Below are 55,742 nucleotides of genomic sequence, written 5' to 3'. Positions count from 1 at the left end.
GTCATTTTACCCGCTCGCGAAGTCGAAGGGTGGTCATTGGTCATTTTACCCGCTCGCGAAGTCGAAGGGTGGTCATTAGTCATTGGTCATTAGTCATTAGTCATTAGTCATTGGCAAAACAGGGCATGGGCAAAACAGGGCATGGAGGATGGGCAAAACAGGGCAGTGGGCAAAACAGGGCAGTGGCAAAACAGGCAAAACAGGCCATTGGGCATTAGTCATTAGACTTGAATTGCATAAGTCTTTGATTGATAAGCCAACCGCAGATATCAGGCAAATGCAACCGACGATGCAACCCAGATAATTGAACGAATGGAGAGCGAATGAGTGCAATGGAAGTCTATTAGTCATTAGTCAGATGTTGAATGAAATATTTTCTTCATCTGGCACTCCCCCACCCTCCCACTCTCCCACTCTCCCACTCTCCCCATCTCCTCATCCCCCCCTCTCCTTAGGGCGTGTAAATGAGGTTGAAGTAAATGCCGTTATCTTGCAGATTGTCGCCTTTATCGCTAATTCTCACCAAAGGAAAAGCGTAATCTACGCGCAAGTTCACTCGCTGTATCGGTTCCCAGATTACCCCCAAACCCAAACCTGCCAAGAATCTCTGATTGGTTAATTTATTAGGATTGTTGGGAACGTTCCACACCGTACCCGCATCCAAAAAGGGAGCTAATTGAAGTTTGGGACTTCCCGAAGCATCCCGCTGCAAAGTAATCCGATCCTCGATCGACAGTCGGAAGCCGTTATCGCCAGAACGTACATTTTGGCGGTAGCCGCGCAAAGATTGTCCACCGCCAATTACAAATTGCTGCGAAGGTAACAAACTGTTAGCAGAAAGTTGTAAGTCTGACTGCAAAATTAATAAATGTTTATCATTTAATCGCTGTACTCGCTGCACTTGACCCAGCCAACTCAAGAATTGTCCGTCGGGAGTAGAACCTTCGTTTTGAGTCGCATCAAACAAGCTAGTACCGATCGTAAATTGCGATCGCAAGGCCCAAGCACCCTGGGGGTCGCGCCGAATGTAGTCCTGTCCTAGCTTAATTACAGTCGTAGTTGTGACACCTTTGGAGTCCGGGCCGCTGCCAAAAGCACGCGGTACACCGGCGAGAAAAGTTCTGCTTGTCTGATAAGTAATACCCGCAGACAAGGCAAATTCTTCGATCGGCGTTCTTAGCAGCGGCTGGCGGTAACTCACTTCAAATAAATGCGATTTTCCTGAGATGTCAAAAGCGTCAAAAGGTGCTTGTACGATACTGTTGCGGTTCGGAGCAGCCCTCAATTGCAAAGTGCCGTTCATCGCATTTAGCGGCAAGCGGTAGCTGAAATCGAACACGTCTGAATCGCCGAGCGATCGATAATAAGCACCCGCAAGTTCGTCGCCATTTCCTGTGAGATTGCGATGCCGCAAACTCACACCCAATCTTTCAGAACCGACGCTGGGAGGCGAATAATTGTCAAAGCTGAAACTAGATTGAAAAGGATTGGCTTCCGTGACTCTGACGATCAGAATGCTCTCTCCTTCATTATCCCCAGCCCGCAGGCTGGCTTCTACATTGTCAAATAAAGGATCGACCCGCAGCAGCCGGAGTTGGTCTTCTAATGAAGCTGTACTTAAAGGCATTCCGGCACCGAGTCGAATCCGGCTGCGGATGTAACTTGGATGCAATCTTTTAGCTCCTTCTACCTCGATTCGGGTCAGCTTGCCTTCGATAACTTGAATTTGGACTACCCCTGCGGTGATAGTTTGGGGCGGCAAGACGGCTCTCGAAGTGATGTAGCCGCGATTGAGGTAAATTTCGGTAATTTTGTCGGCGATTTGTTTGAGCTGTTCTAGCGTGGCAGAACGCCCTTCTAACGGCTTGACTAAGGCATTAATTTCGTCTTGGCTTAAAATTGTGCTGCCAACTACTTGAATTTTCTGCACCTGAATTACCTGATTCGGCAGCGGCAGGGGAACTGGTGACGGAGGCCCCGGCGCAACTGTTGGTGGTGTTTGAGGAGGTTCTGGGGAAGGCTGCGGGGCAGGTTGCAAAAATCGATCGCGATTTGGATCTGGCTGAGTCGGTGGGGCGGGCAGGTTGGGAGGTGCCGATCGATCGCGATTTGGATCTGGTTGAGTCAGGGATGGTGGCAGGTTGGGAGGTGCCGAGGGTGAGTTTTGGGATAAAACATTGCAATCTAGAGGGTTCCCACATTTTGGCTCGCTGTCAACTAGATTTTGTGCTTCGGGTTCCGGGTGGGCATCACAACCAGTTTCATTAATTGTGGAACAGCGATCGACTTGATTGTCAAGAGGGTTGTTTTCGGAAAAATCGGGCAGTTGATTTAAGTTTGTTGCAGTTTCATCCTGCTTGATTTCGAGTTTTTGCAGTGCTAATACTCCGTTGCCCGGATCTGCTGAGTTGTCAGCGGCGGCGGGCAACTGATAAATATCGTCCGTTTGGGATATAGCTTGATGGGCATCAAAGCAAGCAATGGGGAGCGCAGTTAGAAGTAAAATTCCCAACCGAAATATTGCAATATTTGCTCTCGGGCGCATAATTAATATTTTTTGTAAAATAATTTTGCTTGCTGCTTGACTATGCAAGTTTACCATTTAGTATTGGGCGCAATTTGACCATAAAATTTTCAATAGTCCGGCTTTCCAGAGACAAGGGGAGCCTGATGCTCTTTAGGACAAAAATTTTAATTTATTGAGGACGATCGACCAAAAAACCCGCAACGCCGCAAAAATCATCTGTGGCGCTGCAAAATACCGCGCTCGCAACCGGGTTTTTCGTACTTGCTGCGCCAGTAGAATTATTTTTGGGTGATGGGTGTTAACTGACTGGGGACTAATGGTTCTTGGGCGATTTTGGCGAGTTCGACCGAGCTTAACACTTCTGACCACTTGAGCGCTAAACTGGCATCGCTGGGAGACTCCACGCGCAGTTGAGCTAGGGTTGCCAGGTACTCGTACCAGAGACCTTGTTGGGCGAAGATGCTCAGTTTGGCGCGAGGATCTGGCGATCGATCCAACTCTGTTTTCACGGTTGGGGCGACTGCGCTGCGGTTGATCCACCCCGAAACGAGAACCTCATCTCTATAGTTTTTTGGGTTGCATTTGATAGTAAAGTACCATTGATAGTTTTTGCCAACTTTCAGCTCTGGCGAGTTGTCGTCGGCACCTAGGCTGATGCTAACAATACCAGGACGGCTCGTTACCATCCGAAAACTTTTTTTGTATACTGTCTTGTCGCTTTCGTCTGCTAACTCAAACTGAACTGTTTTGTCGATCGCTACCGGAAGGTAGTAAAAAAATGTCGGCTTTGCTGATATGGTTTGCCCCATAGTTGATTGGGGAATCAATGCCGTTAAGGCATTTGTGGCAGTGCATTCTAAGCCGCGGGTTCCTCCCCCTTCCCGCCTTCCGGGTACTCCCTGCTCCGGCGGTTGAAAGCTATTCCACGCGACTCCCAATTGCTGGCTGTTCGGTCTGCTTCCGCTGATTTCAGGGGGTTGAGCTGTTTGCCAGTTGAGGGGTAGCTGCGGTTGTGAGGGGCGGTGGACGCTGTTTGCGGGGCTGTTGAGAGCCTCTGCTGGTATGAAGAAACTACCGGCGGCAACTGCCTCTAAAGACAGAATTAAGGAAAGAGCACCGATGTTTAGAGCAGACTTCCAAGCCATGACGAACCTGCCTTCTGATGAACCTAGGAACTTGAGCGCACGATTTTATTCTATCCAAGGTTTTGACGGATATAGTAATCTGTTGTACTTAATTTATATATTGAGGCAGATACGATTAGTTGGGTTGCTCTGACCAAGATGGAATTCTGTGTCGCATTTTTCAGTGGTAGCTTAGTAGTTATACTTACTTGCCTTCACGGCAGCAGGTTCGGTTGAGCTTGTTAAACCCAACTTTGAGATGCTACTAGAAAGACTAATATTCCGGGTTTTTTAACTCTGGCCACAGGCTAGAAAGCGTCTTTTCGTAAAAAAATCCGGTTGATGCGTCAGTCCAGGATATCAGGAACCTCGGCAATTTTGCTGATGAGCCTCCAGCACTCGGCTACAAGTTACAAATGAAGTTTTCTGTACAATACCGGCAAAAAAATTTAGCATGAATCTCGATTCACCTGTTCTCTCGGACAAACAGCCTTCTGGGCTGCGGATGGTAAGACCGATCGGGGTCTTGGCGCTGCACGGCATTGCTTTTTTAGGAAATAGGTTGTTGGCGGTCGATCGCGCCGAAGGGCTACTATTGGAGATCGATCGAGAAACGGACAACACTACTGTTTTGAATCCTAATCAAACGGCTAAGTTTGCAGGCGCAACCGGGCTGGCGATTTGGGAAGATACTCTCTGGTTTTCGCGAGATGAGGATATTTGTTGCTGTCCGGGCGCAATTCGGGATGGGGGAATCGCTGAACTCAAACCGGAACATTTTGTTTCCCTTTCTTATCCCGCTGACGGGATTGCAGTTTGGAAATCTACGCTGTATGTGACTTGCCAGAGATTGGGCTATATTCTGGTTTTTGATGTAAAAACTGGTCGGGAAATTACTCGGTTTTATGCTCCGGGTATTGGCATAGAAAATATCACTGTCCGGGATGAGGAACTCTGGGTTTGCGACAAGACTGAGCAAACTGTTTACTGTTTGGAACGGGCAACTGGGGAGATTAAATTTAGCGTTTTGACTCCCTTTGAGTGGCCTTCGGGTTTGGCTTTTCATAAAGATGCCCAGACGGGCGAAGAGGTTCTGTACGTGGCTTATGCCGGGGATGAACTTTATATCCGGGACGATCCGAATTCGGAAGATCCTTTTCAGTTGACGAAGCGCGATCGCACTTTTGTTCACCCTTTATCTTTTCACTACAATGAAGCCGAACGCTTCGCTCTGTCAAGCGGTTTTTTGATGGAAATGTCCTATGTGGAGGAACTGTCTCCCCTGGATGAGGTAGAAATCGATAATTTGGAGTGGCGGATTGCTTTACCATCGGACACTCACCGGCAAAAGGTCAAGAAAATTACACCGATTGGAATGCCTTTTACTGAGGAAATTCAGCAAGGGGAACGGGTGGCGGTGTTTAAGTTCGATCGCCTCCAGAAGGGAGAACGGCGCATTTTTGGCTGGAAGGCTTTGCTAGAAGTGCGATCGATTAAGTATCAGTTGTCGCCTCGGGATGTGGAAAAGATGCCTAAGCTGTCGCCGGAGTTTGCAGCTAAGTATTTGGTAGATAATGATAATTTGGCGATGGATACGGAGATTGTGCGATCGGCTGCGGTGGCATCTATTGGCACAGAAACTAATATTCTGAGGAAGTTACTGAGCATTCGCAATTTTGTTTACGACCAACTTTCTTACGGGATTAGGCCTCACATTGACACACCCGATATTGTACTGCGCCGCGGCGTCGGTTCTTGCGGCGAGTACGTGGGGCTGTTGTTGGCTTTAGCAAGGTTGAACGGGATTCCTTGCCGCACAATTGGGCGCTACAAGTGTCCGGCTTTTGCTGACAGAAAAGGTTTGCCCCTGGAACCAGATTTCAATCACGTTTGGCTGGAGTTTTACATTCCAGGTTTTGGCTGGGTGCCGATGGAATCTAATCCTGACGACATTCAAGAGAGAGGCCCTTATCCTTTACGGTTTTTTATGGGCTTAGCTTGGTATCACGTCGAAATTGGCAAGGGAATTCGGTTTCAAAGTCTCACCAGTGGGGGTCTTCCTTTGAATAAGGAGGATGTTTCCGTGGGGAGTCTGGCAATTAATCATGTGAGGTTTACAATTTTGGAAGAGTTACTCTAAGGAAGAAGGAAGAAGGAAGAAGGAAGAGGGAAGAAGGAAGAAGGAGGATTTTTTTCATCTCCCCCTCTCCCTCTCGCCCAATTCAGAACAAGTCCGGTACAATAACCGTTATCAGGTTTGTAGTGAGGACTTTAGTCCGCAGAGTTTTATGAGGATTTCCATTCCTCGCTACAAACTAATTTTATTGCGATTGTGCGATCGCACAGGTTTGTAGTGAGGAATGCGAGTCCGCAGAGTTTTATGAGGATTTCCATTCCTCGCTACAAACTAATTTTATTGCGGTTGTGCGATCGCACATAATCTCAAGTATAAGGCAAGCAGGAGGGGTTGTGGAATTTTCGATTGCTAATTTGCTGGTTTTGGTAGCCTTTGTGCTGTTGCTGACAGTGACTGGCGGAGTCGCCTATTTAACAGCGGTTGAGTGGCGCGATCGCAGGCGGTTAGATAACGCCAAACGTAAAAAATAGTCGCTATTTGCTGTTGACAAATTGCATTTTTCATGATCATAAATAAGGCGATCTACTTGGGTCGCCTTTAGAGGTTTGTAGTGAGGACTGAAGTCCTCTCTCGTTTGATGCGGACTGAAGTCCTCACTACAAACCTATTTGATTTAGGATTCACGGGCGGGAGGCGCGCGCCACAATCAACACAGATGAAAAAAGGGATTGGGGATTTTAAGTCCACTGTCGGAAAAATGTATTTTCTTGCCAAGCGGTGGCAGTGCGTTGTTCAATTGCTGCCATTTCTGCCTGACTCAGGGGTTTGAATGCTTGAGCGACTTTCAAGTTTTCTTCTAATTGCTTTACTGAGTCGGCGGCGATGATGCAGCAGTGGACGCCGGGGAGTGAAAGCGTGTAGCCCATTGCTTGGTGCATTCCATCTAAAACACCGTTCTGAAATAATTTGCCGTAAGCTGGTATTTTCATGGCAATTACGCCAATGTTTTTGGCTTTGGCAATTGGTAAAGCGGTGGTAACAAACGATCGCGGGTGGTGTTTTTCGGCGGCGTTGAGGGAGATTAATGTTGTATCGAAAGGATAGCGCTGCAAACCTGCGACAATAATAGCGGGTTCGTGGTGTCCGGTGATGCCAGAAAAACGAATTATTTTTTGCTGTTTGGCTTCTTCGATCGCCTTTATTGCTCCTTTGGCACTGAAAATCTGGTCTAATTCATTTTGAAATGAGACGTGGTGGAGTTGCCACAAGTCGAGGCGATCGGTTTTCAATCTTTTGAGCGATCTTTCTAAGTCTCTCCAGGCGCCGTCTCTGTCTCTGGCTGCGGTTTTTGTGGCCAAGAACAGGCGCGATCGATATTTTGGCAAAACTTTGCCTAAGTTTTCTTCGCTGGGCCCGTAGTCGGCCGCCGTGTCAAAATAGCGAATCCCAAGTTCGATCGCGCGTTCGATTTGCGCCGCCGCTTCTGATTCTCTTCCTGGCTGCGACAGCGGTGTTTGTCCGGCCCCTCCCAAACCAAAAATCGGCACTTTGACGCCTGTTTTGCCTAACAGTCGTTCTGGCATTTTTACTGTGGTGGCGGCCTGCTGGTTGGGTGTGGCTGCGATTTCTCGATCGTGCCCGTCGATCGCCTTAGCGGCTGCAATGCCGCTGGCAACAGCTATACTGCTCAATATAAAATTGCGGCGAGTCTTTTTGCCAGTCATGGTTTCCGTCTCCTCAGAATTTTTGAGTAGAAATTAACCGCTTTTTTGTTCGGACAATACATAGATTTCTAGCGCAAATATGAGAATTTTTCCCCTATCCGAGGGAGGAGAAGGACGGGGAAAAATAATCTATATTCGAGGGAAAGATTCGCGAACACTTGGGGCGATCGGTAATCGGTAATCGGTAATCGGTAATCGGTAATCGGTAATCGGTAATCGGTAATCGGTAATCGGTAATCGGTAAGAGTGGCCAACTACAAACTGCTAAAAATTAGTTGTAAATTAATTCCCAATTCCCAATTCCCAATTACCAATTCCCCATGCCCCATGCCCCATGCCCCATGCCCCATTCCCCATGCCCCATTCCCCATGCCCCATGCCCCATTCCCCATTCCCCATGCCCCATGCCCTATGCCCCATGCCCCATGCCCCATCCCCCATTCCCCATTCCCAAACATATTTCTATTGGTCAATTATCCACGCACGAATCAGTTCGTTTACCTGTTCTGGTACTTCGTCGTGGGGACAGTGACCAGCTTTGATAAAGTGTTCTGTCAACTGCGGATAATGTTGGCGGAATTTGGCGCTTCTGTTGGTGGAATTCATCCAGGGGTCGCCCTCTCCCCACAGCATTAGCAGCGGACAATTTAATTGACTCAGCAATACGTCGATTTTTTCGCCTTGGGGTGTTCTGAATACGGAGGCGAATACTTTGGGTGCACCGGGATCGCAGGATGGTTGGTAAATTTCTTCTACTAATTGGTCTGTGACGGCGCTTTGGTCGAGATAAACTTTTTCGAGGGTTTTCCGAATTGTCGATCGCTGGCGCACGTATTGGAACAGCAGAAAACTTGCCCAATCTTGCTGAAATAAGGTTTTAGCTACGGTAGATATGGCTTTTTGCAAGGGCGGGGCTTCGGGTGCGGGCTGAGGTTCGCTGAAGGGGCCGGCGCTGTTGATTAAGATGAGTCCGGCGGCTGATTCGGGACGCTGGGCTGCTACGCACAAGGCGGCGTAGCCTCCGAGGGAGTTGCCGGCTAGTACGGCGGGCCGGCCGATGATGGTGGTGATGAAGTCGTGGAGTTGGTCGCGCCAGAGCTCGCCGCTGTACTGGATTTCGGGTTTTGCCGATCGCCCGAATCCGATCAGGTCGATCGCCCACACTTCAAAATCTTTGCTCAGTCCGCTGATATTTTTGCGCCAGTGGTCTGTGGATGCTCCAAAACCGTGAATTAACAGCAGGGGAGGGCGTTCTGGATGTCGATCGCCAGACCGCACGTAGTACACTGAATGGCCCCGCCATTGCCAGTATGTGCCGGCGATAGGGGCTGCGGTGATGGCTGGGGTTGCTTGCATAAAATGTAAAGAAATAAGTATTTACTTTAACTATTGTATCGTGAGGTTCAGATTTATAAAGTTTTGGCAGCGCGCTGGGGTTTTGCCAGTAAGGGATACGTCAAGTTTGTCGAGTTGGGCTAGTGCGGGCGATCGCACTCAGAATCAATAAGTTTTGTAACAAATATTGATTTGGTAAAGGCCGCAGCAGTCGGATCTCCGTATTCGATCGGCATTTGGGAAATATATCGGGTTTCGACTGCAACACACCTAAGTATGATAATTGCGCCCTTTGGATACAAGTAGGAGTTGTGGGCGATCGGGCTAGAGCTGAGGTGGCGAGAGTCGATCCCCAGAGGCGAGGAGTCAAGGGATCGACTTTTTTGGAGAGATTTCCGATCTTTTCAACGTGGGGATCGTTTGCTAAGGAAGCTGTGGAGGGCTTGGGACGCAGCGGGCACAGCTTCCGTGCGGTGGCCAAAGCAGAGATCGAAAATCTGGCTGCGGGTAGAAGTTATAAGTAAAATTACTGGTGGTTCTCGGCAAAAGTTTCTGAGAATCGCAGAATATTTTGTGATGTTCTTTGCTTTTCTTAACGGCTTTGATACTCTAAGATAGAAATAGAGCTGCGCCGCTCAATTAATGAGTATTTTGAATACTAGGGAGCCAACTATGCAGGGTGTGAAGTTTATCCACCTGAAAGTTAGGGAGTTTTCTGAGTGATTGCTATCTCAGCCCGTCCGGTCGTCGGACGCAATTGGATTACGATTAGCTTCGCTTCTACCCTATACCTTTGTCCTATTTTGGATCTGCTCCTAGCAGAGATTCCGCCTCACTGGCAAGCGGAATTACGGTTGGGGCTTCAAGAAGCTTTGGTAAATGCTGCTAAGCATGGAAATAAGTTAGACCCCAGTAAAACTGTTGGAGTCCGTTTTTCGATCGTCCAAAACGAATATTGGTGGGTGATATCAGATGAAGGTTCGGGCTTTAAAGCCCCTTGCGGTTGCGACCTTTATACCGATAATTGCGACAGTCTCATAGCAGAGGATGTTGCAGATCCTTCTGAACTTCCCCATTTTGAACAGGAATGTGGTAGGGGGCTGTTTATCCTTTACCAAATATTCGATCGGGTTGAGTGGAATGCTCAAGGCACAGAGTTACGGCTGTGCAAAGAACTTCCCAGTCGCTACCGGCTGCCTCGCTTGCGCTAAAACTGATATTTGGCAGCATTTTTCAGCTCGGCTCGACCTGCATTTTTTTTCGTTTCCCCGCTGAACCGGGGATGGAGAATTTGGAGTATCAGGCTATTGATAGTAGATGATAATGCAAAATGTGAGTTTTGAGTGAGAAAAGTATAAATCTTTTTTAGCTCTCAATCGCGCTGCTCGATCGAGCGGCGCGATTGTTTGAGTTTTGGGATATCATCAAATATTTAACTCAAGACTCACAATTATTTGCCGTGAGTCGGACAGGGAGGAGCTGAGATCGATCGATCCAGCCATCCTGCTGCTTGGTTGAGGCGCGGGAGGGCTTCTTCGGGCTGATTTTTCAACAAAAAGACCAAAGCGGCCGCAGCTTGCTCTCCGGCCCGCGCCGAACGGTTGGCTTTCAGGCGGTGCCAATCTCTTTCGGAAATGGCGAGGCGGGCTGCTAGGGCTTGAGCCAGTTCTACTGTGCTAAGCTCGTTGAGGTTGACAGTTTGGGTTGTTTGTGTAGTTTCAAGCATATTTGGCAATTATAGGGATTTGGTTAGGGTTTATGAATTAAAAAAATATACTGCGAATATAATAACAACTTAATTGGGAATCGGTTTTTTTTAAGTATTGTCGGGTTTGCAGATCGAAATGCCTCAACAGCCGTCAGAGTTAAATCGGGAAGATTCAGAGAATGAGTTTGTGCAGGCGATCGCAGCAGTGGAGCGATCGCTCGCAGCCGTCAAAGAGCGTTACACTCAGATTCAGTGCGATCGCCAGCGCCAAGCCGAACTCGGCAACCGGCGAGAAGATGTCCGCCAGTCTCTGCGCCAAAATCCATTACCGCAACTCAAGAAAGAATTGCGGGAAATTGAGCAAGAATTGGAAACGATCGAGTTAAATTTAGAAAGCAGCCTGTTTTCTTGGGGAAGCATAAAACAACCTTTTTGGCAAGCAGTTCGCTTTGGTGGACTCGGCATTTTGCTGGGTTGGATGTTGAAATCCTATGTCGGTTGAATTATGTTAGGAGTTAGGATTTTTTTTACCGCAGAGGGCGCAGAGGGCGCAGAGGAAGAGAAAGAAGAGAATTGTGGTGCCAAAATATTAAATAAACAGGATTGGATATGACAAATCAACGAATTGCAGCAATTTTGCGCGGTGGCGAACCCGACGAAACCGTAACCATTCAAGGTTGGGTGCGGACTAAACGCGAATTAAAAGAATTTGCCTTTGTCGAAGTCAACGACGGTTCGGCGATGGCTAACTTGCAAGTAGTCATCAATGCCGATTTGCCAGACTTTGAAAATATACTCAAACAAATCAATACAGGTGCATCTCTAGAAGTTTCGGGTGTGCTGGTAGCATCTCCGGCGAAGGGACAGCGAATTGAGTTGAAAGCTTCGCAAGTACAAGTTTACGGCGAAGCAGACCCGCAAACTTATCCGCTGCAAAAAAAGCGCCATTCCTTGGAATTTTTGCGAACAATCGCCCATTTGCGGCCGCGTACTAACACCCACGGTGCAGTTTTTCGAGTCCGGAATGCTTGTTCGGCGGCGGTACATCAATTTTTTCAAGAACGGGGTTTTTTGTGGGTTCACACTCCGATTCTGGCTGCTAGCGACTGCGAAGGTGCAGGGGAAATGTTCGCCGTTACTAACTTCGATTTAAAGAATGTGCCGCGTACTGATTCGCAAGAAGTTGATTATGCGAAAGACTTTTTTGGGAAGCGCGCTTATTTAACAGTTAGCGGCCAGTTGGAAGCGGAAGTTATGGCGCTGGCTTTCGGGAATGTTTACACTTTTGGCCCGACTTTCCGAGCGGAAAATTCTAATACTTCCCGGCATTTGGCGGAGTTTTGGATGATTGAACCGGAAATGGCTTTCTGCGATTTGCAGGGAGATATGGATTTGGCTGAGGCGTTTTTAAAGTATATTTTTAAATTTGTTTTGGAGCATTGTCCGGAGGATATGGAGTTTTTCAACGAGCGGATTGATAAGACGGTTTTGGCGACGGCTGACAATATTATTAACAATCAGTTCGAGCGGATTACTTACACCGAGGCGATCGCACTTTTGGAAAAAGCTGACAAAAAGTTTGATTTCCCGGTAAGCTGGGGCTTAGATTTGCAGTCAGAACACGAGCGCTATTTGGCTGAAGACTTGTTTAAAAAGCCGACGATTGTCAGCGATTATCCCGTCGGGATTAAAGCATTTTATATGCGTTTAAACGAGGACGAGAAAACCGTGCGAGCAATGGATGTTTTGGCTCCGAATATTGGGGAAATTATCGGTGGTTCGCAGCGGGAAGAACGGCTCGATGTGTTGGAGCGGCGCATGGAAGCTCAAGGTATGAATAAGGAGGAGTTGTGGTGGTATTTGGATTTGCGCCGCTACGGTACTGTGCCTCATGCTGGCTTTGGTTTGGGGTTTGAACGGTTGGTGCAATTCATGACGGGAATGGGGAATATCCGCGATGTGATTCCGTTTCCGAGAGCACCTTTGACCATTGATTTTTAATTAAGGTTCGTAGTGAGGACTTTAGTCCGCAAAAAGAAGGACTAAAGTCCTCACTACAAACACCTTCTTTTTCAAAGGTTCGTAGTGAGGACTTTAGTCCGCAAAAAGAAGGACTAAAGTCCTCACTACAAACACCTTCTTTTTGAAAGGTTCGTAGTGAGGACTTTAGTCCGCAAAAAGAAGGACTAAAGTCCTCACTACAAACACCTTCTTTTCCAATCTAAAATCTAAAATGGTACTTAGTTTATGGTACTTCAAATCCCATCCAGTTCTCAAGCGCTAACTGTCACCTGGGAACCCCTACCAGCCGGCTTTGTTTTACCGGACGATCCTGTGGAAAATATTCAACAACCGCCCCTTGCTGCTGCTCTCACCGATGCTCTAGGAGCCGCTGGACGCATCGAACAAAATGCCCTTATCGGTTCCAATTTTGGACTGGTAGCGACGCTAAATAAGCAAACTGTAGTCAAAGCACCGGATTGGTTTTTTGTGCCGCAAGTGCATCCAGTTGCTGAGGGGACGATTCGCCGCAGCTACACGCCGAATCTGGAGGGTGCGCCGGTATCTGTGGTGATGGAGTTTTTGTCTAATGAAGATTACAGCGAATTGTCAGTGCGATCGACTCCTCCCTACGGCAAGCTCTACTTCTACGAACAGATTCTGCAAGTGCCCACCTACGTGACTTACGACCCCTACGAGCCCAAGCTGGAAGTGCGGTATCTGCTAAATGGAGCCTATGAAACGCAGGTTGCTGATGCGTCAGGACGGGTGCGGATTCCAGAGTTGGATTTGTGGCTGGGGATTTGGTCGGGGGAGCGGCTGGGTCAAACTATGAACTGGCTGCGCTGGTGGGATTCGCAGGGAAATTTGCTGTTGTGGAGTTCGGAACAGGCCCAACAGGAACGCCAGCGGGCCGAACAGGAACGCCAGCGGGCGGATTTATTGGCGGCAAAGTTGCGTGAGTTGGGTGTTGATATCGATCGGCTGACGTGAGGAGGGCGGGATGCTTGTTAGTTAGGTGCAGGGTGCGTCGCGATCGCAAATTCACAAACAAGAGCGAAGTCTCAGCAGCGACGCACCCTACAAAATACTGACGTGAGGAGGGCGGGATGCTTGTTAGTCGTAGGGTGTGTCGCCATCGAAAATCCCCAAATTAGAGCGAAGTCTCAGCAGCGACGCACCCTACAAAATACTGACGTGAGGAGGGCGGGATGCTTGTTAGTTAGGCGTAGGGTGCGTCGCGATCGCAAATCCCCAAATTAGAGCGAAGTCTCAGCAGCGACGCACCCTACCAAATAAAGTTCGCCGTAGGGTGCGGATACATCAAAAATCCACAAAGAAAATCGACAATTTCACAGATCCGCACCACAAAATCGTCAGGTGCGTCGCTCAAAAATTTACAAATTAGAGCGAAGTTTCAGCAGCGACGCACCCTACAAAATACTTCCCAAAATGGAGGAAGAGCCGGGGAACGAGTAAACGAGTAAATAAATCAAGTGGCCGAGGGAATTGTGATATCGACAGATTGCACTTTTACCGAAGTTCCCAAACTCGATAGCGGCGGTTGAATTGCCGCAGTATTTCCTACTACTAACGTCACCAAATTCTCCGGTTTCAAGTAAGTCTGAGCTACGCGCTGCACGTCAGCAATTGTGGCTGCTTCGACGCTGCGGCGGTAGCGAAAAATGAAGTCTTCGGGATAACCGTAGTATTCGTAGCGCATTAGTCGCGACAAAGTTTGACTGGGATTTTCAAATTTGAAGATGAAAGAATTGAGGGTGGAATCTTTCGCAAAAGCTAATTCTTCGGGGGTAATTGGTTCGGTGCGGATTCGATCGATCTCAGCGCGAATTGCCTTGATAAACGGTACTGTCGCGTCCGATCGCGTTTGGCCTCCAGCCACAAACACCCCAGGATAGTCAAATTTCGGACTCCAAGCCGCGTAAACCGTGTAGGCTAAGCCTTGGCGCGATCGCACATTATTGAACAAACGCCCGCCAAAACCGTTCAAAACCCCATTCATCACGTCCAAAGCACCGTAATCTGGGCTGTTCAACATCCCGCCCAAATGCCCCATCTGCACGTAACTTTGACTCAATTGGGGCTGATTCACCAAAAATATGCCGCCTTGATTGGCGGGCGATACCGTTGGTAAGGGCGGCACTTGAGCACTTTGAGTCGCTTCCCAGTTGCCGAATTTTTGCTCCACGAGCGATCGCATTTTAGCCGTATCAAAATCGCCAGAAATACCCAAAATCATATTCTTGGGGTGAAAATACTTCTGGTAAAAACCCACCAAATCGTCGCGAGAAATATTGGCGATAGTTTTGTATTCTACAGTGCGCGCGTAAGGACTGCGATCGCCATAAATTAACTTTTGAAACTCGCGGCCTGTGATACCGTTAGGATCGTCATTGCGGCGGGCGATGCCACCTTGCTCTTGATTCTTCGCTAAATCCAACTTATTTTGAGCAAATATTGGCTCCTGAATCACTTCCGAAAATAGAGCCAAAACAGGTTCTACATCTTCAGCTAAAGCACTAAAATTCGCGCTACCCGAAGTAAGATCAATCCCCGTTTCTACCGAAGCTGCTCGCTGTTCTAGCAACTGATTTAATTCATCAGCCGTATGCCGCCTCGTGCCGCCAGTTCGCATCACTTCTCCCGTCAAACCTCCCAATCCGATTTTATCAGCAGGTTCAAAACGATCGCCCGTGCGAAATAGCGCCGTTCCCCCCACTAGCGGTAGTTCTTTATCTTCCATCAGATACACGCGGATGCCATTTTTTAGCTCGAAGCGAGTGTATTTAGGCAGTTTAATTTCTGGCACCGGCGGGAATGTTAATTCGTCGTAGTGCTTCGGCCCAGCCGCTAGGGAAGGCAATAAATTAAACGTGCCAAGTGAAACAGTAAAAAAGCAAAGCGACAGCAGAAATAACTTTACTTTTTTCAGTCTCAATTTAGTCATTTTCATTCTTTCTCCTAAGTTTCATCTGTTGACCATTCGACGAGGCAGAGCCTCGGGATCTGCGTTCCCAGGCAGAGCCTGGAAACGAGTAAAAAGGGGAGTTAACTGGTTCCCTGGCTCTGCCTGGGAACCTATATCTAGAGGCTCTGCCTCGCTGATTTAGAATGGAGGCAGAGCCTCTAGAAATGCGTTACCAGGCCGAGCCTGGAAACGAGTAAAAATGACTAATGACTAATGACCAATGACCAATGACCAATGACCAATGACCAATGACCAATGACCAATGACCAATGACCTCTTAGAGTGACAAAAGCTTGCCAATCGTGCGATTTTCCGGGCGGAAAGTTGCCTTAGCTACTCGCTGAATGTCAGGAGGAGCAACAGCAGCGATCGCATCCAATTGCTTAAACAGATTTTTCCACGAACCAGTTTTCACTTGATAGTCCAGCAGCGAAAATGCCATCCCCATATTAGAATTGAGCGATCGCAACAAACCCGCCCTCGCCTGAGTTTTCACCCGCTCCAACTCCAAAGCAGACACCGGATCGGTTTTTAGGCGATCGATTTCCTTGCTCAAAGCTACCGCCACCTCATCAACCGTGCGGCCCGGAGCAGTTTGAGCGTAAAATAACATCAAATTCGGGTACTTGTCCCCCGGATAACCGCTAAAACCTTGAGCAGCTAGCGCCAATTGCTGTTGTTCTACCAAGGATTTGTAAAGCCGAGAAGTGCGGCCGCTGCTGAGCAAAGAACCAATCATTTCATAAACCGCATTGTCGGGATGATTCATCGCCGGCCTGTGGTATCCTTCCAAATACCAAGGTTGAGTTTTCAACTTCAGCGTCACTTCCTTAGTTTGTGTTTGCGGAGGCTCCACAATTTGCAATTCAGGAGGCGCTGGTTTCGCCTTGTAGCGGCCGAAATAAATTTGAGCGAGTCGCTTCACCTCCGCAGCTTTCACGTCTCCTACCACCGCCACAGTCAGCTTGCTGGGGATGTAGTGACTATCGAAAAATTTCTGCACCTGGCTGCGCGTGAGGTTCTTAATGTCTTCAGTGTAGCCAATCACCGGACGGCGGTAAGGATGGACAGAAAAAGCTTTGTCAGCAAAAACTTCGACCATTTGCCCGATCGCAGAATTCTCGGTTCGCAGCCTCCGTTCTTCTAAAATTACCTGTTTTTCCTTATAAAATTCCCGAAAAACAGGTTCGAGAAATCGCTCGGATTCCAGCGACATCCACAGTTCTAACTTGTTAGCGGGGAGACTGTAAAAATACATAGTCGAGTCGATAGAAGTAGCGGCATTTAGTCCAACTCCGCCTGCTTGTTCGACAATTTTACCGAATTCGTTGCGCTTGACAAATTGCAAAGCTTCGGATTCAACCTTGTCAAATTCTGCTTTGAATTTGGCGATTTCTTCAGTTTTGCCGCTCGCCTTCGCTGCTTGCATTTGCTCGAAGAGTTTGTCTTGTTTTTCTAGCAGCGGCTTTTCGGCTTTGTAATCGGTAGTGCCGATTTTTGGCGTACCTTTAAATGCTAAATGTTCGAGATAGTGGGCGACTCCGGTTTGGCCGTCGGGTTCGTTGGCGCCTCCCACGTCGGCGTGAATAAGAAACGATGCTACGGGGGATCTGGGCCTTTCCAGTACCACGAAAGTCATGCCATTGTCGAGCTTAAATTCCGTGACTTGCTTGATTACGCGATCGAGCGACGGTTGCACAGAGACTGCTTGGGAGCCGCTAGCGGGGTTGTCGCGGGCGAGGGCGATTTCGGGGGAAAGTCCCCACCACAGCAGCACAGCAGCGAGCAGGGAGGCGATAAATCGAGTTTTGCGGGGCGATTCCCTAGGGGATAGCTTCGCCGCGCGTAGTTTTTGGAACTGCGGGGTCATTCGATTTTAGATTTTAGATTTTAGATTTTGGATTGTCAAACCTGAGGTTTGTGCCGAATACAAGAGATTCTTGTTCAAGGATAAAGATTTTTTGAGGCATAAGCGATCTGTTGCGCCGCAGATGTTAGGCTGATACAGCCAATTTCAAAAAGGGTCTGGGGTCTGGCAAGGAGTTTTGAGTTTGAGATTAGAGTCGCGCACAACTTAAAACTTAACATTATTTCGCCCGCCCGTCCCAAACCCGCAGTTCTAAATCGCCAATTACCGATTCCAAAGCCATGCGAATTTTTAATCAGTCTCCTCCTTCAGAAACAGAAACCAAGAAGCGAATTTTACAAGCAGCTCAGCGGTTGTTTGCTCGCAGCGGATACGACGGTACGACAACTCGCGATTTAGCAGCGGCGGCGGGGGTGGCTGAGGGTACGCTATTTCGGCATTTTGATAATAAAAAAGCGATTTTGATTGAGGTGGCGACGGAAGGATGGGTGGAATTGCTGACGGATTTGCTGACGGAATTGAGCGAGATGGGAAGTTACAAAGCAGTGGCTCAGGTGATGCGCAGGCGGATGCTGAATATTCGCGAAAATAGCGATATGATGCGGGTGTGTTTTTTGGAAGCGCAGTTTCACCCGGATTTGCGCGATCGCATTCAGTTAGAAGTCATCGGAAAAATGAGCGCTGTAGCTGAGGCTTTTTTTGAAACTGCGATGGAAAAAGGAGTTTATCGCAAGATGAATCCAAAGATTGTCGCTCAGGTATTTTTGGGAATGTTTGCCGTCGCCGGTTTCAGTCAAAATACGATTATGGAGCCGAATGCTTCCCCGCAAGAAATGCAGGAAATGGCAGAAGGATTAGCAGAGATTTTTCTAAATGGGGTTTTGGTTAAGGATTAGGCATGGGGGATGGGGCATGGGGAATTGGGCATCGGCCAAAGAGGGCATCGGGCATGGGGCATGGGGCATGGGGAATTGGGCATCGGCCAAAGAGGGCATTAGTCATTAGTAGTGCACGACACACCGGGAGCATCTCATAGTTGCAAATCGGCTTTTTTTATTGAACGCGCCGTGTTTACTTCAAATCGACTCAATTCTCAATCGCTCAATCTCCCAATCCCTCAAATCTCAAATCTCAAATCTCAAATCGCCCGCTCGATTTACTTTTCTATCAAAACTGAGATACTCCCGACACATCTGTGAAATCCGTTACATCCGTGGAGCGAATCCATTGCCGAACTTTCTTGCTTTTTCCTTCTACTTATGAACAAAGTTTTGGAATATTCTATGCGGCCCCTAACGCAGGAAGACGAACCTTTTTTGTGGCAAATGCTCTACGTCGCGGCGCACGTGGCAGAAGAAGGCGAATCAACCGTGGAAGCTGTTGTGAATCATCCTTTAATTGCGAAATATGTCAAGCATTGGGGACGTGCAGGCGATATGGGCTTTGTAGCCACATTGAACAGCAGCCAGCCGATAGGAGCAGCGTGGCTGCGTTTGTTGACAGGGGACGATCGCGGATTTGGCTGGATTGATGATACTATCCCAGAATTGGCAATTGCGGTTCTTCCAGAATATACAAATCAGGGTGTAGGAACGCAATTGCTGGCTCATTTGTTGCCAGCAGCTACAGCATTTTATCCATCTGTATCCCTGAGTGTCAGAAGCTCAAATCCGGCCCTGCATTTATACGAGCGAGCGGGATTTAAAGTAATGGAGGGAAGCGAGACTATCAACCGCACAGCCGGGACATCATTGACTATGAAAATAGATTTTGATTGAGGGAATTATTACTCGTCGTTAAACTCGTACATTTGCTGTACCCAATTCTCCCGATTGTCCTGCCATTCATCGGAAACTACTTCCCAATTTGTATTGCTTTCTAGTTCCAGCAATAAACTTGAAACTTCTTCAAGAGTCGATGCTGAGTGACATTCTTCTACCCAACTTTTCCGGCGCCGTTTCCATTGATTTTGCACCGCTTCCCACTCAATGTCTGATTCCAATTCAAGTAGAAATTCTGCTAGCTGTGACGGTTCAACTGCTGCTTGCACTCCACTCACCCAACTGTCGCGACGTTCTTTCCATTCTTTTGTCACTGCTTCCCATGTGAGGTTGCTTTCAAACTCTAACAGTAACTGGTTCATATCTACCATATTAAATGTTTTTTTTTGCAGTTGATGCTCAAATTATACAAAATTTTTCAATGAATAGTGTTAAAAAAAATTAAAGATTGCGGTGTCAGTGAAACTACGGAATTGATAACTGAATAATGAGCGATAAATTTACTTTAGATATGCTAGACATTCCCTGCGGTTGGAATCGCGGGACAGGCGACTGGACGGGAGTGGCGGCTGCGATGCAGAGAGGGGAAACTGTCGAAGTAATTCAAGAAGTTGGCTCGACTTTGTGGCAAAACAGTCTGCCTGCAAAACATTCATTGTATTGGGAAGGGGAAAATCTATCACCGATAAAAGGGCGAATTTGGATTAGTTTTACTCAGAGAAGATTTGCGCCAAATTCTGCTTTGCCAAAGGTTCAATGGCATCCGAGAGTGTTGTGGGTAGGGATAGGTTGCAAGGCTGGAACAGCGCGAGAATTAATCGAAACTGCGATTCAAAATGTCTGTCGCAGTTATCATTTAGCGGAAAGTGCGATCGCCGGTATTGCTACAATAGACGCTAAATCAGGTGAAGTCGGCTTGCTGGAACTTTGTCGATCGCGCAACTGGCTGTTAAAAACCTTTGCGGCTGATGTTTTAAGTTCCGTTGAAGTCCCCAATCCTTCAGATGTTGCAGCAAAATCAGTCGGCACGCCCAGCGTAGCAGAAGCCGCTGCACTTTGTGCGATCGCCCAAATTGTCACCGCGCATCAACACCAAAAAACGCAGATATCCATCAATCATCTGCGTTTATCTCAGTTGATCTGCGGTTCACATCCGCTCTTAGTTCCGAAAAAAGTCTTTCGATCGGAAAAAATGCTAGGCTCTGTTACAGTAGCGGTTGCAGTTTGCCCGATCGACTATCTAGAATAATAGCCTACGACTCGAAGCTGCCGGCATTCACAAATCGGCCAATCAGCCCAGAAACAAACGACAACACAATTGAACCGAACAAAGCAGGCCAAAAACCGTTAATCGCAAAGCCGATACTGAACGCACCCGCCAACCACGAAGCCAAAGAAAGCGAAATCGCATTCACCACAAACAAAAACAAACCTAAAGTCAGAATGCTGAAAGGCAGGGTCAGCAATGTAATAATCGGCCTGACAACCGCATTCACAAATCCGATAACCACCGCAGCCAGCATCGCCGCCGGAAAGCTCGTCACCACAATACCTGGTACAATGTTAGCGGTAATGACCAGTGAAACCGCCGCTACTATCCAAGTTAAGAAAAAACTTAGCATATCTTTTTTTGATCTCCATCACTATTAATTTAGATTTTAACTGTTTAGGCGATCGACCAAAGTTCGGGATACACTACGAAATACCCACCTTGCGAGAATCTCAGACTTATGAAACTCCGGCAACTAGCAGCATTCATCTTGGCGCTAACCATCTTCATCCTGCCGCGCGCAGCCCAAGCTCAATCTAAATATTACCCACCGCCGCTGTCCTTTAGCAATGCCGAACTGACCAGACGCGATTTTTCCGGTCAAATCCTGCGCGCCGCTGAGTTTTCTAACGCGAATATGGATTTGACTAATTTTTCTAATGCCGATTTGCGGGGAGCAATTATGAGCGCTTCGGTGATGACTGAGGCGAATTTGCACGGAGCAAATTTAACTAATGCGATGATCGATCAAATTAAATTTACTAAGGCAGATTTAAGCGATGCAATTTTAGTGGAAACAATTTTGCTGCGTTCTACTTTTGATGAAGTTAATATCACTGGCGCTGATTTTACGGACGCAATTATGGATGGCGCACAAGTGAAAGAATTGTGTGCAACAGCCAGCGGAATTAATTCTCACACGGGGGTTTCTACTCGCGATTCTTTGGGATGCCGCTAATTTATTTGATCGTCCCATAATTTCAATTTGTGGAACAGGCATCTTGCCTGTTCCTGATAGATTCAATCAAACTTATACCAATTTAAAAAATCAATGCAACAATATTTGTAGGGTGTGGATCCATCAATAGTATCCAAAAAGAGATGAACAATCTAACAAGCGACGCACCATCGACTATATTTGAATAAACTTTCCTCAACCTCAATTATTGTAGAGACGTAGGGTGCGTCGCCACGAATAGTTCTCGCCCTCCACCAGGCTGCCAGTGGGCGACGCACCCTACAATTCATAACGCTGATGAATAACAAAGGAGGTGGTATTACTACAAACCTGGGAAAGAACGGACTGAAGTCCTTACTACAAACCTGATTTACTAAGGAAGGAAAATTTAATAATTTCAACACCTGCTGGAGGCAGAGCCTCAAGATTTGCGTTACCAGGCAGAGCCTGGTAACAAGGAAAACGGACTGAAGTCCTTACTACAAACCTGATATACTAAGGCTTGGCTTTTTTCTGAGAATCCTCATAATGATCGCTCATTAACTGATTGACTTCTGGATTGTAAATCCGCAGATAATTCCAGTAATTCTCAAACACCGATTTCACGTATCCTTTCGTTTCAGGAAACGGAATCTTTTCTGCAAAAGCATCCGGGTCACTAAAATCAAACCTCTTCAACCAATCTGCTACTGCATTGGGCCCGGCATTGTAACTCGCCACCGCTAACATCGAGTTATTCTTGTACTCGTCGTGAGTGTGATCTAAATACCAAGTTCCGAGTTTAATATTGTCGTCCACATTCTCCAGTGAATACTTTTTGAGGCTGATTTTCTCAGCAACCCAACTAGCCGTTTCTGGCATCACCTGCATTAAACCGGTGGCACCAACTGCTGATTTAATTACGGGCATAAATCTCGATTCTTGCCTGATTAATGCTGTAACTAAAACAGGATTTATTTTGCGTTCTTGCGACCATTTGGTAATGTTTTCTAAGTAAGGAAAAGGATAAAGTGCTTGCCAATAAGCTGGCTGCTGTCTGAGAGCGAGGTATTGGGTTCTATCATCGGGTTTGTCGCGCTGGCGCAAGCTCCCAACCATCCACAAACCGTCTAAATTGTCTCCAACTCCAATTCGCATTAAACCGTCGGTAAACTGTTCGGCAATACTCGGTTCGACGCGGTTGGTAAATTCTATTTGCCACAGATTCCAAGCATCTCTATCTTGACCTAATTGATAGAGTTCTTTCAATGCAGGAGATCCGGCGGTTGGTTCGGGGCGCTGAGGCTGTTGCACTACCTTGGGAGATAAGTCTCGGACTGTGGTAAAGTCGCCTACTGGCCAGCCGAGAAATACTGCCGATCGCCATGCGAAATATGATTCTGGATAGCGTAAAATAGTGTACTCAAATGAAGTCTTGGCATCCTGTTCGCGGCCGAGTTGCTGTGCCCATTTTCCCACCCAAAATGCTGCTTCTGGTGCTTGTTCGCTGTCGGGATTGTGGGTGGTTAATTCCCTCGCCCATTGCCAACCTGATTTTAAATCTCCGGCTTTGGCATACTGTTGGGCGATCGCCCAACGCAGTTCGCCTGCTTTATCAGAATTGTTGTATTTTGTCAATAGCAACTTGCGAGTTTCTGAGGCGGATTGACTGCTGCCTGCTTTGTCGAGCAGTTGGGATTTATCTAGCAAAGCTTCGGGGGCATAATTGGGGAATTTGGCGATCGCGCGATCGAGATAAACCATCGCATCCTGAGGATCGCTCAGCCGCGACAGCCGAATTAAACCCAAACCAGTATCTTCGGAATCGGGGAAATCCCGCACTAATTCTTGATAGGCAATTCTCGATTCCGGGATTTTGCCGTCGAGCCACAAACCGCGAGCTTGGCGGTAAAGATTTTTGGCGGTGCGGGGAGCTTTCCCGTAAGCAATAGAGCCTTTGCCGTAATCCTGTTTTTCCCAATAGCCAAAGGCAATTTCTTCCCAATCTTCCGGTTTCAAAGCGGCGCTGTTTTGCTGCACCAGTTGTTCTAATATGCTACCGTAATCTTTGACATAATGACCGTATTTGGCTACTAGCAGCATCAACTCCGGCTGGTTGGGATTTTCTTTTAACTTGCGGAGGGCAATTTCTACGCTGCGCGGATGAGCGGGAAATTCAGTAATTGCCTGCTTCCAATATTCCGGTTTTGAATTGCCTAAAACATATAAAGCTTCCGCTGCTACCGGGTCGCTCGGATAGTTTTTTAGCAGTTCTTCCCAAGCTTTTTTAGATTTGCCTTTTTCGCCGCTTAATTGGTAAGCTTGCGCGCGTTTTAGGGCAATGTGAGAGGCTAAAACTGGATATTCTTGCTCTAATTTTTCCAATAAAGTGAGAGCTTTGGCGGCATTTCCTTGCTGGATTAAATCGCTAGCCAGCAGGTAACGGGCGCGGCTTTGAGGGGAGACTTGTTGCTTGTCGTTTGAATTCTCAGATCGATCGCCCGCGAGTTCAACCAATTTCGCCGCTCGCTCGCTCGGTGACAGCGATACCAGCATTTTGACCGAGGATGCGGAATTCGCTGCATCCTGTGAGTGCTGAGCCTTCTGGAACGGGGCCAAACCCATCCATTTCGCCGCCGCCAGCCCTGAGCCGATCGCCATTACGCCAACTGAAACGCTGATTAAAACATAAACTCGGGTGTTGCGTCGCTGATTCATGGGAAAATTTAAGAAAATAACAATAGAAAACCGATCGCCAGCAGACTTGGCTGATATAGTACCAGAATTTATTTTGATGTGGAGCGGGGAATTTGTGCGATCGATATATTTGCCCGCACCTGCAAAAAAAACCACAAACCACCAACAACCAAGTACAATCAAAAATCTAAAATCTCAACTGTAAATCAAAACATGGAATTTCTAGTCACCGATACGCTACCCTCTGCTTGGACGGGAGATGCCCTGGCAATTGGTCTATTTGAGGACGCTCTAGAGCTGGGCGGGGAGCTGGCACAATTAGATGAACAACTGGCTGGCACTTTGAAAGAGCTGATTCAAGAAGTAGATTTTAAGGGCAAAGCGGGCCAGAGTGCGATCGCCCGCGTCGGCGGCAACAATCCCATCCGCAAAATTGCGATCGTCGGTTTGGGGAAAGCCCCAGACTTAAAATTAGACACCGTGCGGCAAGCTGCGGGCGTTTGCGCCAAGTTAGCCAAAAAAGAGAAATGCAAAATCCTGGGAATTAGCTTTCCGGTGTGGAAAAACGCGCCGGATGTTACAGCAAGTGCGATCGCCGAAGGTGTAGAACTCTCCCTGAATCAAGACAACCGTTTCAAATCGGAACCCGACGATAAAAGCCCGCAAGTAGAACAAATTCAGTTGCTCGGTTTTGCCGGTACCGAAAGTGCGATCGCCCGCGCCCGCCAAATCACAGCCGGAGTTATTTTAGCACGAGAATTAGTCGCAGCACCGGCCAATTATGTCACCCCGATTACCATGGCCGAAACCGCTCAAAGTCTGGCGGCTGAATGCGGTTTAGAATTAGAAATATTAGAGCAAGAAGAGTGCGAAAAACTAGGCATGGGAGCCTTTCTCGGCGTTGCCAAAGCATCCGACTTGCCGCCAAAATTCATCCACCTGACTTACAAACCCGCAGGCACACCGCGCCGCAAAATTGCGATCGTCGGCAAAGGATTGACCTTTGATTCCGGCGGTTTGAACATCAAAGGTGCGGGCAGCGGCATTGAAATGATGAAAGTAGATATGGGTGGCGCTGCTGCTACCTTGGGGGCCGCAAAGGCGATCGGGCACATCAAACCAGATGTCGAAGTTCACTTTATCAGCGCCGTCACCGAAAACATGATCAGCGGCCACGCCATGCGCCCTGGAGACATCCTCACAGCTTCCAACGGCAAAACAATTGAAGTTAACAATACCGACGCCGAAGGCCGTTTAACCCTGGCTGACGCTTTGGTATTTGCTGATAAGTTGGGAGTTGACGTAATTGTCGATTTAGCAACTCTGACTGGCGCCTGCGTAATTGCTTTGGGCGAAGATATCGCAGGTTTGTGGAGTCCTCAAGATAGCGTCGCCGCCGAAATCGTCGCCGCCTCAGAATTGGCAGGCGAAAAGTTTTGGCGAATGCCGATGGAAGAGAAGTATTTTGATGGCTTGAAAGCTTTGCACGCTGATATGAAAAACACAGGGCCTCGTCCCGGCGGTTCGATTACGGCGGCGCTATTTTTGAAGCAGTTTGTCAAGGATACTCCTTGGGCGCATTTAGATATTGCTGGCCCAGTTTGGAGCGACAAAGAAAACGGCTACAACGGCGCTGGATCAACTGGTTTTGGAGTTCGGACTCTGGTGCATTTGGTGCTGGGCGGCGCTTAGTTTTACCAATTCTTCAACGTGATATTTGTAGGGAGGCCGCAATGCCCATTAGTCCCAACTTAAGCGTAAAAGCCTCTGTATCTATCGTTTATAGCCGAGTCTAGATCCCCCTAAATCGCCCTCTCCCTTGGGGAGTAGGGGTTGACGAAAGAGAATGCTCCTGTCCCCCCCCTTTCGCTCGGGGGAGTAGGGGGCAAGAATTAGGGGGTATCTAGGGCTTATAAGTCCTTTCAGTTGACAGTTGACAGTTGACCGCTTGAGGGCACTTGACAAAAGAAGGAAGAGGATTGGAGGAATGAATAGTCTGATTTTAATTTCTCCCTACAAAAGTTCCGGCTTTAACCCAATTCTTTATGGTAAAAAAAAGTCAATCATCATAATTAAAAATTTCTATTTTTCATAAACAATAAGTACGCGAACCTATGTATTCCGTCACTGCGAGGAAAGTAAGCGTTCCGAGCCGCTGCCAAAGCAATCGCTGATACTTGGGGAAAGCTGCGCTCCCCGATCCCAACCTACACAGTTTTGAAATTCCCTGAAAAAAGAGCTGTTTCATAAAAACTGAAAAAAGTATATAATTATGTAAATATTTCAACCAGCGAAATCAAATAATTATATTTGATGGGATTTGCATTGGTACAGATAACTTTTCTTGAACTTTATGCAACAAGTATTAACAATTTTTTTTTCAACAGTTACTGTATCTTCCGCACTCGGCTGCGACGCGCTGCGGGAGTTGCGACTGTACGCTGTTTTTGACTCGCTGACGGCACTGGCTTATTGCTCTCTGGCGCTATCTTTAGTTTATTTTACTCGCCAAAGTTCTCACAGCAAGATTGGACGGCTGTTTACCGTCGGTTTTTTTGCCTGCGGCGCTGCTCAATTGATGGAAGTTTGGACGGTTGGGCATTCCATGTATTGGCTGTCGGTAGCTCTCAAAGCTGCAATTGCTGTGATTTTTTTGCTTTTAGCCGCAGTCGCGATCGCCCTGAGGCCGAAAGCACTTGCCAATTCGGGTTTAAATCAAACCGAAAATATTCCACAATTGCCGTTCAAACAGGTAGAAGAAAATGGAGAATTGGCAAAACAATCGATCGCGCTTGCAGAGGCAGAAACTATTATCGATCGCGCTTTAGCTCTCAATTCGCTTAACGAACAGTTAGAAAAAGAAATTGCGGAGCGCCACCGGGTTGAGGAAAAGTTGCAACTGGCTCAATTGGCGATCGACCGATCGGCAGATGCGGTATTCTGGATCGGATCGGACGGTAAATTTTTGTACGTCAACGACGCCGCTTGCTCTTCCTTGGGATATTCTGTGGCAGAATTGCTCGATCTGACTGTGCACGACATCAATCCAGATTTTCCCGAAACTGCTTGGAATTTGCACTGGAAAGTCTTAAAACGGTGCGGTTCCGTTAATATTGAAGTTCACCACATCACTAAGTCTGGTCGCATTTTTCCGGTGGAAATTACGATCGACCATTTGCAGTTTAACGACAAAGAATATCAATGCGCCTTTGCTCGCGACATTAGCCAGCGCAAGCGGATTGAGGCAACTTTGCGAGAAAAGGAACAAGAATTTAGGTCATTAGTTTCTAATATTCCCGGCGCGGTTTACCGTTGCAGTGCTGCGGGGCGATCGAGCTTAACTTTTATCAGCAGCGGCATAGAAGCTATTTCCGGCTATCCCGCAGCTAACTTTATGATTCAACCAGTGCAGGCTTTTCCTAGTATAGTTCATCCCGATGACGCGCAGGAGATCGATAAAATTATCGATCGGGCTATCAAGACAAAACAACCTTACGCGATCGAATATCGCCTGATTCACTGCAACGGAAATGTGCGGTGGGTTGCAGAGAAAGGTCAAGGCATTTTCAACGCAGCAGGTCAAGTTTTATCGCTCAACGGCGCCATTTTTGACATGACAGAGCGCAAAGCAGCGGAGGATGCTTTGCGGCTGTCCGAGGCGATCGCCAACAACAGAGCCCACCAGCTAGAAATCGCTCTCAAAGAACTCCGAGAAACTCAAGCTCATCTAATTCATACCGAAAAAATGTCAAGTCTCGGTCAAATGGTAGCAGGAGTGGCTCACGAAATCAACAACCCCGTGAGTTTTATCTACGGCAATATATCCTACGCCAGCCAATATATGAGAGACTTGTTGCAGCTTGTAGAACTTTACCAAACAAACTATCCTCAGCCACCCGTAGAAGTTCAAGAATATATTGAAAACATCGATTTAGAATTTTTGAAAGAAGATTTGGTAAAAATATTATCTTCGATGAAAATGGGAGCAGATCGCATTCGCGAAATAGTTCTGAGCTTGCGAAACTTCTCGCGTTTAGACGACTCGGCAAAGAAGCCCGCCAACCTTCACGAAGGCATAGACAACACCCTTCTAATTTTGCACAACAAACTGCGAGCTAGAGCCGAATATCCAGAAATAAAAGTAATCAAACATTACGGTAAACTGCCCTTAATTGAATGTTATGCAGGTCAGCTAAATCAGGTATTTATGAATCTGCTTAGCAACAGTATTGACGCCCTGGAAGATGCTTGCAACCAAAAAAGGCGATCGGGCGGCGCCGACTGGGAACCAACTATTATAATTCGCACAGAAGCCCTTAACGAAAACAGTATTTGCATCCGCATTGCCGATAATGCGATCGGGATGACAGAAGAAGTGCGCAGCCGATTGTTTGACCCATTTTTCACCACAAAACCGATGGGGAAAGGCACTGGTTTGGGGTTAGCCATCAGTTACCGAATAGTCGTGGAAAAACACGGCGGAGCCTTGATATGCCGTTCGGTTTTGGGTGAGGGGACGGAATTTGCGATCGAGCTTCCCTGATCAAAAATAAGTTGGTAGTGAGGACTTGAGTCCTTAGATTTTTTTATGAGGACTGAAGTCCTCACTACCAACCAGTCGATTACCATCACAAAAACGGAACGCACGTGCGGACTCTTCGGGGGGACTACAAACTCATCTGATTGCGGTTAATCGATCGGACACGATATAATGGATACTTGCTGTCATTGCGAACGGGGCGCTTGCAATCGCAAAGCCTTGAGATTTAAACGAGAAAAATTCAATACCAATTATCTCAACTTAAGCTGTTCAGCCTTTAAATTGTATCTCAATAAATAATCAAACTATTGTGGGCAGTTGCTCAGAGCAGCGTCCCGAATATGCAATGTTTATTTGCGCCATAGCTTACCTTCCCTGCAACTTCAATCAACTATGAAACGGAACACTTAATAAAGGCAAAAGAGTTAAAATCAACCAAGCAAAAAACCACTTATTCACCTTTAAAACAGGTTCAGGCTCTGCCAACAGCGCCTCTATTCTCTCTCCCAGTCTATTTGGCGAACCGACAGCACCAACCACGCAAGCTACATCAAAATTTTGGTGCGGGTAACTCGCCACTAACAGCAAAGCTTCTGCTAATAATAAACCATCAACTCCCGCCGCCGCTCTAGCATCAGCCCGCAATTCCCGCAATGTTAATAACTCCTCCCACAAAGCTTGTGTATTCGGCAGCCAAACAGTAATTTGCCGCAGCCATCCCAGCCAGAAAAACCAGAAGGTATCGCGATAATAGTAGTGGGCTTGTTCGTGGGTAATTACTGCTTGCAGGTGAGCTGAGTCTAGGCTTTTCAACAATCCCGTACTGACAGCAAATTCTGAATTCCAGAAACCAATTATAGCAGAAAATAGAGCGGGGGTGTCAAGAACTCTGACATTTATTCCGGCTATTTTTTTATGAGGACAGGTGCGAATTTGATTTAAAAATAGATGGCCATCCGCCGCTAACTTAATACACAAAATTGCTGCTACAATCAGAAAAATCACAGCTAGTAAATAGCTAAACCATCCGTCCCACAATCTTACCATTTGTCCCTGAGTTCCCATAAAAATCACTGCGATAGCTGTCGCGAGCAATAGCAGCGGGGGAAACAAGAAAAATAAGAGCGATCGCTGCCAGCGACTGGCCCAATTGCCTTCAGGAACAGACCATCTAATTCTCAAACAGCAAGCAGCAACCAACGCGGTAACAATCAGGATTAAGTGCATTATTTTTGCTCCTCCCGGGCTTGGCGGGCAGCTTGAATGCGAAGGGAAATTTCTTCTAATTGTTCGACGGTTGCTTGGTCGAGACTGTCAGCAAATGCTGCTACAATATCAGGATTGCCAACTGCTAGGAACTTCTGCAAGCGATCGTATGCAAACAATGCTTGGGCTTCTCGGGAAGAAACTAAAGGCTGCCAAGTGAATGTCCGTTCACTTTTGTTGCAAACCAGCCAACCCTTGTCTGTAAGGCGCCGCAGCACGGTTGTTACTGAAGCATAGGCCAATTCGCGATCGGGATCGGATAAAATGCGATCGTGCACGTCTTTCACTGTAGCAACTTCTAGTTCCCAAACTATATTTAAAATCTCTGCCTCCAAAGGGCCGAGGGATAGTTGCTTAGGGCGGTAATTCGGCAGAGGATTCATAGGATTTTAGATTAGAGATTTTAGGGATATAAGTAATTATTTACCAACAGTACATCATTGAGGATTTCGATCGACTGTTTCTTTAGAAACACTTAATCAGAAATTTTGCTATTTACAAGTTTGACAAGCCGTCATTTGACAATTCAAGCAAAAAAGTGTAACAATTATCCGGAAATTATCCAACTCAGTATTTTAAGTATCTCTCAATGAAAAAAAAACTAATCCTCGCCTCAACTGCCGCAGGAATCGCTATGCTGTGCAGCTATTGGGCTATTGACAGGCATCAAGCCACAGCGGCAGAAAATCAAGAAATCGAGATTAAATTTAGTGCGATGGTAGGCGAAAAACCGTTTAACTGCGGCGAAAGCTACAGCAATTTAGGTACGCCGGCTGCTACTGTTACCGTTACAGATTTCCGTTTTTATGTATCGGATGTTGCTTTAATTGATGCTAGCGGTAAAGCTGTACCCCTGAGTTTAAAACAAGACGGCAAATGGCAGCATCAAAACGTGGCTTTGCTAGATTTTGAGAACAAATCCGGTGCTTGTGCTAACGGAACAGTCGAAATTCGCGATCGGCTAATTGGTACAATACCCAAAGGCAACTACAAAGGCCTACAATTCACCATCGGCGTACCTTCTAACCTCAATCACCAAGACGCAAGTCTAGCACCTTCTCCCCTGAATTTAACATCCCTGTGGTGGAACTGGCGCGGCGGCTACAAATTTCTGCGGATCGACATGAAAAATGAAACTAAAAGCACCAAGCCCGTCAGCCACACTCAGGGCGATCGCATTCAGGAAGTTGCTAACACAAAACCAGAACAATACAGTCATGAAAAGAACGAAAATCACGGCAATACACCAGGTTTTGTCATCCATTTAGGCAGCACCGGATGCACAGCAGGCGAAAAAAATCAGCCAGCAAATAGCTGTACAAATCCTAACACAGCAAAAGTTTTTTTAAATGAATTCGATGCCGCAAAAAATACAGTAGTTGCCGATATCAAGTCTCTGGTAGCTAATAGCAATTTGGCAGTAAACCAACCGAACACTCCTCCAGGTTGTATGTCAGAACCCAAGGATAGCGATTGCAGCGGAATTATGAATAATTTAGGTTGGTCATTTGATGGAAAACCAGCCGCCAGACAAACTTTTTTTAAAGTTAAGTAAGCTGTAAGCTGTTCGATATTTAAAGGACGATAGTAGGGTGCGTCAGTACACAAGCGTTTCCGTTGCTGTGGGAGTGTTCGCTCCTGACGCAACTTACTGTCGGTGGTTAGTAATTTAAATGCGTAACAGCTTAGGGGCGGGTTCGCCAATAAGCTTGAAGATGACAGATAATTTAAGTAAACTCGCCCCCATCCCACAAATGAAATTAAGTCGCTTATTCACCTTTACTATTATTTGCATTTGGTCGTGTTTTTTGGCGATCGCCCTGACTAACCTTTTTTGGGAAAAAAAAATTGCGAACGCCACTCCTCCACCTCAAACCTACAACTGGAATATCCCCGCTTGGATGCCGAAACCAATTGTACCAGCCGACAACCCAATGAACAACGAAAAAGTCGAACTGGGGCGGCATCTTTTCTACGAAAAACGCTTGTCAATTACAGGCACATTTTCCTGTGCTTCCTGTCACATTCAAGCCAAAGCTTTTACAGACGGTAAAACAGTAGGAGTCGGCGCCACCGGCGAAAAACACCCGCGCAATGCCATGAGTTTAGCCAATATCGGCTACAATTCAGTGCTAACTTGGGCAAATCCGCTACAGAATAAACTGGAATCTCAGCTATTAGTTCCCCTGTTTGGCGAACATCCGATCGAAATGGGAATGGTAGGTAAAGAACAGGAACTTTTGGCAATGCTGCGGTCAGATTTACCATATCAAAAAATGTTTGAGGCCGCTTTTGGTAGGGGAAAAAACAATATTAATATCAGCAATTTAGCCAAGGCAATCGCCTCTTTTGAACGCACTTTAATTTCCCTAAATTCTCCCTACGACCGCTATCGGTACGGCGGCGACAATAACGCTATCTCAGCCTCAGCTAAGCGGGGGGAAGAATTATTTAACAGCGAACGTTTAGAATGCTTCCACTGTCACGGAGGCCTAAATTTTTCCGATTCGATCGTGCACGATCGCTTGGCTTTTAAAGAAATTGCTTTTCACAATACAGGACTGTACAATATAGACGGCAAAGGCGCTTATCCGCCAAACAATACAGGGGTTTACGAAATCACCAACCAACCCTCAGATATGGGCAAATTCAAAGCACCTACTTTGCGAAATATTGCCTTGACTGCACCTTATATGCACGACGGAAGTATCAAAACTTTAGAAGAAGTTATCGGTCACTACAAAGCGGGCGGTAGAACTATTAAAAAAGGAGAATTGGCAGGAGTAGGAAGTGAAAATCAACTCAAAAGTAATTTTGTTTCTGGGTTTAAATTGACAGTACAAGAACAGCGCGATTTGCTAGCTTTCCTGCGCAGTTTGACCGATGAAGAATTTATCAATAACCCCGAATTAAAAGCTCCGAATCTGTAATATCATCTCCGTTTGATTCAGACTTGTATCCGTCAACTTGTGTAGGGGCTCTTTCGCCTAGATACAGGATTAATACCAAATCCGGGTTAAAAACCCCTTCCCTATTGCGCGAGCTCCCGCGAGAGGGGGAGAGGGGGGGAGGGGGAGAAACAAGAGGGGGGAGGGGGAGAAATTAGCAATCTCACTCAAAAAGGGGATGAGTAACCCGGATTTAGTATAGGTACGACAAATTTTATAAACCCCCCCCGGCCATACAAGTCCGCTGCTACCGGACTTGATATAATACCAGATGTATAAGGTTAGTGTGCCTAATTCAAGGAACAGACTGGCAGGACGATCGCAAATTCAGTACCTTGACCGGGCTGAGAATTCACATCGATCGCACCCCCATGTTTCTCAACAACAATCTGCCGCGCGATCGCCAATCCCAACCCCGTACCTTTACCTACAGATTTGGTTGTAAACAGATGATCTAAAATCTTCTGTTTCACCCCTTCAGTCATGCCTATGCCATTATCTTTGATGCGAATTACTACTTGTTTTTTCTCTGGATAAATATCGGTTTTGAGCGTAATTTGATTGGCAATTTCTTGATAACTACGTCCAATATTTGACTCATCCAAAGCATCGATCGCATTTGCCAACAAATTCATAAACACCTGATTCAACTGTCCGGCGTAGCACTCCACCTGTGGTAAATCACCGTATTCCTTAACCACTGGGATTTCTGGGCGATTTTCGTTTGCCTTGAGGCGATGTTTCAGGATCATAATGGTGCTATCGATGCCATCGTGGATATTGCAGGCGACGGGGCGATCGGTATCAGCACGGGAGAAGGTGCGCAAGCTGGTACTGATGCCTTTAATGCGATCGCACCCCAGTTTCATCGAATCAATCATTTTGAACAAGTCTTCAATGATATAGTCGAGATCGATGTCTGCGGCACGATCGGCAATCTCGGTTTCCGGGGCGCGAGATCGATATAAATTGAGATGTTCTACTAAGTCTTGCACTGTTTGTTTGGTTTCGTGCAGATTGCCAGAAACAAAGCCAACGGGATTATTGATTTCGTGGGCGACTCCGGCGACTAAGTTACCCAAAGCCGACATCTTTTCACTTTGAATCATTTGCAGTTGGGTTTGCTGCAAGTTTTGTAAGGCTTGTGATAATTCCTCGGATTTTTGAGTGATGACGGCTTCGGCTTGTTTGCGATCGCTAATATTTTGAGAAATACCAATCAAACCAATGATGTTTCCCACCGGATCTCTGAGGGGTGTTTTAACAGATAGATATCTGTTGTCTACTCCATCATCTGGGACGATTTATTCAATGCGTTTAGTGATACCTGTTTCTGTCACTTCTTTGTCTATTTTCATAATCGCTTCCGAAATTTCAGGGGGGAATATATCGGCATCAGTCTTGCCAAGTATTTCATTGATTGTTGTATTAAAAAACTTACTTACATTTGAATTCATAATCAGATAACGACCTTGTAAGTCCTTAGCAAAAAAGTAGTCTGGTATTGCTTCTAGGAAGGAGTGAAGTAAGTTATTAGTTGCTTGCAATGATTGTTCAGAAGCTTTACATTCAGCATAAAGTCTAGCATTTTCCAAAGAAATAGCGGCTTGGGTGCAAAGGAACTCGATCACCGTGATGCGCGATCTCGTAAATACCCCAGCAGTAGATTGATTTTTCAGGTAGAGAATTCCCGCTAAATGCCCTCGATCCAGAATCGGTAAACACAGCACACTCTGGGGCTGGTGTTGGTTGAGATAGTTGCCAATGACGGGTAAATCGGTTTGTAAATTGTTTATTACAACTACCGATCGCGTCCGTTTGACATACTGAATCAGTTTGATGGGAACATTGGGATAATCGTCTAAAGGTTCTGAACAAAGTTCTGTGGTTTCCAGAGTTGAGATGGCTTTGACTTGCCATATTTCGTCTTGAGGTAGAAGTAATATGCACTTGTCAGCCCCGGAGTTTTGCAGAATGATTTGGGTAAGTTGGCGGAGTAGTTCATCCAATTCGATCGCACTAGAGAGAGCTTGGGCCACTTTAATTACAGAGGCAAAATCCAAGGCATCAGAAATTATGGTACTGTCAACTTTGCTCGATGAATGAGTAATATTTGTCAGAGTTTCTAAGGGATTAAAGCTGGTTTGGGGTTGCTGCAATATCGGTTGGATCAATTGAGGATAACGGGTTTCCAGATCGACAACTTTGGCTTTGGCTCCCCATTTGACATAGCAATAGTAGGCTGATTGCATATAACCAGCGGCAACTTTTTCTTTACCCCAGTTGAGGTAGAATTTGGCTGCAAGTTCGTTGGCTAGCGCTTCATCTTGAATGAAGTTGTTAGCTTTGGCACTGGTAATGGCGCGATCGTAGTGTTCAATGGCATCGGTTTTATTTCCCAATACCCGATATTGCTCGGCTGCTACCAATTCCCAGCGATGTTGATGATTCGCAGGAGCCAATGCTGCCCAATGATCCAATTTATCCTGATGCTGTTGCACTTGTAAAAGAATTGCCTGACGCTCTTCTGGAGATGCTTCTGCATACTGGGTTAATTGAATCAGCGCATCAAAAAAGGAATAGAGGGGAACTAAAAACGTCGCCAAGGCACCATCTGAATATTGAGCCGTTTGGGCAGAGAATTGGATTGCCTCTGCATCTTTTCCAAAGAGGTAATAGAGAATAGTTTGGTTTAAATACCAGTCGAACAATGCGGATCGTTGATTGGTTAATTGTAGTTCAGAGAGGGATTTTTCCTGGTTAAAGCTCATCCCCGTCAAATGATAAGGCACCTCACCCTGCCCCGATAAATTAAGTACAGTTTGATAATAGATTTCTTCAGAATGACGGGAAGCAGCGTGTTGGTATCGATCGATAGTTTGACGATAGGCATCCATCGCCTGAGCAAGTTCTGTTAATTCAATTCCCGCATAATAAGCGTAATAACAGTATGCTACAGCGCTTAAGCAAGCAACCTCAATCTCTCCAGTTTCTAGCGCACTGCGGTATGTTTCTTGCAACCCAATCAGACTTTCAGAGAGTGGCTTTTTCCAATGTTTGATGAAACGATGAACCACATAAAGATTTCGGGCTTTGAAGGATGTTAGTTGGAGTCGATCTCGAAGGCTCAATGCCAATTGCCCAAACTCGTAACCGTTGTCGATATTGCCCATGATGCCACATAGGATTAAGCCATAATCACCATAAGCAAATACAGAAACTGGACAATTGCCAGATTGGATGGATAATTCAACTTGTTTGAAAATTAGCAATGGCATTAAGTTAGAAGCTGACATATAGGTGGCAGACACCAAAACTGTCAAGATTTCCATCGCCGCCAAAAGCTGGGAATCGCGCATGGTGGGTAAATCAAGTAAACTCAAAGGTGATTTGTCTGCCCAGTGCGATCGCCCTGCCCCAAAAGCCTGCTCAATATCTGCCTGGGTGGGTTGTTGTGGAAATTCAATCCCCAGGGAGTGTAACACCGACAACCCAATCTGAATCGCCTCTAGATATTGCCCTTGGGCTTTGGCTCCCAAAATCCGAGTTTGCTGAACTTTGATGTTATCTAGCAATGTTTTTGACTGTTGCAGCACTACACTCGCCCACCCTTCCATCTGCTCAAAATCGGTGTTGAGATAGCTGGCCTCGGTAATGCCTTCATGGAGTGCCAGCGCGAGGGGATAATGGCTTTCCCAAGCATCCGCTGGTAAAAGCTCGATCCCTGTTGCCAGATATTCGATCGCCGCTGGATATGCTGTAGCAGTTTTAGCTTTTTGTCCGGCAGTTAGATTTAATTCTGCCAGATTTTCCCGCTCTTGAAGTGATGTAATTAGGGCAATGCCAATATTCAAATGATTTACAATTTCAAAGAGTCGCTCTTGGCGTTCGCTGGTGGAAGAATCGCGTAACAATAGTTGCCCCATTGACAGGTGAGTTGCTTGCTTGATATCTTCAGCAATCAGAGAGTAGGCTGCTTGTTGGACGCGAGCGTGCAAGAATTTATAAGGAACCCTAATCTCACCACTGCGATCGCACTCGCTTGAGTCATTCGCTTGGAAGAATTTGGAGGTTTCACTAATCGGGATAATCAGCCATTCTTGTAATGCTTTCCATAGGTTTGTTGCCGTCTCGATTGGCGATTGTTCAGAGACTAGCGCCAAGGTATTCAAATCGAATTTGTTGCCAATACAAGCCGCCAGTTTCAAAACTTCCTGTGTCTCTACCGGAAGTTTCTGCAACTGCAATGCCATAAACTCCACCACATCTGAGCTTAATGCCAACTGTCGCACCGCAACTATGTCGCATTGCCACCCCCCCGTAGCCCCCGTGCCCGCCCTGGTTGGAGGGGTAAACTCAATCCACCCATCCTCGTGTAGTGCTTTGAGAAACTGGGTGGTAAAAAACGGATTCCCTTTGGTTTTCTGATACACCAATTGCGTCAAGGGTTGCGCTAATTCCGCAGTACAACCCAGGGTGTCTGATACCAACTGATTCACCGTCATTTCTACCAATGGTTTCAAGGTAATTGTATTGACGATCGCTTGAGCTTTCTGAATCTGTTCCAGCGTCAGCATCAAGGGATGAGCTGGAAACACTTCATTATCTCGATAGGCCCCCAGAATTAGTAAATATCCCGAACTGGCTTCACTCATCAAAAAGTTCAACAAGTTTAAAGAAGCCGAATCAGCCCATTGCAAATCGTCTAAAAACATCACGAGGGGATGCTGTTTAGTTGTCAAGACAGAGATGAATTTTTGAAAGAGTAAGTTGAAGCGATTTTGAGCAGCATTACCGGAGAGTTCCGGCACCGGAGGTTGTGGTGCGATAATCTGTTCTAGTTCGGGAATTACATCCACAATGACTTGTCCGTTTTCGCCCACGGCGTCGAGAATTTTGGCTTTCCACGCCGCCAATTGGACATCGCTTTCACTCAACAATTGTCCCATTAAATCGCGAAATGCTTGCACCAAAGCCCCTAAGGGAATGTTGCGATTGAATTGGTCGAATTTCCCTTTGATGAAATAGCCGCGTTGCTGCACGATCGGCTTGTGGACTTCGTTTACTATTGCAGTTTTCCCAATTCCAGAAAAACCTGCTACTAGCATCATTTCGACCCCCCCTAGCCCCCCGGGTTGGGGGGGGTTAGCGACTCGATCGAATGCTTGCAGTAGAGTTTCTACTTCTGTTTCTCTACCGTAGAGTTTCTCGGAAATTATAAATCTGTCTGTAATATCTCGCTTTCCTAGTTCAAAATCATCTATTTTACCAGTTGCTTGTAATTGAGCCAAACAAGTCTCTAGATCGTGCTTCAATCCTAATACACTTTGATAGCGATTTTCGGCATTTTTTGCCATCAGCTTATCGACTATTTGTGATAAAATTAGTGGAATCGCTGGTTTGATTGTATGGCTCGCGATCGGCTGTTTGGCTAGATGACAATGTACTAATTCCATCGGATCGTCTGACACGAATGGTAACTTTCCTGTTAACAATTCATAGAAAGTAACACCTAGGGAATACAAGTCACTGCGGTAGTCAATGCCGCGATTCATTCTCCAGGTTTGTTCGGGTGAAATATAGGCTAATGTTCCTTCGAGGATGTTGGGATTCAAAATCTCTTGAGTTTCTATCGGTAAAAGTGAGGCGATACTAAAATCAATTAGTTTAACTTGTTTGGTTTCGCGATTAATTAAGATGTTGGCTGGTTTTATATCTTTGTGAATAACTCGGCTTTGGTAGAGATATTCGAGAATGTCAGTTACTTGTAGAGAGATCTTGAGAAATTCTGTTAAAGATAAACAGTTAGAAGGCTGGTTTTTATCTGTTGCTGTTTGGAGATAAGTAGAGAGAGAGACTCCGCCAAAGTCTTCCATGACTAAGGCGTAGCTATTGTGGTATGCTTCTAGGGTCAGGGGTTGAATGATGCTGGGGAAGTCGAGATTTTTGGCAATGGTGTACTGGTTGCGAAACCCGATGAGTTCGCTGAAGTTGGGGTATTCGTTCCGCAGTAGTTTGATGACGACTGGGTATTGGTCGCTGGTACGGATTGCTCGATAGACTAGGGTGCGCGTACCTGCGTAGAGTTGGTCAGTTATTTGATAACCCAACAAATTTACGATCGCCTCCATAGCTCGTTGCTCCTCTCTTAGACAACAGTTAAATTAAAACATTCAATTCCATTCTATTTTATTATTTGACAGGGAGAGCGATATCAAACACGGTTGCGTAAGTCCAGAGGGAGCAAAAAAAAAAATTTGTAATTTTTAACCGTAGATAGACGCAGATAAACGCAGATAGAGTCGATCCTATCTGCGTCTATTTGCGTGAATATGCGGTTTTATTCTGCTTTATTCCCCGTAGTGCCCACCAGCAACTTTACCCCGAAACACAACATAATTGTAGATGTTGTAGAAAATCATGATCGGGATCAGAAAGCCGATGAACACAATCATAAATACCAGGGCGCTGGGCGCCGCCGCCGCTTGGTAAATCGTGATTTGCGTGGGAATAATGTAGGGAAAAACAATCAATCCCAAACCGATAAAACTCAGCAAAAAAATAAAAATCGTCCAGACAAACGGGGTTCGTTCTTGTTTGCTATTCAGGCTTTTAAGCAATAGTCCAACCAGCAGCAATCCCAGCACCGGAATTGCCGCAAAAACATAAACCAGCGGTTTGTCGAACAATCTGGCTCTGGTACTTTCGTAAAAAACCGGAGTGGCGACGGTAATCAAAATCGCTCCGATTAACGTCGTCACCGCCGCAATTTTAGCCGTGCGATAGTGATGTGTTTGCAGTTCCCCGTCGGTTTTCATAATCAGATAGGTGGAACCGATCAAAACATAACCTTGAACTAACGTCAAAGCCACCAAGATCGATCGCCAATCCAGCCAATCCCAAGTAGTCCCCACAAAATGACCTGCTTCATCCACCGCAATGCCTTCGAGCACCGCCCCGAGGGCAAATCCTTGAGCCAAAGCAGCTAAAAAACTACCCGCACCAAAAGCATAATTCCAAAATAACTTGCGGTTAGAATGCTCGCGAAACTCAAAAGCTACAGCCCGAAATATCAAACCGAAAAGCATCATGCAAATCGGGATGTACAAGGCAGTTAAAATCGTGCCGTAAGCCAGGGGAAATGCGCCAAATAAAGCGCCTCCCATCAACACCAGCCAAGTTTCGTTCGCATCCCAAACGTTACCCAAACTGGTCATTAAAATGCCTCTGCGCTCGTCATCATCAGCAGTCAGAGATAAAATTCCCACGCCTAAGTCAAAGCCATCTAGCATGACGTAAAGCAATAGAAACAAACCCAAAATCACGAACCAGACTTGCGGGAGAAAATGCTCCAAAGCTTGCATAAAATCTCCTATTGTTGTGCTTCTACGGGACGGCGATCGGGAATGTGCTCTGCGGGTTCAGTTTCGATCGCAGGTTGATTGTCCAAACCAGGTATGGGCAGATTCAAATTCGGGCCTTTGCGAATAATGCGGCTGCCAAAATACAAGGCGCAAACAAACAAAAAGCTGTAAATAACTGCAAAGAAAGTGAGAGAAGTTAAAACATTGGTAGCGGGGATGTTTGACACCGCATCAGCAGTGCGAATTTGCCCGTACAAAGCCCAGGGCTGTCTGCCGACACAGCGCACGATCCAACCCGATTCTACAGCAATATATCCCAGCGGCGCTGCTAATACCCAAGCGCGCATCAACCAAGGTTGGCTGCTGATATTTTCCGCAGAAAGTTTGCCGCGCAGCCACTGAATTGTACTGAATAACATCAATCCGACAAAAAAGAATCCAATCCCCGACATTATCCTGAAACAATAGTAGATTAAACCCACCATTTTGGGTCTATCTTCTGGCTTCCATTCCTTCAATCCCAGGACTGGTTCGGAGAGTTTTTGTTTGAATTCGAGAACGTATCCCAAGCCGTTAGGAATTTTAATTTCCCAGTCATTTTTTTGGGCTTTTTCGTTAGGCAAAGCTAGCAAAGTCCAATCGGCAGATTCTCCGGCTGCGGAAGTTTCCCATTTAGCTTCGATCGCTGCTAATTTGGTGGGCTGATAGTGATAGACTTGTTCGGCGCTCAAATGTCCGATGAATATTTGCAAAGGTGCAACTGCGATCGCCGTGGCGATGGCTATCTTTAAAGACTTGGAAAAAAAAGCTTCTTGGCGTTTGTTGAGGATGTACCAAGCGCTAATTCCTCCAATCACAAATAGCGAAGTTTCTAGCGTCGCAAAAAACATATGCAGAACGCTGTTTAATGCAAACGGGTTGAGAATTGCTTGAAAGTAATCGCTGACTACAAACTTGCCGTCAACCATTTCTCCGCCGGCGGGAGTTTGCAGCCAGGAGTTAGCGACTAAAATCCAGACGGTGGATAGGTTTGCGCCGAAGGCTACCATGATTGTAGCGAAATAATGGACGATCGGGTGAACGCGCTCCCAACCAAACAGCATAATTCCTAAAAAGCCTGCTTCTAGCATAAATGCCATGGAAGCTTCAAATCCTAAAATGCTGCCAAAAAAGTCACCAACTGCTTCGGAAAATGGCGCCCAGTTTGTGCCGAATTGAAACTCCATCGGAATCCCGGAAGCTACCCCAATCCCGAAGTTTAGGACATAAAGTTGAGACCAAAAACGAGCGTGGCGGTAATAGTCTGGGTTGCGAGTTTTCAGCCACATTCCCTCAACTATTACTAGATAAATTCCCATTCCTGTAGTGAGAACTGGCCACAGCATATGGAATATGGCGGTTAGCGCAAATTGCATCCGCGATAGCGCCACGGTGTTAGATAAGATATCCATGTTTGTGTCCTTTGGTCAGTTCAACAGAGATTAGTTTGCACAATTTCTAGAATTGACATTAACTACAATGTAATGTAAAAATTCGTGACATTTTGTATGGCGGGCAATTTTTAAGGTTTTATACAGATTTGATTTGTATTTTTTAATACATTTAGCGGTTGTTTTTATTGGGAAATCGGTACATTTGAATTTATGGTTGGGTGGGCGGGTTTACGAGATTGTTTGTTAGGGGCGGTTATTTCGGTGAACCCGCCCCTACAATATTTATGTTTGTTGAAGGGGATATGATATTAGCGAACGGTGACTGTATAACTGAGTTTAAAGGGTTTAAAGTTGGGTTCGGTTTTGGGTTGGCCGCTGAGTTCTAATTCGTAAATCCCCGCCTTGGGAAATACAATTTCTGCTCCGGGAATGCCTTGGTAGCGCTCGGCAGATACGGCTTTTAAAGGCGGTTGCATCAGCGGTTTATCCCCCTGTTTGTGATTTTTTGGATAAACGGCTAGCTGGCAGTTGCACTGCTCTAACGGGATAATTTGACCGCCCCTGCGAGTCAGGGCAAACCACACTTTTGCGGTTTCTCCGGCGCGGGGATTGTGGTTTGGTTCGAGGTGAAAGGTAGCGGCGACATCTCCCGATATTTCGACTTCGTGGGCTAAAACAGAAGTTGAGTTTAACTGCGGTAGGGGTGGGAATGTCTGTACTAGCAATACTAAACAAAATATGGCGTGTTTGCAAACTTTGGTGAGGGCGAAGCATTCGGACATAAAATTTGGGAGGGGAATTAGAGATTGTCGCCCGAATGCTTCACCCCTACGAGATCTTGGGGCTTCACAAAATTGTTCTAACAATCCCAAATTTTTACTTTTGTTTGACAGGCGGAACATACAAATTATCCAGTGATAAAAGCGACCAAATTAAGCGCGATCGCACTAACATAACTAATACCGCAACCAGCGCTAACACGGCTGTCAGCAGTCGATCGTGCAATTTCCATTCAAAACCGCCGAGATAGTGGGAACCGATGAGGGCTGCGTGAAGGGCGCACAGCAAAAAAGCGGGTACGGTTAACAGGTGAATTTGCCGCCACCGCTTCCCTAAATAATTTTGAATTCGATCGCAACTTGTCACCGCCGCGGGTATCATCAACAGTAGCGCCGCCATCCCAGCTATCATCGCCAATTGATGCTGTGGCAACATAAAAGATAGGGCGTCAAAATTCCATTGCAGCGTATGATCTAGCATATGAAATGTGTGGGCAAGGGCGATCGCAAATCCTCCCACACCTAAAGCCCGACGGTAGCGCAACAGTGGCGGCAAAAACTTGCTGAGCGGACGCGCAATCAATGCTAGCATCAAGCATATTAGCGCTGCGTGGCCTGTCTGATCGACCATGGCATCGGTGCGCAGCAGAGTAATCATGCCGATCGCAATTGTCACCCAACCACCCGCACGAAACAGTTGACTGCGTTTGTCGGCGCTGAATCTACCCGCAACAAACCCCACTCCCAGCATAGTTGGCAGCGTGCCCATTCCAAATGCAAACATCGTTGCCGCACCCAAAATTGGGTTTCCGGTTTCCGCCGCTTTGATTTGCGCTGCATACAGGAAACCGCAGGGAATGAAACCCCAAAGCAAACCCAAAGCGGATGGTATCCACCAACTTTTTTGAGTTGCAATTTTTGTCATTGCATTGCTGATGCGATCGTGCTTCACTGGATTGAGCAATGGCAAACGCGGCAGCAAATCTGGTTTAATTTGTACCAATCCAAACCACACCAGCATTGTACCGGTAATAAGTGCGATCGCGCGCCGCCATTCGCTACCAGTACCTGCCATTTGTCCGCCAGCAATTAATACCGAACCCAAGCCGCCAATGGCCGCACCAACTAAGGCATAAGCCGCAATTCTTCCCACATTTAATAGCAGATGAAAGCGGAAGGAAGCTAATTTATCTTTGTCGGTACTTGACAGGGAAAATGCCACTGTCAGCGGGCCGCACATTCCGGCGCAGTGTCCGAAACTGCCGAGAAATCCTAAAGTTGCAATTAGCAGGATGTCTAGCATTTTGAGTCAGTAGTTAGCAGTCATCAGTCATTAGTTTTTTTACTGCCGATCGATGATTGCTGGATATGATAAATCTCGGCTATTGCTTTTGTCAAAAGACAGCCTGTCAAATTTATCTCGATCGCAGGGGCGGGTTTATGTATCCCCTGAGTTAGTTACAAATATTTCTCGTGAAACCCATCCCTAATGACAGTTGACAGTTGGTTCAAATTACGAATGACGGCCCGACTGCTGACGGCCCGACTGCTGACGGCCCGACGGCAGGACTACTGTCAACTGTCAAGCGGTCAACTGTCAACTGCTATAACTACTTTTGTTCTGGATGCGCCGCCGCCGGCGAAGCTGCACCCATTTCATTAATAGCAGCAATTAGCTGATAAAGCCGCCCCGAATCCCGCTGGTTGAAATGCAAAACTAGGCGCGGCAAATCGAAAGTTTCATCTCCAGCTTCGGCGGGCAAAGCTTGAGTTTTTTCAATTTTTCCCGTAACAACAATATCGCTAAAATCAGTATTTAATCGATCGACATTCTCATCAGAAAGTTGAGACTTCAAGCGAATTACCAGTTTTCCCCCCACGTAGCGACAGGAGTGATAAACCAGATAAAAACTCGCGATCGCCTCACAAGCGACATTTACATCGTCAGTAATCGTGTACAGGCTGCGATCGTTAGCAGAAATTAAACCTCTGCCCCGCAATTGTTTTTGCACAAAAGTATTCCAATCGTGCCAATAATCTCCTCCGGGTCGATCGATCAAAACCAAAGGAGCCGGCCCGAACTTGCCCGTTTGAGTCAAAGTCAGACACTCAAAAGCCTCGTCCAGAGTGCCGAAACCGCCCGGAAACAAAGCCAAAGCATCGCTTTCCCGCAGAAAGAATAACTTGCGGGTGAAAAAATATTTAAACTTGAGCAATTTGGAATCGCCCGCAATGAAGGGATTAGAAGTCTCCTCGAAAGGTAACTGAATGTTCAGCCCAAAAGAACGTTCCGCAGTCGCCCCCTCGTTCCCCGCTTGCATGATTCCGCCGCCGCCGCCAGTAATCACCATAAATCCCTGCTGGGCGATCGCCCGCCCAAAGTCTCTGGCCATCAAATATTCCGCCGATGCCGGCGACACTCTCGCCGAACCAAAAATCACAATTTTGCGAACGTGGCGGTAAGGATAAAACATGGAGAAAGCCTTTTCCATGTCTCGCAGAGATGTCGCCATAATCTTCCAGTCTAGGCGATCGAGATCCTCTCCGGCCATTTGCACTATAGTAGAGAGCGATCGTTCGATCCACTCTGAGTGCTTTAACATTGGCAGGCGATCGATCAAATCGAGCACATCAGCTTGGAGCGACTCAAAACCTTGACCAGAAGGAATCATTAATTTTTCCGAAACGGTAACAATTTGTCTACTAAAAATGAAAGGGCAAGCCAAATTTAGAAGCCAATAGCCACCAGCAAATTGCGCTGCTAGCAACTAATCACTTTTCCAGTAGCTTTGCCCCGGTTCTCAAGAGAGTTAGCTCTCGCTGCAAAAAAACAGCGCCAAACCCCTAGCAGTTGGGTTAAATGTACTTTTCCAGAGTGTTGGCCAGAGTAGTTTTCGGAACAGCCCCAACCACCATATCAACCCGCTGACCGCCCTTAAATATCATCAGCGTCGGAATGCTGCGGATACCGTATTGGCTGGCCACGTTAGGATTCTCGTCGGTATTAACTTTTACTACCTTCACCTGCCCTTCATATTGCTGGGCAATTTCGTCTACGACGGGCGCCACCATCCGACAGGGCCCGCACCAGGGAGCCCAAAAATCCACTAGAACTGGAACTTCGCTATCGAGCACTTCCTGCTTAAAGGTAGAGTCGGTTACTTGCGCGGCTGCTGACATCCCTAGCCATCCTTGTAAATACTATTTCTCGGATAACAAGTTTAGCAAAAAGTGTAACCACTTGCGTCAGTCGATTTTACGATTTTCCATTTTGAGATTTGAGATTTACTCGCCTTGATGAATCTGGGAGCGTGAACTTCGATCTAAAATTTTGAGTTCTCCACTCAGGAGCGCCGGGGGCTGGTATCCCTTTTTGGGTAGGAGCGACGACTTGAAGAGAAGGCTTCTGAAGGAATTCGAGAAATGGAAGTTAGAATTCGGCATTCGGCAGCCCTAAAAATTCTCTGTCACTTCCCCACTCTCCCTCTCCCCCACTCCCCACTCTCCCTCTATCCCACTCTGGGCGACAATCCGGATCAAACAGCCTTAACCCCGTACCTAGTCAGTAAAGAGGAGCGCTGGCGGTCAAAAAGGAACCGCCCGAACAGTAGTCCGGGCGGAGTGTGGTGTGAGGAGTGAACGGAAACATGCGTCTCCGCTTCTTATATTGTGACACCTCCTTCTCGATAATTCCACAACATTCTGTAAATTTCGAGACGATCGCACAAATTTTGTCAAGGTACGATGGTATTCAATCGATAAATCTACTTACCCATACCCAACTGCTGAGCTTTTTGATAGACTTTACCCTCAGTCAGCAGAGAAGGAGCAATCACCACTTCTACTTGCTGCATCTCCTTAATATCCTTAGCGCCCAGGGTGCCCATGCTAGTTTTCAGAGCTCCGAGCAAGTTGTGCGTGCCGTCATCGAGCAGTGCTGGGCCCCGCAAAATTTGCTCCACAGTTCCCGTAGTCCCCACACGAATCCGAGTGCCGCGCGGCAAAACCGGGCTGGGAGTCGCCATTCCCCAGTGAAAGCCCCGGCCCGGCGCTTCCGCAGCCCTAGCAAAGGGCGAACCAATCATCACTCCATCGGCGCCGCAAGCAATGCACTTGCAAATATCGCCACCGGTAATTAAACCGCCGTCAGCAATCACCGACACGTATTTGCCTGTTTCGCGATAGTAGTCGTCCCGCGCAGCGGCGCAGTCTGCTACCGCTGTCGCTTGGGGAACGCCGACACCCAATACCCCCCTAGATGTGCAAGCAGCCCCCGGCCCGATGCCCACGAGAATGCCTGCGGCGCCAGTTTTCATTAAATTCATGGCGACTTCGTAGGTGACGCAGTTGCCCAAAATTACTGGTATCGGCATCTCTGCACAGAATTGGGTCAAATCTAAAGAGGCGATCGACTCCGGGGAAAGAAAAGCAGTAGAGACTACAGTTGCTTGCACAAAAAATATATCGGCTCCCGATTCAGCAACTTTTAAGCCGTATTTGCTCGCACCGGCCGGGGTACCGCTGACGGCCGCAATCCCTCCTCCGGCTTTAATTTCTTTAATTCTGAGATCGATTAATTCTGGCTTGATGGGTTCGGCATAGAGTTGCTGCATCAGGGACACAAATTCGTGGTTCCCAACAGAAGCGATGCGCTCTAATATTGGCTGGGGGTCGGCATAGCGGGTTTGAATTCCTTCGAGGTTGAGTACGCCCATTGCTCCCAATTCCGACAGCAAAATGGCCATGCGCACATCTACTACTCCGTCCATGGCGCTGGCGATGATCGGGATTTCTCGATCGATCCCACCAATCTGCCACTTGGTATCTGCCAAACTCGGATCGAGGGTGCGCTGTCCTGGTACGAGCGCGATTTCATCTATGCCGTAAGCTCGGCGAGCACTTTTGCCCCGCCCAATTTCAATATTCACGCTGTTTCACTTCCACAATGTATTTAAATTAGACTAACAAAAAGTTCGCCGACCTGCGGGTAGCGATCGCACGGCAGTGTTAAAAAAAGTTCAGCACTAAGTCTGATTTTATGATATCGAAGGGAATACTTTTTCTCAGCAACGGCCACGGGGAAGACGCGATTAACTGTCAAATTCTCCATGCTTTGAGAGCATCTGGAGCGGATGTCGATCTGGCGGCGATGCCGATTGTAGGTGACGGGGCTGCTTACAGGCGATCGCGCGTACCAATTATCGGGCCCACCAGTATCATGCCATCTGGGGGAGTTTTTTACATGAATCCCCTGTTTTTCCTCAAAGATGTGAGGGCGGGGCTAGTTCGTTTAACTTTCCAGCAATTGCAGGCTGCTTGGATGCATTCGCAGCGCTGCGATTTAGTGGTGGCGACTGGGGATATTGTCGCGGCGGGTTTCGCCCATGCCACAGGTCGCCCGTATATAATTTTTCTGTCAGCTCATTCTAGTTATTACGAAGGGCAAGTCTATTTAGGTTTCCTCTTGAATTATTTGCTTTTGTCCGAGCAATGTCTGGCTATTTTCACCAGGGACGGTTTGACTGCGGCGGACTTAAAGCAACAGGGTTTTGAGAAAGCCATATTTGTCGGCAATCCTGTGATGGACAACCTCAATGCTACGGGCAAAGATTTGGAGTTAAAGGCTGGAGTTCGGACGATCGCGCTTCTGCCCGGTTCACGCCTCCCCGAAGCCACCGAAAACCTGATTTTGCTGCTAGAATTGGTCAAAGAAATTGCTGCCAACTCTACCTTACCAGTGCAGTTTCGGGCAGCCTTAGTTCCAAGTTTAATGCTGGAATTAGATGATATTGAAGCCCAAGCCGGATGGCTGCACCGAGAGGGAAAGTTAGTTTTTCCAGGAATCAAACAGCAGGGTAGCGAAAAAGCAGCCACAGTAGAAGTAATTTGCTATTCAGATGCTTTCGCCGACATTTTGCAGCAATCTAATTTAGTAATTGGGATGACGGGAAGCGCGATCGAACAAGCTGTCGGCTTGGGAAAACCCGTAATTACAATACCCGGTAACGGCCCGTCATTCACCTATCGGTTTGCCGAGGCTCAAAATCGGCTGTTAGGTGATTCCGTGCAGGTTATTGGCACAGAACCAGCGAATGATGAGATTATCAAAGAAGCTGCTTTAGCAGTCGATCGCACTTGGCAAAATAAAGATTATTTAAAGGCTTGCATCAAAAATGGGTTAGAAAGAATGGGCAAAGCTGGTGGAAGCCAGAGCATTGCTAATTACGTGACCAACTATCTCCAATCACCCATGATTCCTTAATGGTATTAGTTAGTACGGTGCGTCATTTTCGATATTCTTGTTAGCACAAAAAGTATCATAATATGAGAGAAAAAAGAATTTATTGTCAATTATAAGCTAGACAATACATCGCACGTCAAACCGATGAACCCATTAAATCAGTCGGAATCGATGCAGCAATTGCTGGCGCAATTGGCTCAACTAAAGCAGGAGAATGCACAACTGCGGTGTTCAAAAGCTCGCGATCGCCTCAACGAAGCCACAGCCACGGCTGCTAAAGCCTTACTCACCCTTGAGAACTTGGACGAAGCGGTCAATTCTGCCCTGCAAATCATTGGGGAATGTTTGGATTGCGATCGGGTTAGTGTCATCGATCATTTTGACAATCCATCTCAACCTTTACCATGCTGGAAGCTATTGTATGAGTGGAATTCACCCCATACCGTGTCACAAATTTCTCATCCTGAAGCAGCCCAAGGAACTGATCAGGGAATTGAAGACTGGTATGAGCGTTTGAGTCAAGGTCAAGGTATTAGTTATCTGCTGGAAGAAATGCCAGAACCGTTTCGCAGCGGACAAGCAGCAATCGGTGTAAAAGCTTTACACATTGTTCCTATTTTTGTAGAAGGTCAATTTTGGGGAATGGTGGGTTTTGATGACTGTCGGGAAGCCAAGCATCGAAGTTCGTCTGAACTAGCAATTTTGAAAACGGCGGCGGCTTGTATTGGTAGTGCAATTCAACGCGAAAGGCTGCACCAAGCTGCGCTACGCACTCAAAAAACTATCCTGCAAGCAGAACAGGAACGAGTCGCCCAACTGGAAGCGCAAAACCGTTTATTAGAAAATCGCGATCGCCTTTTAGAAGCTACAGCAAAAGCTGTCAACGCTTCGCTAACCTTGGAAAATTTCGATGAAGCGGTGAATTCGGCTTTGCAAATTCTTGGGGAAGCATCGGGTTGCGATCGGATTAATATTCTCGAAAACTTCCTCAATGCCACATCGACAAAAATTGCGTATCACACCGTTATTTATGAGTGGGTAAGACCGGGTACAGTAGCGCAAATTTCTCACTTGAAATCAGGCAGTATCAGTTCCCAAGGTATAGAAGAATTTATGGAACGATACTTCGATCGGGGCGATGGATTTGGAGGGTTGATTGATGAATGGGATGAACCGTTGCGGAGTGCGTTTAAAGCAGTCGAAGCGCAGTCAACTTATTCTACACCAATTCGAGTTAACGGGCAGTGGTGGGGAGTATTGTGTTTTGATTACTGTCAGGCACCAATTCGAGTTAGTCCTGCGGAAATTTCTGTTTTGAAAACCATAGCTGATTGTATTGGTAGTGCAATTTGGCGTCAACTCAGCCAGAAGGCATTACTTCAGATTGAACAAGATCGCGCCGCAGAACTAACTAGAATCAATGACGCACTTCAACGCACGATCGCTCGTCTTGCGAGTAATCCCGCTCTGGATGCCTATTTAGGCTATGTGTTGCTCGAAGCCGCCGAACAAGTCGGAGCCTGCACGAATGCGCTGTTTGTGTACGATCGACCGACGGATACCCTGACGATGAGGGCGATTGTCATAGATGGCGCGATCGCGAATATTGAAACTGACCCCCGGCTAGAAATGTGGCGATCGCCCATTCCAGCAGATATTTCCCCTGCTTGGGAAGTCATTTCCCAGCAAGGCTTATTGTTGCACGAACTCGATCCACCCGCTCCTGATGCTTGGCAACACGCTCTGGCGTGGCATTCCCAGATGGGGCATACTTCTGTGATGTGTGTTTCTCTGCGACTGGGCGATCGCGCGATCGGCTTTATGGGGCTTTGTTTCCGGGATCGGGCTGAAATTGCCGCTGAGAAAATCACTTTGTCTAAAGCATTAGCCGATCAAGCAACTTTAGCTTTAGAGTTAACGCGATTAGCAGACGAAGCCAAACAGACTGCGATCGCCCGCGAACAAGAAAAAGCCGCCCAAGACCGCGCCGCAGAATTAACCAAAGCCAATGAAGCGTTAAAACAGTCGCTCGATGTGCTAGCAACAGAGCCAGATTTAGATCGATTTTTGGGTCATGTCTTGGGGGCGATCGCCACTCAATTTCAATCACCGCTGACAGAGTATTGGTATCATCCCGAATCCAACCATTTAGCTTTTGTGGGCTTGTCTTACTATCAAGGACAACTGTTGACACCAGAGGCTCAACCCGGACATCCCGGCACAATTGGGATGCCGATTCCACCCGAACTGGCTAACCATGAAGACTTCCACCACCGCCAAAGCTATTCCATTTATCAGGGCATGGGAACAGACGAGGATTTTGTCGGTCAGTGGATCGCTCAACAAATGGGCATGGATGCTTCAAACTGGTATGTCGATCGCGGTGTGACTCAGTTTCTCAATGTGCCGCTTAATCTAGGGGACAGAACCGTTGGCGCACTGGCAGTTTATCTACCGAGCGATCGCCAGTTCACCATCCAGCAAATTGAGCTGGCTCAGGCGCTGGCACATCAGGTTACGCTAGCAGTCGAACTGACGCGCCTTGCCGCAGAAAACCGTCAAGCTGCCATCCTCGAAGAGCGCAACCGCATGGCGCGAGACATTCACGATTCCCTCGCGCAATCCCTCACAGGTGTAGTCATGCAGCTCAACGCCGCCACGGAGTTTCTCGATCGCGAACCCGATCGCACCCAAACCTGCATTACCCGCGCCCGAGATTTAGCCAAACAAGGGCTAGCAGAAGCGAGGCGCTCTGTTTGGCTGCTTTACCACAGCGATCGGGCTGCTTGTGGTTTGGCTGATTCTCTGACGCGATTAGTCGAGCAAATGACCACCGGAACTACCACACGCATCACCGTCAGCGTAGACGGCACGCCCTACTGTTTGGATGCCACCCTCAGTATGAATCTGCTCCGAATCGCCCAGGAATCGCTCACCAACGCGCTTCGCCACGCTCAACCTCAAAATATTCATCTCGAACTCACCTACACTCCACAGCACATCCAACTGCGGATATGTGATGATGGCTGCGGGTTCAATCCTCAGCTTCCAGGAGGGCGCGGCTTGGGTTTAGTTGGGATGAGCGATCGGGCTGGGGCGATCGGCGCACAACTCCAAATTCGTAGCAAACTAGGAGCAGGAACTGAAACGATCGTCACAGTTGCGATCGCCTCGCCATGAATAACACTCCCCTGCGTATCTTACTTGCCGACGACCACCCGATTTTGCGGGAAGGCTTGGCGTTAATTTTGGACAACCAAACCGATATGATTGTTGTGGGAGAAGCCAGCAACGGACGAGAAGCCGTCGCAGTTTTTTCGCAACTGCAACCCGACGTAACGCTGATGGATTTGCGAATGCCAGAAATGGGCGGCGTAGAAGCGATCGCCGCCATTCGCGCCGAATTTCCCGCTGCTTGTATTATCTTGCTTACGACTTATGACGGAGATGAAGACATCTACCGGGGACTGCGGGCTGGTGCCAAGTCTTACCTGCTCAAAGATGCCTCTACGCAAGAGATTCTCAGCGCGATTCGCCTGGTTGGTACGGGCAAAAATCACATTTCTCCCGCCGTGGGTGCGAGGCTGGCCGAACGCGCTATGATGCCGGAATTGACCGATCGCGAACGGGAAGTTTTGCAACAAATGGCAAAAGGCCAAAGCAATCAGGAAATCGGCGTTACTCTCTCAATTGCCGAGAGCACGGTGAAAACTCATGTCAACAGCATTTTGAGCAAACTCGGTGTGGGCGATCGAACTCAAGCTGCGATCGTGGCTCTCAAACGCGGCATTGCTAAACTCTAGACTTGTTCCATCCGTCGGGCAATTTGCAGTCAATATGGTGAAGCTATACTATTAGCAGTTCAGATCGGGAGCAATCATGGAGACGATCTCAATTCAAGTCGATGCCGATCTTGCCAGGGCATTTCAATCTGCACAGCCAGAGGAACAGCAAAAAATACAAGCATTAGTGAGTTTTTGGCTAAAACGTGCCATGAATCTCACAAGTTTGCAAACCACAATGGATCGGATGAGTGATGAAGCTCAAGCCAATGGGTTAACTCCAGAGATTTTACAGTCTATTTTGGATGAGTGAAATAAAATTCGTTCTCGATTCTAACGTGCTCGTCAGTGCAGCACTGTTTAAAGGCTCGATCGCGCGCCTCGCCTTCAACAAAGCAACCGCAGACGGGAAAATCGTCATGTCTGGGCCTGTGGTAGCAGAGATACAAGATGTTTTGAGCCGAGATCGCTTCGATAAATACTTGTCGCCCCAGTTACGCACGGCATTCTTAACCGATTTACTGAAAGTTGTTGAGATTGTCGAGATTACTGAAGCGATTTCCGTTTGTCGCGATCCCAAAGATGATAAGTTCCTCGAACTTGCGATTAGCGGTCAGGCTAATTATATTCTCAGCAGCGATAAAGACCTGCTTGTACTGCATCCGTTTCAAGGCATTGCGATCGTCACACCCGCAGATTTTCTAGCAAGACAATAAATCACGAACTCGATCGCTCCAACGCATTTTCGAGTAGCAAAACAACCAAAATTGAATCGTTAAATCAACGATTCGGAGCGATCGCAGCAGCTTACTCAATCTCAAGGTGGAGCCACACTAGACCTTTAGATTGACTTAAAACAAACCTTTGCTCCGATCGCAAAAGTAGGAACATCGGCGAAACTTAGTTTCATACCGCTCGTACAGAACACCGTGAGTGTCCTAGTTCTTCCTGTCAGCAGTCGCGATCGCATTCAAGGATTAGATTCTGCCCCTATTACCCTAGTGGAATACGGCGACTATCAATGTCCTAAATGTGCAGCAGCCCACGACATTGTACAACACCTCCAGCAGCATTTTGGAGAACAACTTTGTTTTGTCTTCCGGCACTTTCCTCGAAATCACTTGCATCCCCAAGCGCAACACGCGGCGGAAGCTGCTGAAGCGGCTGCTAGACAAGGAAAATTTTGGCAAATGCACGATTATTTGTTCCACCACCAGCACGCCCTTGGTAATGGCTACTTGGCTGAGTATGCAGATGCTTTGGGACTCGATGTGATGCAGTTTCTGCGCGACATGGCGGCACACATTTATGCCGATCGAGTGCGGGAGGACTTAGCTAGCGGTATCCACAGTGGCGTATGTCAAACACCGACTTTTTTTATCAATCGTCTGCGCTATGACGGTGCGTGCGATCGCCCAACTCTGACAGCCGCGCTCAAACAACAATTAGAGGTAAATCCATGACTGCTAACCAACCGCTTTATGCAACTCGCATCGATTTAGCTGCACCAATTCGCGATCGGGCGATCGGCCTGCTCAACCAAACTCTCGCATCCACCATCGACCTCAAAACTCAAGTCAAACAAGCACATTGGAACGTCAAAGGCAAGGACTTTTATCAACTTCATCTGCTGTTTGATGAAATTGCCTCCGAAGTTGAAGAATTTACCGATATGGTAGCGGAACGAATTACCACACTGGGAGGCTACGCCCTCGGAACCGCCAGAATTTCGGCACAACAGTCAGAACTGTCAGAGTATCCGTTTGATATCGCAGACGGCACGGATCATATCATCGCTTTAGCCGATCGCTTGGCGATTTATGGCAAATCAATCCGATTTTGCATCGAACAAACCTCCGTTTTGGGAGATGCCGATACGGCAGATTTGTACACCGAAATTTCGCGGGCGATCGACAAGCGTTTGTGGTTCCTAGAATCTCATTTGCAGCCATCAGCCAGTGCAACAGAACAGTCAAAAAAATCTCATTCTGTTACCGTAGGAGCAATCAAATAAATCGCTAAAAAATCAGCATAAATCGCTCTCAATTCTCAAAACATCTGCATTAATCCGTTCGTAGTGCGGACTTTAGTCCGCATCCGGAGAGCGGACTAAAGTCCGCACTACGAACCGTTTTTGTTACGGGAATCGAGCGGACGCGATCTCAAAGGTTTCTGCCAACATCAATAGTTAGGAGAATAAGTCTCATGTTTCAAAATTTGATTCAACGATTCAAAGTATTGATTGTGGCGATCGCCCTAGCGAGCTGCTTTGTGACCCTTCTACCCAGCGCGGCCCGAGCTGCTAGCTCCGTTGCATTAGATACTGCTAACGAGTTGGTTAACGTCGTCACCGTTTATCCAACCACCTCAAAAAATCAATCTGAAATTCTCGCAGCTAAGCGTAGGGTGCGTCAGGCAAAAAATTATGAGTCTGCTATCGTTATATTCTCGCCTGACGCACCCTACAATAACTAACCGTAGGGTGCGTCAGGCAAAAAATTATGAGTCTGCTATCGTTATATTCTCGCCTGACGCACCCTACAATAACTGCGATTGCTTCGTTCACGAACGAAGGACAATTTTAAGTGAACCGTATTGCCACATAATTGGGGGAGTTTTTTGAGCAAATTTGTCAGGTGCTTTTCTAGTAAATTTTAAATTTAATTTAGGATTTATAGCGAAGCGCCAGCTCGATTAATGTTGCATAAATTAGGAAAATCCTGTTACTTTTTGCTCTCATTTAAGGTACGCCACAACTATCTATCGAAGGAGATAAATTATGACAATTGTTCGCGGCAACAACGCTGATAAATTTGAAGTACCAGGAGTCATTGTAACGAAAATTGCAGCCCCTAGCACAGGTGCAAGTGAAGTTCTGATGTTTCATGCAGAACTCGAACCGGGCGCACTCAATCCAACTCACGTGCACGATCACGAAGAGATTGTGTACTGCATGGCTGGAACGATGAAGGGAACGATCGGGGATCGAGAAGTAGAACTTCAAGCAGGCGACACGATGATTGTTCCTCCCCATGTTTATCACAACCTCGTGAATCATGGCGAGGAGCAGCTAGAAGTAATTTGTGCTATGCCTGCTGGAACTCAGAATTGGGATGACCAAAATCAACGGATGTCTCCGCCGCCCTGGACGCTTTGAGTTGGTTGAGCAACGCTGCTCTGATTGCAGCTAACCGTAGGGTGCGTCAGGCAAAAAATTCAGAGTCGGCCATTCTTATATTCTCGCCTGACGCACCCTACAATAACTGCTAAGCTCCGGGTGCGTCAGGCAAAAAATTCAGAGTCGGCCATTCTTATATTCTCGCCTGACGCACCCTACAATAACTGCTAAGCT

At 47.0% G+C, this 55,742-nt stretch carries 46 protein-coding genes and 1 pseudogene; 24 read left to right on the top strand and 23 right to left on the bottom strand.

Annotated features, from left to right (window positions below; genetic code table 11):
• Positions 1 to 451: 451 nt before the first annotated feature.
• The gene (locus QUB64_RS27110) at positions 452 to 2,602 is read right to left on the bottom strand and encodes a ShlB/FhaC/HecB family hemolysin secretion/activation protein (protein ID WP_333276488.1); all 2,151 of its coding nucleotides are present in this window, start codon (positions 2,600 to 2,602) and stop codon (positions 452 to 454) included.
• Positions 2,603 to 2,805: 203 nt separating this feature from the next.
• Entirely contained in the window at positions 2,806 to 3,672 is an 867-nt protein-coding gene (locus QUB64_RS27105) for a DUF928 domain-containing protein (RefSeq protein WP_333276492.1), read from the bottom strand.
• 433 nt (positions 3,673 to 4,105) lie between these two features.
• Between QUB64_RS27105 and QUB64_RS27100 the strand changes: the two genes are divergently transcribed.
• Both QUB64_RS27100 and QUB64_RS27095 read left to right on the top strand, forming a co-directional pair.
• Positions 4,106 to 5,791 carry a transglutaminase domain-containing protein gene (locus tag QUB64_RS27100; RefSeq protein ID WP_333276496.1) on the top strand — a complete coding sequence of 562 codons (1,686 nt, stop codon included), beginning with the start codon at positions 4,106 to 4,108 and terminating at the stop codon, positions 5,789 to 5,791.
• Positions 5,792 to 6,120: 329 nt separating this feature from the next.
• Positions 6,121 to 6,258 carry a hypothetical protein gene (locus QUB64_RS27095; RefSeq protein ID WP_293147539.1) on the top strand — a complete coding sequence of 46 codons (138 nt, stop codon included), beginning with the start codon at positions 6,121 to 6,123 and terminating at the stop codon, positions 6,256 to 6,258.
• Positions 6,259 to 6,465: 207 nt separating this feature from the next.
• Here QUB64_RS27095 and QUB64_RS27090 read toward each other — a convergent pair whose 3' ends face one another.
• The 4 genes from QUB64_RS27090 to QUB64_RS27075 form a co-directional block, all read right to left on the bottom strand.
• A complete protein-coding gene (locus QUB64_RS27090; protein ID WP_333276503.1) occupies positions 6,466 to 7,452 on the bottom strand; it encodes an aldo/keto reductase in 987 nt (328 codons plus the stop codon).
• A gap of 254 nt (positions 7,453 to 7,706) precedes the next feature.
• The gene (locus tag QUB64_RS27085; protein ID WP_442921723.1) at positions 7,707 to 7,886 is read right to left on the bottom strand and encodes a hypothetical protein; all 180 of its coding nucleotides are present in this window, start codon (positions 7,884 to 7,886) and stop codon (positions 7,707 to 7,709) included.
• A gap of 28 nt (positions 7,887 to 7,914) precedes the next feature.
• Positions 7,915 to 8,808: an alpha/beta fold hydrolase gene (locus QUB64_RS27080; protein ID WP_333276509.1), complete on the bottom strand. Its 894-nt coding sequence runs from the start codon at positions 8,806 to 8,808 to the stop codon at positions 7,915 to 7,917.
• A 100-nt stretch (positions 8,809 to 8,908) separates the two neighbouring features.
• Positions 8,909 to 9,268 (bottom strand): hypothetical protein, encoded by a 360-nt coding sequence (locus QUB64_RS27075; RefSeq protein ID WP_333276512.1) that lies wholly within the window; start codon positions 9,266 to 9,268, stop codon positions 8,909 to 8,911.
• A gap of 238 nt (positions 9,269 to 9,506) precedes the next feature.
• On the opposite strand from QUB64_RS27075, the gene QUB64_RS27070 reads away from it, so the two are divergent.
• Complete coding sequence (locus QUB64_RS27070; protein ID WP_333276514.1) at positions 9,507 to 9,998, top strand: ATP-binding protein; 492 nt, start codon at positions 9,507 to 9,509, stop codon at positions 9,996 to 9,998.
• Between the two features lie 239 nt (positions 9,999 to 10,237).
• On the opposite strand, the gene QUB64_RS27065 is transcribed toward QUB64_RS27070, so the two are convergent.
• Positions 10,238 to 10,513, bottom strand: coding sequence for a DUF6439 family protein (locus tag QUB64_RS27065; protein ID WP_293342070.1), 276 nt, complete (start codon positions 10,511 to 10,513; stop codon positions 10,238 to 10,240).
• 118 nt (positions 10,514 to 10,631) lie between these two features.
• On the opposite strand from QUB64_RS27065, the gene QUB64_RS27060 reads away from it, so the two are divergent.
• The 3 genes from QUB64_RS27060 (at position 10,632) to QUB64_RS27050 (ending at position 13,489) form a co-directional block, all read left to right on the top strand.
• On the top strand, positions 10,632 to 10,997 hold the full coding sequence (locus tag QUB64_RS27060; protein WP_333276521.1) for a DUF2203 domain-containing protein: 366 nt from the start codon (positions 10,632 to 10,634) through the stop codon (positions 10,995 to 10,997).
• Positions 10,998 to 11,104: 107 nt separating this feature from the next.
• Complete coding sequence (gene asnS, locus QUB64_RS27055) at positions 11,105 to 12,496, top strand: asparagine--tRNA ligase (protein WP_333276522.1); 1,392 nt, start codon at positions 11,105 to 11,107, stop codon at positions 12,494 to 12,496.
• A gap of 246 nt (positions 12,497 to 12,742) precedes the next feature.
• Entirely contained in the window at positions 12,743 to 13,489 is a 747-nt protein-coding gene (locus QUB64_RS27050; protein ID WP_333276525.1) for a Uma2 family endonuclease, read from the top strand.
• A 499-nt stretch (positions 13,490 to 13,988) separates the two neighbouring features.
• Here QUB64_RS27050 and QUB64_RS27045 read toward each other — a convergent pair whose 3' ends face one another.
• Both QUB64_RS27045 and QUB64_RS27040 read right to left on the bottom strand, forming a co-directional pair.
• Positions 13,989 to 15,470: a M16 family metallopeptidase gene (locus QUB64_RS27045; RefSeq protein ID WP_333276530.1), complete on the bottom strand. Its 1,482-nt coding sequence runs from the start codon at positions 15,468 to 15,470 to the stop codon at positions 13,989 to 13,991.
• A 292-nt stretch (positions 15,471 to 15,762) separates the two neighbouring features.
• Positions 15,763 to 17,355: a M16 family metallopeptidase gene (locus tag QUB64_RS27040; RefSeq protein ID WP_333276533.1), complete on the bottom strand. Its 1,593-nt coding sequence runs from the start codon at positions 17,353 to 17,355 to the stop codon at positions 15,763 to 15,765.
• Between the two features lie 278 nt (positions 17,356 to 17,633).
• Between QUB64_RS27040 and QUB64_RS27035 the strand changes: the two genes are divergently transcribed.
• The 3 genes from QUB64_RS27035 to QUB64_RS27025 all read left to right on the top strand — a co-directional run bounded on the left by QUB64_RS27035 (position 17,634) and on the right by QUB64_RS27025 (position 19,130).
• Entirely contained in the window at positions 17,634 to 18,248 is a 615-nt protein-coding gene (locus tag QUB64_RS27035; protein ID WP_333276536.1) for a TetR/AcrR family transcriptional regulator, read from the top strand.
• On the top strand, positions 18,226 to 18,357 hold the full coding sequence (locus QUB64_RS27030; RefSeq protein ID WP_333276539.1) for a hypothetical protein: 132 nt from the start codon (positions 18,226 to 18,228) through the stop codon (positions 18,355 to 18,357). Before QUB64_RS27035 ends, QUB64_RS27030 begins: the two co-directional genes overlap by 23 nt.
• Before the next feature lie 278 nt (positions 18,358 to 18,635).
• Positions 18,636 to 19,130: a GNAT family N-acetyltransferase gene (locus QUB64_RS27025; protein WP_333276541.1), complete on the top strand. Its 495-nt coding sequence runs from the start codon at positions 18,636 to 18,638 to the stop codon at positions 19,128 to 19,130.
• Positions 19,131 to 19,138: 8 nt separating this feature from the next.
• Here the strand turns inward: QUB64_RS27025 and QUB64_RS27020 are convergent, their stop codons facing one another.
• The gene (locus QUB64_RS27020; RefSeq protein WP_333276544.1) at positions 19,139 to 19,504 is read right to left on the bottom strand and encodes a hypothetical protein; all 366 of its coding nucleotides are present in this window, start codon (positions 19,502 to 19,504) and stop codon (positions 19,139 to 19,141) included.
• Positions 19,505 to 19,620: 116 nt separating this feature from the next.
• On the opposite strand from QUB64_RS27020, the gene QUB64_RS27015 reads away from it, so the two are divergent.
• Entirely contained in the window at positions 19,621 to 20,382 is a 762-nt protein-coding gene (locus QUB64_RS27015; RefSeq protein WP_333276548.1) for a cobalamin biosynthesis protein, read from the top strand.
• 4 nt (positions 20,383 to 20,386) lie between these two features.
• Here the strand turns inward: QUB64_RS27015 and QUB64_RS27010 are convergent, their stop codons facing one another.
• Positions 20,387 to 20,755 carry a phage holin family protein gene (locus QUB64_RS27010; RefSeq protein ID WP_333276551.1) on the bottom strand — a complete coding sequence of 123 codons (369 nt, stop codon included), beginning with the start codon at positions 20,753 to 20,755 and terminating at the stop codon, positions 20,387 to 20,389.
• Positions 20,756 to 20,863: 108 nt separating this feature from the next.
• On the opposite strand from QUB64_RS27010, the gene QUB64_RS27005 reads away from it, so the two are divergent.
• Positions 20,864 to 21,361, top strand: coding sequence for a pentapeptide repeat-containing protein (locus QUB64_RS27005; RefSeq protein WP_333276554.1), 498 nt, complete (start codon positions 20,864 to 20,866; stop codon positions 21,359 to 21,361).
• A 495-nt stretch (positions 21,362 to 21,856) separates the two neighbouring features.
• On the opposite strand, the gene QUB64_RS27000 is transcribed toward QUB64_RS27005, so the two are convergent.
• Positions 21,857 to 24,058 (bottom strand): lytic transglycosylase domain-containing protein, encoded by a 2,202-nt coding sequence (locus tag QUB64_RS27000; RefSeq protein WP_333276621.1) that lies wholly within the window; start codon positions 24,056 to 24,058, stop codon positions 21,857 to 21,859.
• A gap of 192 nt (positions 24,059 to 24,250) precedes the next feature.
• Between QUB64_RS27000 and QUB64_RS26995 the strand changes: the two genes are divergently transcribed.
• A complete protein-coding gene (locus QUB64_RS26995) occupies positions 24,251 to 25,729 on the top strand; it encodes a leucyl aminopeptidase (RefSeq protein WP_333276557.1) in 1,479 nt (492 codons plus the stop codon).
• 661 nt (positions 25,730 to 26,390) lie between these two features.
• Positions 26,391 to 28,580 (top strand): PAS domain-containing sensor histidine kinase, encoded by a 2,190-nt coding sequence (locus QUB64_RS26990; RefSeq protein WP_333276560.1) that lies wholly within the window; start codon positions 26,391 to 26,393, stop codon positions 28,578 to 28,580.
• A gap of 384 nt (positions 28,581 to 28,964) precedes the next feature.
• On the opposite strand, the gene QUB64_RS33080 is transcribed toward QUB64_RS26990, so the two are convergent.
• Both QUB64_RS33080 and QUB64_RS26980 read right to left on the bottom strand, forming a co-directional pair.
• Positions 28,965 to 29,432, bottom strand: coding sequence for a M56 family metallopeptidase (locus tag QUB64_RS33080; protein ID WP_442921724.1), 468 nt, complete (start codon positions 29,430 to 29,432; stop codon positions 28,965 to 28,967).
• Positions 29,433 to 29,803: 371 nt separating this feature from the next.
• Complete coding sequence (locus QUB64_RS26980) at positions 29,804 to 30,226, bottom strand: BlaI/MecI/CopY family transcriptional regulator (protein WP_333276566.1); 423 nt, start codon at positions 30,224 to 30,226, stop codon at positions 29,804 to 29,806.
• Between the two features lie 206 nt (positions 30,227 to 30,432).
• On the opposite strand from QUB64_RS26980, the gene QUB64_RS26975 reads away from it, so the two are divergent.
• Positions 30,433 to 31,398, top strand: coding sequence for an MbnP family copper-binding protein (locus tag QUB64_RS26975; protein WP_333276569.1), 966 nt, complete (start codon positions 30,433 to 30,435; stop codon positions 31,396 to 31,398).
• A gap of 118 nt (positions 31,399 to 31,516) precedes the next feature.
• Positions 31,517 to 32,773: an MbnH family di-heme enzyme gene (locus tag QUB64_RS26970; RefSeq protein WP_333276572.1), complete on the top strand. Its 1,257-nt coding sequence runs from the start codon at positions 31,517 to 31,519 to the stop codon at positions 32,771 to 32,773.
• A gap of 308 nt (positions 32,774 to 33,081) precedes the next feature.
• Here the strand turns inward: QUB64_RS26970 and QUB64_RS33075 are convergent.
• The 9 genes and pseudogenes from QUB64_RS33075 to QUB64_RS26930 form a co-directional block, all read right to left on the bottom strand.
• Positions 33,082 to 34,029, bottom strand: a pseudogene (locus tag QUB64_RS33075) (sensor histidine kinase); the annotation flags it as partial.
• A gap of 66 nt (positions 34,030 to 34,095) precedes the next feature.
• Entirely contained in the window at positions 34,096 to 38,922 is a 4,827-nt protein-coding gene (locus QUB64_RS26965) for an AAA family ATPase (RefSeq protein ID WP_442921722.1), read from the bottom strand.
• A gap of 219 nt (positions 38,923 to 39,141) precedes the next feature.
• Positions 39,142 to 40,155: a cytochrome d ubiquinol oxidase subunit II gene (cydB, locus tag QUB64_RS26960; protein WP_333276574.1), complete on the bottom strand. Its 1,014-nt coding sequence runs from the start codon at positions 40,153 to 40,155 to the stop codon at positions 39,142 to 39,144.
• Between the two features lie 8 nt (positions 40,156 to 40,163).
• Positions 40,164 to 41,606 (bottom strand): cytochrome ubiquinol oxidase subunit I, encoded by a 1,443-nt coding sequence (locus tag QUB64_RS26955; protein ID WP_333276577.1) that lies wholly within the window; start codon positions 41,604 to 41,606, stop codon positions 40,164 to 40,166.
• A 290-nt stretch (positions 41,607 to 41,896) separates the two neighbouring features.
• Positions 41,897 to 42,370, bottom strand: coding sequence for a hypothetical protein (locus QUB64_RS26950; protein WP_333276580.1), 474 nt, complete (start codon positions 42,368 to 42,370; stop codon positions 41,897 to 41,899).
• Positions 42,371 to 42,464: 94 nt separating this feature from the next.
• Positions 42,465 to 43,670, bottom strand: coding sequence for an urease accessory protein UreH domain-containing protein (locus QUB64_RS26945; RefSeq protein WP_333276583.1), 1,206 nt, complete (start codon positions 43,668 to 43,670; stop codon positions 42,465 to 42,467).
• A gap of 307 nt (positions 43,671 to 43,977) precedes the next feature.
• Positions 43,978 to 45,039, bottom strand: coding sequence for an LOG family protein (locus QUB64_RS26940; protein WP_333276585.1), 1,062 nt, complete (start codon positions 45,037 to 45,039; stop codon positions 43,978 to 43,980).
• 184 nt (positions 45,040 to 45,223) lie between these two features.
• On the bottom strand, positions 45,224 to 45,547 hold the full coding sequence (gene trxA, locus QUB64_RS26935) for a thioredoxin (RefSeq protein WP_006631199.1): 324 nt from the start codon (positions 45,545 to 45,547) through the stop codon (positions 45,224 to 45,226).
• 584 nt (positions 45,548 to 46,131) lie between these two features.
• Positions 46,132 to 47,295 carry a GuaB3 family IMP dehydrogenase-related protein gene (locus QUB64_RS26930; RefSeq protein ID WP_333276588.1) on the bottom strand — a complete coding sequence of 388 codons (1,164 nt, stop codon included), beginning with the start codon at positions 47,293 to 47,295 and terminating at the stop codon, positions 46,132 to 46,134.
• 110 nt (positions 47,296 to 47,405) lie between these two features.
• Here QUB64_RS26930 and QUB64_RS26925 point away from each other — a divergent pair, with 110 nt between their 5' ends.
• From QUB64_RS26925 to QUB64_RS26885, 9 genes are all read left to right on the top strand, one after another.
• A complete protein-coding gene (locus tag QUB64_RS26925) occupies positions 47,406 to 48,629 on the top strand; it encodes a lipid-A-disaccharide synthase-related protein (protein ID WP_333276591.1) in 1,224 nt (407 codons plus the stop codon).
• 123 nt (positions 48,630 to 48,752) lie between these two features.
• Positions 48,753 to 51,788, top strand: a complete 3,036-nt coding sequence (locus QUB64_RS26920; RefSeq protein ID WP_333276592.1) for a GAF domain-containing sensor histidine kinase — start codon at positions 48,753 to 48,755, stop codon at positions 51,786 to 51,788.
• Positions 51,785 to 52,411, top strand: a complete 627-nt coding sequence (locus QUB64_RS26915; protein WP_333276594.1) for a response regulator transcription factor — start codon at positions 51,785 to 51,787, stop codon at positions 52,409 to 52,411. Before QUB64_RS26920 ends, QUB64_RS26915 begins: the two co-directional genes overlap by 4 nt.
• 76 nt (positions 52,412 to 52,487) lie before the next feature.
• On the top strand, positions 52,488 to 52,703 hold the full coding sequence (locus QUB64_RS26910; protein WP_333276596.1) for a hypothetical protein: 216 nt from the start codon (positions 52,488 to 52,490) through the stop codon (positions 52,701 to 52,703).
• Positions 52,696 to 53,106: a putative toxin-antitoxin system toxin component, PIN family gene (locus tag QUB64_RS26905; protein ID WP_333276598.1), complete on the top strand. Its 411-nt coding sequence runs from the start codon at positions 52,696 to 52,698 to the stop codon at positions 53,104 to 53,106. Before QUB64_RS26910 ends, QUB64_RS26905 begins: the two co-directional genes overlap by 8 nt.
• Before the next feature lie 213 nt (positions 53,107 to 53,319).
• Entirely contained in the window at positions 53,320 to 53,853 is a 534-nt protein-coding gene (locus QUB64_RS26900) for a DsbA family protein (protein WP_333276601.1), read from the top strand.
• Entirely contained in the window at positions 53,850 to 54,404 is a 555-nt protein-coding gene (dps, locus tag QUB64_RS26895) for a DNA starvation/stationary phase protection protein Dps (RefSeq protein WP_333276605.1), read from the top strand. Before QUB64_RS26900 ends, dps begins: the two co-directional genes overlap by 4 nt.
• 191 nt (positions 54,405 to 54,595) lie before the next feature.
• Positions 54,596 to 54,865: a hypothetical protein gene (locus QUB64_RS26890; protein ID WP_333276608.1), complete on the top strand. Its 270-nt coding sequence runs from the start codon at positions 54,596 to 54,598 to the stop codon at positions 54,863 to 54,865.
• Between the two features lie 304 nt (positions 54,866 to 55,169).
• A complete protein-coding gene (locus QUB64_RS26885) occupies positions 55,170 to 55,547 on the top strand; it encodes a cupin domain-containing protein (protein WP_333276610.1) in 378 nt (125 codons plus the stop codon).
• The last annotated feature ends 195 nt before the right edge of the window (positions 55,548 to 55,742 follow it).

Origin of the sequence: Microcoleus sp. Aus8_D2, assembly GCF_036702665.1 — a bacterium.
In the GTDB taxonomy this organism is placed as follows: domain Bacteria; phylum Cyanobacteriota; class Cyanobacteriia; order Cyanobacteriales; family Microcoleaceae; genus Microcoleus.
This window is presented reverse-complemented; position numbering and strand designations above follow the sequence as displayed.

What these genes read in the sequence shown, in the direction of transcription:
- QUB64_RS27110 (WP_333276488.1), bottom strand. Translation starts at nt 2,602, where the DNA reads ATGGTAAACTTGCATAGTCAAGCAGCAAGCAAAATTATTTTACAAAAA.
- QUB64_RS27105 (WP_333276492.1), bottom strand. Translation starts at nt 3,672, where the DNA reads ATGGCTTGGAAGTCTGCTCTAAACATCGGTGCTCTTTCCTTAATTCTG.
- QUB64_RS27100 (WP_333276496.1), top strand. Translation starts at nt 4,106, where the DNA reads ATGAATCTCGATTCACCTGTTCTCTCGGACAAACAGCCTTCTGGGCTG.
- QUB64_RS27090 (WP_333276503.1), bottom strand. Translation starts at nt 7,452, where the DNA reads ATGACTGGCAAAAAGACTCGCCGCAATTTTATATTGAGCAGTATAGCT.
- QUB64_RS27085 (WP_442921723.1), bottom strand. Translation starts at nt 7,886, where the DNA reads ATGGGGCATGGGGCATGGGGCATAGGGCATGGGGCATGGGGAATGGGG.
- QUB64_RS27080 (WP_333276509.1), bottom strand. Translation starts at nt 8,808, where the DNA reads ATGCAAGCAACCCCAGCCATCACCGCAGCCCCTATCGCCGGCACATAC.
- QUB64_RS27065 (WP_293342070.1), bottom strand. Translation starts at nt 10,513, where the DNA reads ATGCTTGAAACTACACAAACAACCCAAACTGTCAACCTCAACGAGCTT.
- QUB64_RS27060 (WP_333276521.1), top strand. Translation starts at nt 10,632, where the DNA reads ATGCCTCAACAGCCGTCAGAGTTAAATCGGGAAGATTCAGAGAATGAG.
- asnS (WP_333276522.1), top strand. Translation starts at nt 11,105, where the DNA reads ATGACAAATCAACGAATTGCAGCAATTTTGCGCGGTGGCGAACCCGAC.
- QUB64_RS27050 (WP_333276525.1), top strand. Translation starts at nt 12,743, where the DNA reads ATGGTACTTCAAATCCCATCCAGTTCTCAAGCGCTAACTGTCACCTGG.
- QUB64_RS27045 (WP_333276530.1), bottom strand. Translation starts at nt 15,470, where the DNA reads ATGAAAATGACTAAATTGAGACTGAAAAAAGTAAAGTTATTTCTGCTG.
- QUB64_RS27040 (WP_333276533.1), bottom strand. Translation starts at nt 17,355, where the DNA reads ATGACCCCGCAGTTCCAAAAACTACGCGCGGCGAAGCTATCCCCTAGG.
- QUB64_RS27035 (WP_333276536.1), top strand. Translation starts at nt 17,634, where the DNA reads ATGCGAATTTTTAATCAGTCTCCTCCTTCAGAAACAGAAACCAAGAAG.
- QUB64_RS27030 (WP_333276539.1), top strand. Translation starts at nt 18,226, where the DNA reads ATGGGGTTTTGGTTAAGGATTAGGCATGGGGGATGGGGCATGGGGAAT.
- QUB64_RS27025 (WP_333276541.1), top strand. Translation starts at nt 18,636, where the DNA reads ATGCGGCCCCTAACGCAGGAAGACGAACCTTTTTTGTGGCAAATGCTC.
- QUB64_RS27020 (WP_333276544.1), bottom strand. Translation starts at nt 19,504, where the DNA reads ATGGTAGATATGAACCAGTTACTGTTAGAGTTTGAAAGCAACCTCACA.
- QUB64_RS27015 (WP_333276548.1), top strand. Translation starts at nt 19,621, where the DNA reads ATGAGCGATAAATTTACTTTAGATATGCTAGACATTCCCTGCGGTTGG.
- QUB64_RS27010 (WP_333276551.1), bottom strand. Translation starts at nt 20,755, where the DNA reads ATGCTAAGTTTTTTCTTAACTTGGATAGTAGCGGCGGTTTCACTGGTC.
- QUB64_RS27005 (WP_333276554.1), top strand. Translation starts at nt 20,864, where the DNA reads ATGAAACTCCGGCAACTAGCAGCATTCATCTTGGCGCTAACCATCTTC.
- QUB64_RS27000 (WP_333276621.1), bottom strand. Translation starts at nt 24,058, where the DNA reads ATGAATCAGCGACGCAACACCCGAGTTTATGTTTTAATCAGCGTTTCA.
- QUB64_RS26995 (WP_333276557.1), top strand. Translation starts at nt 24,251, where the DNA reads ATGGAATTTCTAGTCACCGATACGCTACCCTCTGCTTGGACGGGAGAT.
- QUB64_RS26990 (WP_333276560.1), top strand. Translation starts at nt 26,391, where the DNA reads ATGCAACAAGTATTAACAATTTTTTTTTCAACAGTTACTGTATCTTCC.
- QUB64_RS26980 (WP_333276566.1), bottom strand. Translation starts at nt 30,226, where the DNA reads ATGAATCCTCTGCCGAATTACCGCCCTAAGCAACTATCCCTCGGCCCT.
- QUB64_RS26975 (WP_333276569.1), top strand. Translation starts at nt 30,433, where the DNA reads ATGAAAAAAAAACTAATCCTCGCCTCAACTGCCGCAGGAATCGCTATG.
- QUB64_RS26970 (WP_333276572.1), top strand. Translation starts at nt 31,517, where the DNA reads ATGCGTAACAGCTTAGGGGCGGGTTCGCCAATAAGCTTGAAGATGACA.
- QUB64_RS26965 (WP_442921722.1), bottom strand. Translation starts at nt 38,922, where the DNA reads ATGGAGGCGATCGTAAATTTGTTGGGTTATCAAATAACTGACCAACTC.
- cydB (WP_333276574.1), bottom strand. Translation starts at nt 40,155, where the DNA reads ATGCAAGCTTTGGAGCATTTTCTCCCGCAAGTCTGGTTCGTGATTTTG.
- QUB64_RS26955 (WP_333276577.1), bottom strand. Translation starts at nt 41,606, where the DNA reads ATGGATATCTTATCTAACACCGTGGCGCTATCGCGGATGCAATTTGCG.
- QUB64_RS26950 (WP_333276580.1), bottom strand. Translation starts at nt 42,370, where the DNA reads ATGTCCGAATGCTTCGCCCTCACCAAAGTTTGCAAACACGCCATATTT.
- QUB64_RS26945 (WP_333276583.1), bottom strand. Translation starts at nt 43,670, where the DNA reads ATGCTAGACATCCTGCTAATTGCAACTTTAGGATTTCTCGGCAGTTTC.
- QUB64_RS26940 (WP_333276585.1), bottom strand. Translation starts at nt 45,039, where the DNA reads ATGATTCCTTCTGGTCAAGGTTTTGAGTCGCTCCAAGCTGATGTGCTC.
- trxA (WP_006631199.1), bottom strand. Translation starts at nt 45,547, where the DNA reads ATGTCAGCAGCCGCGCAAGTAACCGACTCTACCTTTAAGCAGGAAGTG.
- QUB64_RS26925 (WP_333276591.1), top strand. Translation starts at nt 47,406, where the DNA reads ATGATATCGAAGGGAATACTTTTTCTCAGCAACGGCCACGGGGAAGAC.
- QUB64_RS26920 (WP_333276592.1), top strand. Translation starts at nt 48,753, where the DNA reads ATGAACCCATTAAATCAGTCGGAATCGATGCAGCAATTGCTGGCGCAA.
- QUB64_RS26915 (WP_333276594.1), top strand. Translation starts at nt 51,785, where the DNA reads ATGAATAACACTCCCCTGCGTATCTTACTTGCCGACGACCACCCGATT.
- QUB64_RS26910 (WP_333276596.1), top strand. Translation starts at nt 52,488, where the DNA reads ATGGAGACGATCTCAATTCAAGTCGATGCCGATCTTGCCAGGGCATTT.
- QUB64_RS26905 (WP_333276598.1), top strand. Translation starts at nt 52,696, where the DNA reads ATGAGTGAAATAAAATTCGTTCTCGATTCTAACGTGCTCGTCAGTGCA.
- dps (WP_333276605.1), top strand. Translation starts at nt 53,850, where the DNA reads ATGACTGCTAACCAACCGCTTTATGCAACTCGCATCGATTTAGCTGCA.
- QUB64_RS26890 (WP_333276608.1), top strand. Translation starts at nt 54,596, where the DNA reads ATGTTTCAAAATTTGATTCAACGATTCAAAGTATTGATTGTGGCGATC.
- QUB64_RS26885 (WP_333276610.1), top strand. Translation starts at nt 55,170, where the DNA reads ATGACAATTGTTCGCGGCAACAACGCTGATAAATTTGAAGTACCAGGA.